The following is a 56,747-nucleotide window of genomic DNA, read 5'->3' as shown; positions in this document are numbered from 1 at the left end:
CGCTGAACCCGGTGATGCGCTGCGGCGCGCAGGTCGACGAGATACTGGCCGAACACACTTCACTCGGCGCCTCGGAGCGCAAGCAGAAGGTGCTGGCCATCTTCGCGCGCGTCAAGCTGCCCGAGCCCGAACGCATCTACGACGCCTACCCGCATCAGCTCTCGGGCGGACAGCGGCAGCGCATCGTGATTGCCATTGCGCTGATCCTGCGCCCCGCGCTGCTGATCTGCGACGAGCCGACCACCGCGCTGGACGTGACCACGCAGGCCGAGATCCTGTCGCTCATCCGCGAGATGCAGCAGGAGAACGGCACGGCGGTGCTGTTCATCACGCACGACTTCGGCGTGGTCGCGGACATTGCGGACCATGTCGTGGTGCTGCAACTGGGTCGCCAGGTCGAAAGTGGTGCGAAGGACGACGTGCTGCGCCGGCCGAAGGAGCCCTACACGCGCATGCTGCTCGATGCCGTGCCACGCCTGGAACCCGCCTCGCGCCCTCCCATCGCCGATGCACCGCCGCTGCTCGACGCGCGCGGCGTGACCAAGACCTACCGCTCCGGCTCGTGGCCCGGCAAGCGCCGCACGGTGCATGCGGCAACCGACGTGTCGCTCCAGCTCCATGCCGGCGAAACCGTGGGCATCGTGGGCGAGTCGGGCTCGGGCAAATCCACCGTGGCGCGCTGCATCGCGCGGCTGATCGAGCCGACCGGCGGCGAGGTCTGGGTGCCTCACCTCGAAGCGCAGCACGCGCCGCGCGCACGGCTCTCGGCATTCCGGCGCATGGTGCAGGTGGTGTTCCAGGACCCGAACCGCTCGCTGAATCCGCGCCGCACGGTCGGGCAATCGATCATCGAGGGGCCGGTGAATTTCGGCCTTTCTCCCGAGAAGGCCTGGAAGCGCGCCGAGGAGCTGATGGACCTGGTGCGGCTGAAGCCCGAGGTGCTGCATCGCTATCCGAGCGAATTCTCCGGCGGCCAGCGGCAGCGCCTGTGCATCGCGCGCGCGCTGGCCTGCGAACCCCAGGTGCTGATTGCCGACGAAGCCGTCTCGGCGCTCGACGTTTCCGTGCAGGACCAGATCCTCAAGCTGCTCGCGGAAATCCAGCAGCGCCTGTCCATCGGCATCCTCTTCATCACGCACGACCTGCGCGTGGCCAGCCAGATCTGCGACCGGCTGATCGTCATGCACAAGGGCCGCATCGTCGAACAAGGCACCGCGCGCGACGTGCTGCTGTCGCCGCGCGAGGCCTACACCCGCTCCCTGTTGGCCGCAGCCCCTGGTCAGGGCTACGCATTCGGCCAGGGCTGATGCGCGCGCATCGACCACTGGCTCCGATCAACAACATCCTCGACCCGCAAGAAGAAACAACATCATGGACACACCCCTGTACGCCCTCAGCGCCGTTCAACTGCTCGAGCGCTATCGCGCCCGCACCCTCTCTCCCGTCGACGTGACGAAGGCCGTGCTGGCGCGCATCGAACGCTGGGAGCCGAGCATCCACGCCACCTACGGGCTGGATGCCGAAGCCGCCCTGGCCTCGGCCCGGGCCTCCGAAGCACGATGGAACCAAGGCGCGCCGCAAGGCGAGCTCGACGGCGTGCCGGTCACGCTCAAGGAAAACATCGCCACGCGCGGCACGCCATCGCCGATCGGCAGCGCCGCCACGGTGCTGTCGCCTGCCGCAGCGGATGCGCCTGCAGCCGCGCGCCTGCGCGAAGCGGGTGCGGTCATCGTCACCAAGACGACGATGCCGGACTTCGGCTTCCTGGGCGCAGCCCCGTCGAGCTTTCATGCGCTCACGCGCAACCCGTGGGACCTCAGCAAGAACACGGGGGGCTCCAGCTCCGGTGCGGGTGCCGCCGCCGCTGCGGGCTACGGCCCCTTGCATCTGGGCACCGACATCGGCGGCTCGGTGCGCATTCCCGCCAACTTCTGCGGCGTGTTCGGGCTCAAGCCCAGCCACGGGCGGATTCCGGTCGACCCGCCGGCCGCCGCACGCGTGATCGGCCCCATGACGCGCACCGTCGCCGACGCCGCGCTGCTGATGAAGGTGGTCTCGCGCCCCGATCCACGCGACTACATGAGCCTGCCGGCGCAAGACATCGCATGGGAGTACCTGGGCCGCGACGTGCGGGGCCTGCGCATCGGCTTGTGGACCGACACCACGGGCGGCTGGCCGATCGACCCCGAGGTGAAAGAAGCCGTGCTGGCCGCCGCGCGCGTCTTTGAGCAGGCCGGCGCCATCGTGGAGCCGCTCACCGACTGGACCACGCTGGACATGCGCATGGGCATGGCGCATTTCTTCACCATGCGTTGCCGCGTCGACCTGGCCGCCATGCCGCCGGAACGCGCCAAGCTCGCGGCCGACTACATCCATGCCGCAGGCGAGTACGCGGGCTCGCTCTCGCCCGAGGAAACCTTCCGGGCCTTCACGCGCATGCAGGCGTTGCGTGCGGCGACCGTCGCCGCCACGCAGCCGTACGACTACGTGCTGTCGCCCGTGTCGCCGGGGCTGCCCTTCGCGGCGGAGGCCATCAACAGCGGTCCGGAGAATCCACTGAAGGACTCGCACTTCACCTCGGTGTTCAACCAGTCGGAGCAGCCCGCGGCATCGATCAATTGCGGCTACGCTGCGAGCGGCCTGCCCATTGGCCTGCAGATCGCCGGGCGCCGGTTCGACGACCTGGGCGTGCTGCAGATGGCTGCGTTCTACGAGTCCGTGCGCGGGGCGCAGGCGCCGTGGCCAGAGCCGGTGTGAGGGCGGCGAGGTCTTGCGCGCAGCGGTAGACGCGAAGCTATTTTTACCAGGCCGAGTGAAAGTGCAGCAGGACCCCCTGTAAAGCTGGATAGCATTGCGGCCCCAATAAGTTCCTCAGGGAGAGAGTAGAAATGATCCGTTTGTCTCAAGCAGCGGTGGCCGCTGCCGTCGTGGTGTGCCTCAGTGGTTGCGCCAGCATCTTCAACGGCACGACGCAGCCAGTCGCCTTCAGCAGCGCCCCCGAAGGCGCCGCGCTCACGATCACCAACCGGGCGGGCGAAGCAGTGCACACCGGCACGACGCCCTCCACGGTCACGCTCAAGCGTGGCGCGGGGTATTTCAAGTCCGAGGCCTACACGGTCAACATGAAAAAGGACGGCTTCGCGGATGCCTCGCAGCATGTCGACAGCCAGGTCAGCGGTTGGTACGTTGCCAACATCATGCTGGGAGGCCTGCTGGGCATGCTGATCGTCGATCCGGCTTCTGGCGGCATGTACACCTTCCCCGACAAGGTCCAGAGCAAGCTGGCACCCAGTGTTGCCAGCGCCGGTGGCAGTTCAGCAGCACCGACCGCGGTCAAGTAACGCAGTGAAGTAGCCGTAGCGAAGGCCCGGTCAGCGGCCTTCGCTACACCGCAACAGCGGATTCGCCAGGCACAGGTTGCGCACGACGACACGCAATCATCGAGCGGCATCCCGCCGCTTTCGAAGCCCCCTAGACTCCGACGGCAAGCTCTATCTGCTGTCAGAGCCCAACCTGTTCTACCGATTCGAGCGCGCGCCGGCCGCAACGCCTTCGCCGAAGTAAAACGACTGGATATCGGCGCGTTGGCTCAACGCCTGTGCGTCGCCGGCCAGCACCGCCACGCCGGCATCGAGCACCGTGGCGCGGTCGGCGTACTGCAGGGCGACGGTGGAGTTCTGCTCGGCCACCAGGATCGACAGGCCCTCTTCGCGGTTGAGCCGCCGCAACTGCTCGAAGATGTCGCGCACCACCAGCGGCGCGAGCCCCATCGAGGGTTCGTCGAGCACCAGCAAGCGGGGCCGCGACATCAGTGCACGGCCGATGGCCGTCATCTGCTGCTCGCCGCCGGAGCAGAGGCCGGCCGGGGTTTTTCGCCTGTCCTTCAGTTTCGGAAAGATCGCATAGACCTTTGCGAGGTCTTCGGCAGCTTCCGAACGCCGCGCGCTGCGACCGAGCGCGCCGGTCAGCAAGTTCTCTTCCACCGTCAGCGTGCGAAAGCAATGCCGCCCCTCCAGCACCTGCACCAGGCCCAGCCGCACGAGGTCGGCCGGGCTGGTGCGGCCCGTGTCGTGCCCGTCGAACACGATGCGCCCGGCCGTGACCTGCCCGCGCTCGGCCGGCAGCAGGTTCGACACCGCCTTGAGCGTGGTCGACTTGCCCGCACCGTTGGCGCCGAGCAGCGCGTGGATTTCGCCGGCGCGCACCTCCAGGCTCACCCCGTGCAGCGCGGCAATCGAGCGCTGGTAGGCCGCCTCGACGGCCTCGATGCGCAGCAGGGGCGTGATCATTGCAGTGGCCTTCCTGCGAGTCGCGTTGCGGCTCGGCCTTGCTCAGTCATCGATGCTCTTGCGCACCTTGACGTTCTTCTCTTTCGCGTAGGCCAGCGACGACTTCTCGATGATCGGCCGCAGCAATTTCCAATCGGGTGCGATCCAGTCGGACACCACGTTCCACTTGCTGCCGTCCCATTGCTGGAAGGCCACGCGGCCGTCGCCTTCGTGGTTGTCCCAGGTCACGTTGATCGAATGGAACAGGCCCTTGGCGCCGAGCGCGGCGGCGCGCGCCTCGTCGATCTTCAGGTTCTCCAGGCCCCAGCGGATCTCGTCGCCGGTGAGCGTGCGCTTGCCGAATTTCGCCTGCGCGATGCGGATGGCCTCCACGTTCAGGATGCCGTTGAGCACACCGAGGTTGTGATAGACGCTGCCGATGCGCTTGGTGTCCTGCAGGTTGCCCCTGCCCGCGCCGTAGACGATCTTCGTGATGTCCTGCAGCACCGGGTACTGCGCGCCGGCCGCCACCGTGGTGATGGCCACGTAGCCCTTGGCCGCATCGCCCGCCGGAATCACGTCTTCCTCGGAGTTGGACCACACGTTGCCCACGATGTGGTCGACCGGAAAGCCCGTCTTCTGCGCCGTCTTGAGCGCCACCGGGTTCATCACGCCCCAGCCGCGCAGCACCACGTAGTCGGGCTTGGTGCGGCGGATGGTGAGCCACTGCGACTGCTGTTCGTTGCCCGGGTGCGGCACCTCGATCTGCTGCAGCGTGAAGCCGTACTTCTTCGCGAGCAGTTCATACACCGGGATCGTTTCCTTGCCGTAGGGCGAGCCGTGATACAGCACCACGATCTTCTTGCCCTTGAGCTTGTCGGTGCCGCCCTCCTTGCCCGCGATGTAGTTCACGATGCCCGAGGTCTCGCTGTACGGGTTGAGCAGCAGCGGAAAGATGTACTTGAACACGCGGCCGTCGGTGGTGTCGGTGCGGCCGTGGTTGATGGTGAGCAGCGGCACCTTGTCGGCCGTCACGCGGTCGATGAGCGCATAGGCGATGCCGACCGACAGCGGGTTCCATGTCGCGATGCCGGGGCGTTGCTTCAGGCGCTCGTACACCTCCACGCCGCGCTCCACTTCATATTGCGTCTCGCCCTCCTCCCAGGTCAGCTTGACGCCGCCCACGCCGCCGTCGCGCGTGTTGACGAGGTTCAGGTAGTCGATGAAGCCGCCGAAGAAGCCCGTGCCGCCAGCCGCGTAAGGACCGACGCGGTAGCTCTGCAGCGGGAAGAACTGCTCGTTGCCGTCGGCATGCGCGAACTGCAGGCCGGCCACGGACAAGACGGCCGCAAGGGCCGCGGTTTTCAGGTGCTTGAGGAAGGACATGGTGATGAAGGCTGTTGGGATAGATGCGAAGGAAAACGGAAAGGAATGCGCTCAGGCCGGCACGAGCCGCTTGCGCGCGCGGTCCCACAGGGCGACCAGCCCCTGCGGCTCCACGGCGAGAAAGAAAATGATCAGCGCGCCCAGCACGATGCGCTGGCTCATGTCGAGCACGCCCGAGTCGAACCAGCCGCCGAAAAGAAAGCTGCCCACACGCGAGAGCAGCAGAGGAAACACCACGATCAGCGCCGCGCCGAAGAAGGCGCCGCGGATCGTGGCGAGCCCGCCGATGATCACGATGAAGAGGATCTGGAACGAGCGGTCGAGGTTGAAGCCCGCCGGCTCCACGGTGCGCAGGTACACGAAACCCCACAGCACCCCCGCCACGCCGACGATGAACGACGACACCGCGAACGCCAGCAGCTTGGTGCGCAACACCGGCACGCCGATGACACGCGCGGCCAGTTCGTTGTCGCGCACGGCGATGAAGTGATGGCCGGTCTGCGTGCGCACGAGGCGCCACGCCAGCAGCGTGAGCACCGTCACCACGACCAGCGAGAAGATGTAGCGGCCCACCGGCGTGTCGAACACGATGCCCGCCACTTCGAGCGCGGGCGCATCGATCACGCCCGAGGCGTTGTCGTTGCTGAACCAGCTGAACTTGGTGAGCGCCCATTGCACGAAGAACTGCGCGGCCAGCGTCGACACCGCGAGGTAGAAGCCGCGCAGCCGCAGGCTCGGCAGGCCGAACACCAGGCCGACTGCCGTGGCGGCAAGGCCCGCGAGGCCGATGCTCACGAGCAGCGGAAGCCCTTCTACCCGAAGGTTGAAGTTGTAGGCGGCGAAGGCGCCGACCGCCATGAAGGCCGCGGTACCCAGCGAAAGCTGGCCCGCGTAGCCGGTCAACAAATTGAGCCCGACGGCCGCGAGCGACAGCGCAAGGAACGGGATCAACAGCGCGTCGAACACATAGCCGGACGCGACGAAAGGCATGACACCAAAGGCGATGACCAGCACGGTCAGCGGCCAGGTCCATGGAGGTACGGGAACGGTACGCATGGCTCAGGCGCGCTCCACCAGTTTCTGCCCGAACAACCCGCTTGGCCGGATCAGCAGGAAGGCCAGCGCCGCCACATACGCGAACCAGCTCTCGATGCCGCCGCCCACGAAAGGCCCGATGTACACCTCGGCCAGCTTCTCGAGCGCGCCGATCACCAGCCCGCCGACGATCGCACCCAGGATCGAATCGAAGCCGCCGAGCACCAGCACCGGCAGCGCCTTCAGCACCACCAGCGAGAGCGAGAACTGCACGCCCAGCCTCGCCCCCCACAGCAGCCCGGCCACCAGCGCGATGACGCCGGCCGCGGCCCACACCGTGGCCCAGATGCGCGGCAGCCGAAGGCCCACGGCAATCGCTGCATAGGTGTCGTCCGCGACCGCGCGAAACGCGAGACCGACGCGGGTGTAGCGGAAGAAGGCCGAGAGCGCCGCCACCATCACGCCCGCCGTTGCGGCGGCGAACAGGTCGAAGGTCGAGACCATGATGCCGAGGAACTGCAGCGGCTCGTCCGCGATGCCGAGTTCCAGCGCGTGCACCTGCGTGCCCCACACGAGCTGCGCGACGCCCTCGATCACGTACGAGAGGCCCAGCGTCGCCATGAAGAGCGTGATCGGCGGCTGGTTCACCAGCGGGCGCAGCACGGTGCGCTCGATGGCAAGGCCCAGTAGCACCATGAGTGCGAACGTGAGCAGCAATGCGAGCGCAAAAGGCACGCCGCGTTCCACCAGGCTCACGAAAGTGAGCGCGGCGAAAAGCAACTGCGCGCCCTGCGCGAAATTGAGCACGCCCGATGTCTTGTAGATCAGCACGAAGCCGATGGCCACGAGCGAATACATCACGCCCGAAAGCAGGCCGCCGATGAGCACTTCAGCGAAGAAGCTGAGGTCGGCGGCGGTCATTGGGCTACCTCGTTGTTCGCATTGCGGCTGTTGCTCCCTCTCCCCTTGGGGAGAGGGCTGGGGTGAGGGCCGACGACGATGGCAAAAGCGGCGCGCATGCGAAGGCCCCTGCCCTCACCCCCACCCTCTCCCCAAGGGGAGAGGGAGAAAGAAATAGCGCTCATGTGCCCTGCTCCTCGTGGGCCACGCCCAGGTAGGCATCGATCACCACCGGGTCGCTGCGCACCTCGGCCGGCGTGCCGTCGGCGATCTTGATGCCGTGGTCGAACACGGCCACGCGGTCCGACAGGCCCAGCACCACGCCAATGTCGTGCTCGATGAGGAGGATGGTGGTGCCGAACTCGTCGCGCGCGGCGCGCACGAAATGCACCAGCTCGCTCTTCTCGGTGACGGTCATGCCGGCCATCGGTTCGTCGAGCAGCAGCAGTTGCGGCGCCGCGACCAGCGCACGCGCGAGCTCCACGCGCTTCTGCAGGCCGTAGGCCAGCGTGCCAGCCGGCCGCTCGCTCACGGCGCCGAGCCCGAGAAACCCGATGATCGCGTCGGCCCGCGCACGCGCATCCTCGCGTTCACGCCTCGCGCGGCCGAGGCCGATGAGTTGTTCGATAAAGGTGGAGCGCGCCGCATCGACGCGGCCCAGCACGACGTTGTCGCGCACGCTCAAACCCTTGAAGAGCGCGAGGTTCTGGAAGGTGCGCGCGATGCCCAGCCTGGCCAGCCGCGCTGTCGGCACATGGCCAAAGCTGCGCTCGCCGATCCACACGCGCCCACGGTCGGGCCGGTACAGCCCGCTGATGACATTGACCAGCGAACTCTTGCCGGCGCCGTTCGGTCCAATGACGGCGCGAATCTCGCCCTTGGCAATCGACAGGTCCACGCCCGACAGCGCGGTGACGCCGCCGAAGCTGAGGTCGATGCCCTCCAGCCGCAGCACGGCCGAGGTGCCCGTGTCTTTCCCGGCCGGTGCCGCGCGTCCCGCCGGCATGAAGACCACCGGGTCGACACCGAGCGAGACCGGACCCGCCTCGAAGAAAAGATCGGGCATCGCAAGACTCACGCGACGGCTTCCAGCGCCGGCTTGCTGTGCTTGCCGGCATTCGCGCCCTGCTCGGCTTCTTCAAGCTTGCGCACCAGCGGCAGCACCTTCTCGCCGAAGTACTCCACCTCTTCGATGAAGTGCAGGAAGCCGGTGAGGATCAGGTCCACGCCGATGGCCTTGAGCGCCACGATGCGTTCGGCAATCTGCTGCGGCGTGCCGATGAGGTTGGTGCGGAAACCGTCGTTGTACTGGACGAGGTCTTCGAACGTGGACTTGGCCCAGTTGCCCTCGCCTTCGGGCGACGACTTGCCGGCCTGCTTGGCCGCGTCGCCGAAGGCATGCACCGCCTCGACATGGGCGTGCCTGATGATGTCGGCGAGCACCGCCTTGGCCTCTTCCTCGGTGTCGCGGGCGATCACGAAGGCATTCACGCCGATGCGCACCGTGTGGCCGTTCTCCGCGGCCTTGGCCTGGATGTCGTCGATCTGCACCTTCAGGCCTTCGGGCGTGTTGCCGTTGGTGAAGTACCAGTCCGACACGCTGGCCGCGTTGTCGCGCGCAGCGCGCGAGCTGCCGCCCTGGAAGATTTCGGGGTGCGGCTTTTGCACCGGCTTCGGGCTCAGCGTGTAGTCGGTGAAGCGGTAGAAATCGCCCTTGAAGGTGAAGTTGTCCTGCGTCCAGATGCCCTTGAGCGCGCGAATGAATTCGTTGGAGCGGCGGTAGCGCTCGTCGTGCTCCAGCCACGGCTCGCCGATGGCCTGGAACTCGCCCTTGAACCATCCGCTCACCACGTTGATGGCGATGCGGCCGTTGGAGATGTGGTCGATGGTGGCGATCTGCTTGGCCACCACGGCCGGGTTCCACGGGCCGGGCAGGATCGCGGCCAGCACCTTGAGCTTGGTGGTCGCATGCAGCAGCGCCTGGCTGAAGGACACCGACTCGTGCTGGTACTCCGCGCCATAGCCCGCGGTGAAGCGGATCTGGCTCAGCGCATATTCGAAGCCGGCCTTCTCGGCCGCGAGCGCAAGGCGCTGGTTGTATTCGAGGCTCCAGTCGGTGCGCTGCTCGATGGTGCTGACCACGAGACCGCCGCTGACGTTGGGCACCCAGTAGGCGAACTTGACGGGGGCGGTGGTGGAAGACGGTTGGCTCATGGCAAGGCTCTCTCTGTAAAGGTCGAATGGGCTTCAGGCGGCCAGCGCCACGGGCGCAGACTTCTGGATGACGGGTGCGGCGGCCGGCGAGGCATCGCGCAACTGCGGCACGGCGCGCGCCACGGCCAGCGCGATGCGTTCGCGCAGGGCCGGGTTGGCGATCTCGTAGCCCTCGAAGTCCTTCTCGACTGCGTAGACGCCGATGGGCAGCGTGCGCGCCTGGAAGAAGCTGAAGAGCGGGCGCAGCTGGTGGTCGATGACCAGCGCGTGGCGGTCGCTGCCGCCGGTGGCCGCGAGCAGCACGGGCTTGTCGGTCAGCGCCTCGTGATGAACGAAGTCGAACAGGTGTTTGAAGAGCCCCGTGTACGAGCCGCGGTACACCGGGCTCGCCACGATCAACAGGTCGGCGGACTCGATGGCCGCAATGCTCTCCTCGACGGCCGCGGGCAACTGGTTGCGATACAGCACGCCGGCAAACTGCGGGCCGATCTCGCCGAGCGAGATCACGCGCGCATCAATGGCGACTTCATCGGCGAGCGCGGCCAGCAACTGATCGACCAGCACCAGCGTGCGCGAGGGACGTTGCAGGCTGCCGGAGACGGCAACGACTTTCAGTTTTCGACTCATGTTGATATGACCTTTGTTTGGAAGCTGCGACCCGTTCGCGGCACATTGCATATAAGCGAATGGCGTGCCACTTCGCGAGGCCTTATGAATCAACGAGTTAGAGCGAAATGACTGCTTTCGCGCATGCTGGATCGGCAGCAGGCTGCGGCTGGATTGCTGCTGGATCAGCAGCGCTGCCGCCATAGTTGTTTGAAGCAGATCGGTATGCGCGCATCGCATGAACGCCAGGCAGCAATACGGCCAGGGGTTGCTGCTCTTTCAGCAATGCGCATGCGCATGCGCATGCGCGAAGCTTTGATGCGGAAACGCGTTCAAGAAAATCAATCCGTTCACGCTGAGCTTGCCGAAGCGCCGCGCAAGACTTCGACAAGCTCAGTCCGAACGGTTCTGGTTGATTAACCGCGAACTCGTATCAGCCCGGTTGTGCGAGCGGCTCCGGCGCCTTCGATTGCGGCACGGCCGCGCGAACCTGCGCGGCCTGCGCCTCCTCACGCTTGACGCGCTCGATGTCGCGGTAGCGATGCGCAGGATGGCTGTTCGGCAGCAACGGTCCCTGGCCGAAGAGCTTCTCGCGCAGCGTTCCCGGCGCATAGGCCTTGGGGTACACGCCCCGGCGCTGCAGCTCGGGCACGAGATGCGTCACCACGTCTTCGAAGGTCTCGTGCGCCACGGCGTAGGCCAGATTGAAGCCATCCACATCCGTCTCTTCCACCCATTGCTGCAGGATGTCGGCCACCGTGCTCGCGGACCCGACGAACACCGGCCCCATGCCGCCCACGCCGCCCCACACTGCGAGCTCCTCGATGGTCCAGGCCTTGTCGCCGCCGGCCAGATGCTCGATGGCCGAGACGATGGCGTTGGTCTCCACGCGCCGCACCAGATCGGTCGGCGCGTACTGCCCGAAATCGATGCCGGTCCAGCCCGACATGAATACCAGCGCGCCGTCGTAGGACACGTAGCGCTTGTAGTCCTCGAACTTGGCCTGTGCCTTCGCATCGGTCTCGTCCACGATCACCGTGACGAGGTTGTAGATGAGCAGCTTGCGCGCATCGCGTCCCGCCGCCGCGGCTTGCTCGCGCACTTCGCGCACGTAGTTCTTCAGCGTGGATTGCCTCGGCGCAGCCACGAACACGCACTCGGCATGCTGTGCGGCAAAGGCCTTGCCCGGGCCCGATGCCCCCGCCTGGTAGAGCACCGGGGTGCGCTGCGGCGAAGGCTCGCACAGGTGATAGCCGGGCACGTCGAAGTACTCGCCCTTGTGTCCGATCTCATGGATCTTCTCGGGGTGGGCAAAGATGCCGGTGCGCCGGTCGCGCACGACGGCATCGCTCTCCCAGCTGCCTTCGAAAAGCTTGTAGAGCACCTGCACGTATTCCTGCGCGACCTCGTAGCGGTTCTCGTGCTTGCGCAACCCGCCTTGGCCGATGTTCTTGGCGCCGCTCTCCAGGTAGGAGGTGACGATGTTCCAGCCCAGGCGACCCTTGGTGTGGTGGTCGGCCGTGGAGAGCCGCCGCGCAAAGGTGTAGGGGTGCTCGAACGAGGTCGACGCCGTGATGCCGATGCCCAGGTGCTCGGTCACCATGGCGATGGGCGCCGCCAGCTGCAGCGGATCGTTCACCGGGATCTGCGCCGCCTGCTGCAGCGCGTGGTAGTTGCCGCCCTTGTACACGTCGTAGTAGCCGATGACATCCGCGATGAAGATGCCGTCGAAGAGGCCCTTCTCCAGCACCTTCGCCAGGTCGGTCCAGTAGGTCAGGTCCTTGTATTCCCAGGATCGATCGCGTGGATGCGCCCACAGCCCCGGGGACTGGTGCGCCACGCAGTTCATCTCGAAGGCGTTGAAGCGGATGGTCTTGGTCATGCGCGAATCTCTTCTCTTCAGCTCCAGGCGTGACGTGGCACGTGCACGCCGTTCAGCTGGTAGTTGCCCAAGTGGTAGTACTTCCAGCGCACCGGGTCGTGCAGCGTGTGCACGCGCGCATTGCGCCAGTGGCGGTCGAGGTTGTGTTCGGCCAGCGTGGAGCGCGTGCCCGCCAGTTCGAAGAGCTTGTTCGAGGCGTTGATGGCCACTTCGGTCGTCAACACCTTGGCCTCGGCCGTGGCCACGGTGGCGGCGTTGACGAGGCTCTCTTCGGGGTCGGCCAGCGCCCGGTCGATGGCACGGCCCGCGCGTTCCAGCAAGGCCTCGGCGGCGTGCAGGCGCAGCGTCAGGTCGCCGATCGCGCTGATGATGAACGGGTCTTCGGCCGCAGTTTCCTTGCCGCTGTCGATCCACGGACGGCTGCGGGTGCGCACGAAGGCGATGGTCTCTGCAATCGCGGCGGCGGCAATGCCCGCATCGATGGCGGCCTGGATGATCTGCGAGATCGCGCCGGCCGCGGTGGGCCGGTCGAATGCGGCCACAGGCAAGAGGCGACTGCGCGGCACGCGCACATTGGCGATCTGTATGGAGCCCGACGCGGTGGTGCGCTGGCCGAAACTCGACCAGTCGTTGTGCACCGTGAGGCCCGGCGCATCGCGTTCGGCAAAGGCCAGGTAGCCCTTGCCCTCCACCGGGTCCACCGCCACGATGGGCACGATGTGCGAGAGCAGCGCACCGGTGGTGTAGAACTTCTGCCCGTTGATCACCACGTCGTCGCCGTCGAACACCAGCGTGGTTTCGAACGCGGCGACGTTCTTGCTGTTCTTCTCGGAAAAGGCGTTGCCGAAGCGGATGCCTTTCAGCACGAGGCCGAACAGCTCTTCTTTCTGCTCAGGCGTGCCGTCGAGGTCGATGTGGCCCACCAGCGCCAGGTGGTTCTGCGTGATCTGGGCGATGCTCGAGTCGCCCTCCGCCACGATGCGAATCACGTCCGCCAGCGTGGCGAAGGACACGCCCGCGCCGCCGTACGCCTTGGGCACGGTGATGCCCCAGAGGCCGCTCTGCGAATAGGCATCCAGTTCGGCCAACGGCAACAGCCCGTCACGGTCGCGCAGCGCCGACTCGGAGCCGAACTCCGCGGCCAGGCGCCGGGCCACGGACACAGCCTCGGCATCGTCGCGGATGACATGGGCCGGTTGCGCAGGACGCGGGCGCGGCGCAAACGGCTCGGGGGTGTTGACGCGGGGGCGGTCCAGGGTTGCGGTGGTCATGGTGAACTCCAAAAAAGGGGAATGAACGGACTGACGGGAGAACGCGATGCGGATCAGGTCTTGCGGCCGGGGCCGCTGCCGATCTGCCAGACATAGGGCGGCTCGGTGCCGTTGACGCTCCAGTCGCCCACGATGCGCGCCTTGTAGACAACCGGGTTATGCGAGGACACCGTGCGCGCATTGCGCCAGTGCCGGTCCAGCGACTTGGAGGTGCTCGCAGCCGAGGCGCCGAGCGCATTGAAGAGATCGGAACCCGCGCGCAGCACCAGCTCGGACACCACGATCTGCCCCTGCGCCGATTCGATCTCGGCATCGATGTTGGCTTGCCGCTCCGCCGCCTCGTCGCCGTGCAGGCGCGCCTCGTAAGCCCGCTGGGCCGGCAGCGTCGCGCGCAGCGCCGTGGCCTCTGCGGCATAGGCCAGCGCCGAGATCTGGCCCGCGACCTGAAGGATCTGCGCGTCCTGGCTCACATGCTGTGCGTTGCCGCTGCTGTAGATGCGCTGGCGGTTGCGCACCTCGTGCCCCACATCGCGCTCGATGGCGCGGCCGATGCCCGCCAGCGTGGCGAGATGGAACAGTTGATAGAACGCGGTCTGGTACTTGAAGCGCGTCTCGAACGGGAACACGTTCTCGTCGTCGATGTGGGCGTTCTCGTACACCGAGGTGCCGCTGCCGGTGGTGCGCTGGCCGAAGCCGTCCCAGTCGTCGTGCTGCACGACGCCGGGCTGGTGGGTGCTGACTGCCGCCGTCACATCGGCATCGTTGTCGGCGCGGCGCGCATACAGGTCGACCCAGTCGGCAAAGATGCTGCCGGTGCTGTAGAACTTGCGGCCGTTGGCCACCCAGCGGCCGTCCTTTTGCGAGATGCGCGTGCCGACGTCGCCGATGGCCACCGCGCCGACTTCGGACCAGGCATTGCCGACCAGTTCACCCTTCACGAAGCGGCGCAGCCACACGTCGCGCGCCTCGCCGGGCGGCGCATTGAGGCGGTCTTCCACGAATGCGAAGTGCCCGCGCAATGCTTGCGGTACGTTGGAGTCCGCCTCCGCGAGCTCGATCAGCAGCTGGAAGAGCTGTGGAATGGATGCGCCGCCGCCGCCGTGCTCCACGGGCACGCGCACCGCGCCGAAGCCGGCCTGCTTCAGCCAGGTGATGGGCTCGAAGGGCAACTGGCGATTGCGCTCGCGCGCGAGCGCCGTCTCGGCGATGCGCTGGAAGACGGGCCGGAACTTCTGCGCCAGCGCGGGATGCTCGTAAGGGGTCCACGCGGCGGTGGTCGTGGCGCTGCTCGTGTGAGGTGCGAGGATGGTTTCAGTGCTCATGGCGATGCGAGGGCCTTGCGGCCTGGGTTGCGATGGACAGGCGTGCGCCCGATTCGGGGTTGAACAAATGGGCGTGCGAGGGATTCCAGGTCAGCGTCACCTCCTCGCCCGCCGTGGCGCGGTGGCGTCCGGCGAGCCGCGCCAGCCAGGGGCTGGCATCGAACGCGCCCGGCACGGTGCCGTGCAGCTCGGTGATGGAGCCGAGGTAGTCGACGGCGGACACGCGCAGCCGAAGCAGCGGTGCTTCGGGAGACAAGGACGCCTCGCCGGTCTGGAGCACGAGGTGTTCGGGCCGGATGCCAAGGCGCACCGCCTCGTCGTGCCGCCCGGCTGAACCAGGGGGCGCCGGCAGGCGAATGCCCTCGCCCAGCGACAACTGGCCCTGCGTCCACCGGGCATCGACCACGTTCATGGGCGGCGAGCCGATGAAACGCGCGACGAACTCGTTGGCGGGTTCGTCATAAAGCGTCAACGGGTCGCCCACCTGCTCGATGCGGCCGGCGCGCAGCACCGCGATCCGGTCGGCCATGGTCATGGCCTCTTCCTGGTCGTGCGTGACGTAGACGGTGGTCGTGCCCAGTTGCCGCTGCAGCGCACGGATCTCGGCGCGCATCTGCACGCGCAATTGCGCATCGAGGTTGGACAGAGGCTCGTCGAAAAGGAAGGCTCTCGGCTCGCGCACCATGGCCCGCCCCATCGCCACCCGCTGGCGCTGGCCACCCGAGAGCTGGCGCGGATAGCGGTCCAGGTAGTCGTCCAGGTGCAATGCGGCCGAGGCCTTGGCGATGCGCTGCGCGATCAGCGCCTCGCTCTGGCGTTGCTCGCGCAAGCCAAAGGCCATGTTGTCGTGCGCCGTCATGTGCGGATAGAGCGCATAGCTCTGGAACACCATGGCCAGGCGGCGCTGTTGCGGCGGCAGATGGTCGGCCGCTTCGCCATCGAACGCGATGCTGCCGCCGTCGGTGGTTTCCAGCCCGGCGATGGCGCGCAGCAACGTCGACTTGCCGCAGCCGGACGGCCCGACCAGCACGACGAACTCGCCCTCCCCGATGCCGAGGTGAACATCGCGCAGCACGGCGGTGCTGCCGTATTTCTTGGACAGGCCGGTGATCTGAATGTGAGACATGGAACTCGAATGAAGAATGAACAGCCGCGCTCAGCGCCCGGCCCCCAGGCCGCCGACCAGCTGCTTCTGGAACGCCAGCGCCACCAGGTACACCGGCGCAATGCCGACCAGCGAGGCCGCGGCCATCTGCCCGAAGTTCACCACCCGCTCGCCCTGGAAGAGCGAGATCGCGACGGTGATGGTGCGGATGTCGGGCCGGCTGTTGAGCACCGAGGCCAGCAGGAACTCGTTGTAGGTCAGGATCAGGCAGATCAGTCCCGTGGAGACGAGGCCGGGCCACAGCAGCGGCAGGTTCACGCGCCACAGCGTGCGCCAATAACCCACGCCATCGAGCCAGGCGGCTTCGTCCAGCGCCACGGGCACCTGTTTGAAGAAGCTGCGCAGCAGCCAGAACGCGACCGGCACGTTCATCAGGCCTTCCACCAGGCCCAGCCCGAAGAGGCTGTTGTTCAGCCCCGCGTGGCGCATCATGAAGAACAGCGGCAGCAGCGCCACCACGGGCGGCGCCACGTAGCTGGACAGCAAGGCGCCGGCCAGCGCGGGCCCGCGCCGCAGCTTGACCACCGCATAGGTCGCAGGCACCGCGATCACGAGCGTCACGGCCACGCTGACCAGCGCCACCGCGAGCGAGTTGAGCAAGTTCCGATGCAGCGGCGCAATGTCGAACACCGTGGACCAGTTGGCCAGCGTGGGCGCCAGGGGCAGGAAGTGGCCCGAGAGCACTTCGTCCCGCGTCTTGAACGAGGTCGCGACCAGGAAGGCGATCGGCAGAAGGCAGAAGACCAGTACCGATGCAAGCGCGAGTCGCAGCGCCGTCTTGCGCAGCCATTCGCGCGCGGGGACCGCAGGCCTCGTCCGGCCTTGGTTGCTCGCGTGCGTTGTCGCCGGGCCGGTGCCGATGTGCGTGGTGGATACGTTGGCTGTCGTCATGTCTCAGTCCGTATGGCTGTGCGACGGGGCTAGCCCGTGCGTCGCTCCACCCACGCCAGGGTGCGGAGGATCGGCCATGTCACCCACGCCACCAGCAGGCAGAAGACCAGCGTCTGCGCGGCGGCCTGCCCGATGTCGAAGTTCTGCAGGCCCGACTTCCAGACTTCGTAGCTCGCCAGCGTCGTGGCGCGACCCGGCCCGCCGGCGGTGAGGATGTAGACCAGGTCGAAGGTCTTGAGCGACATCACCACCCGCAGCAGGAAGATGCCGACCAGCGCGGGCGCCAGCAGGGGCAGCGTGATCTTGATGAAGATCCGCCGCGGGCTCGCGCCATCGAGCGCAGCCGCCTCGTACACATCGGAAGGAAGGGCCTGCAATGCGGCCACGCACAACACCACCACGAAGGGCAGCCACTGCCAGCTGTCCGCCAGCATCACGGCAGGCAAGGCCCATGTCGAGGAGCCCAGCAGCGACACCGGCTCGTTTACCCATCCCAGGCGCAGCAAGGTGCCGTTGAGCAAGCCGCCCGCCGGCGCCAGCAGCAGCTTCCAGGCCACACCGACGAGCACCGGCGGCGTCATCAGCGGCAGCAGGATCAGGCTGTACGCCCAGCGCCCTTGCCGCAGCGCCTGCAGCAGCAACGCGATCGCGAGGCCGAGCACCAGCTGGAACAGGCAGGCCGGCACCGCATACAGCACCGTGCGCAGCAGCGTGAATGCGAAGTCGGAGGTCTGCACCAGCGTCTCGAAGTTGCGCCAGCCTGCCCACGCGGTCAACGGCTGGCCCAACGTGGACTTCGTGAACGCCAGCGCCAGCGTGTAGAGCCCAGGCACGACGCACACCAGCGCAAGGCCGAGGGTCGCGGGCGTCAGCATCCAGCGCGGCGCCGTGTGCTGGCTCCGCGCGTGCCACGTTCCCGGCGATGGCTGGCCAACGGCACTCATGCGGCGAGCAATTGCACCCAGCTCGCTTGCGCGGCCTCCAGCGCCTCGCGGGGCTTCTTCTTTCCCGACACGATCAGCGCAAGCTGCTCGGTCAAGGCATCCATCAGCTTGGGGCTCTGCGCCTGCAACGGCCAGGCCAGCGCATCGCCGATGGCGGCCTTCAGCTCCGGCTGCAGCTTGGGCGCGGCCTTGATGTAGTCGGGATGGTTCAGCACCGAGGTGCGGTTGGGGTCGATGCCGCTGCCCGGCAGCACATCCTGCTGGAGCGAGATGTCCTTGCTGGTGGCCCATTTGATGAATTCCCAGGCGAGCTCTGTCTTCTTGGTGCCGGCCGTGATGCCGAGGCCGAAGCCCGCATTCAATGCGGCGCGCGGCGTCTTGTTCTCGCCGCCCACCGGCAGCTGCACCAGCGCCCACTTGTCCACGATCTTGGAAGAGGCGGGGTCCTGCGCGGTCACGCCCAGGTCGGTCCAGAAATCGATCATGGCCGCCTTGCCGGACAGGAAAGCGGGCAAGGCATGTTCGAACGCCGTTTCCGCGGGTGTGGGCAAGGCATAGGGCACGATGCGCGCCAACTCTTCGGCTGCAGCGATGGCCTGCGGGCTGGTCAACGCGGGCTTGCCATCGGGTGTGAAGAAGCTGCCGCCGAAACCGGCCAGCCGGTTGGCATACGACGATCCCACGATCACCGGAATCTTGAAGCCCTGCACCACCGCGCCGTAGATCCCGTTGGCGGACTCTTTCTCGGTGATGAGGCGGGCGGCGTTGTAGTAGTCGTCCCAGGTCTTGGGGGCCGTCAACCCGTGCCGGCCGAAGATCTCGGTGTTGTAGAACAGGACATGCGTGTCGCCGTCATAGGGCAGGCCCCAGCGACGGCCATCGCGCAAGGTGTAGGTGTCGTAGAGCGATGGCAGGAAGTCGCCCGGCTCGATCTGTGCGGCATCGCGGGCGATGCGGTCGGTGACGTCGACCACCACCTTGTCGGCCACCAGCGCGCCGAGCGTGTGATAGAAATAATCGATGACGTCGAACTGGTTCGCGCCCGACTGCACATCGAGCGTGGCCTGCGCATGCAACTGGTCGTAGGGCACCGGCGTGACGGTCACCTTGGCGCCGGTGAGCGCTTCGAACTCCTGCGCGAGGAGCTTGCCCGCCAGCGCATGAGGCTGGTTGAACAAGAGGTTCAGCGACTGGCCGGCGTATTTTTTTCCGCTCGCGCCCACGTCCGCCGAGGCCACGGGTGGCGGCGCCTCGACGTCTTTCTTGCCGCACGCAGCCAGCGCGCCCGCAGCGCCCAAGGCGGCTGCCGTGCCGATGAATCGGCGGCGGTTCAGGGCCGATGCGATGGCGGAAGGCGCAGTGGCCGACGAGCCGGGCGCAGCAAGGACATTCTGTTTTCGACGCATGTTGATATGACCTCAGTTTGGAAGCCGCGATGTATTCGCAGCGCAATGGATATAAGCGAATGGCGTGCCACTTCCTCACCCCATATGAATCAACGAGTTAGCACGCATTGGCTGCCGTCGCGCATGCTGGGTCGGCAGCAGGCTGCGGGTAGGTTGCTGATGAGCCAGCAGTGCCGCGCCCTCACCCATCGCACGCGCAAAGCACAACGGGCCTGCGACGCGAGGTCACAGGCCCGTTGCATCGGACGCTGAAGAAATTCAGGAATAGAAACTGGGTTGCGGCACGCGCGCATTGAGCGCCCAGTCGCCGAGTTCGCGCAGCTTGTAGTCGACCGGATCGTGCAGCGTGTGCACGCGCAGGTTGCGCCAGTAGCGGTCCAGGCGCAGCGCCGCGGTGGTGGCGCGCGCGCCCGTCACTTCGAACATGCGGTGCGCCACCTCGAGGCTCGCGCGCGTGCTCGCGACCTTGGCTGCGGCGACAGCGACGGCGACCTGTCCGCGCTCCTGTTCATCGAGCGAAGTGCCGCGCAGCCACGCCTGGTCGAATGCCGCCGCTGCCTGGTCGAGCAGCATGCGTGCGCCTTGCAGCGCGAGCCAGAAGTCGCCGTAGTGCGTGAGCACGTAGGGGTCTTCGTTTGCGGACGCGGCCGTCGAGAACAGCCAGGGGCGGCCCTGCTGCAGCGTGAAAGACTTCGCCTCTTCGAGCGCGCCTTCGCCGAGGCCGAGGTAGATGTTCGCGAGGATCAGTTGCGCCAGCAGCGGACGCAGGCAGGCGAACGGCGTCGAGAGCGGGCCGGGGTCGAGCAGCAGTTCACCCGCATCGACCCGCACGTTGTCGAACCGCACGCTGCCGCTGTCGGTCTGGCGCTGGCCCATGTTGTCCCAGTCATCGAGCACAGTGATGCCCGCGCGCTGCGTGGGCACGACGCCGATCAGCAGGCGGTCGTTTGCATCGAGGGCCGAGGCGAGCAGCATGTCGGAGTCGCTTGCGCCTGAGCAGAAGCTCTTTCGGCCCGAGAACACGTACCCGCCATCGACCGCCTCCGCGCGCGTGGATTTGTCCAGCGGGTTCAGTGCATTGCCCCAGAACCAGCGCTGCACACGCGTCTGCTCGATCCACGGCTGCCACTGCGCGCGCTGCGCGAAGAGCTGCGTGGTCGCGAGCAACAGGTGATGAAAGGCGAACAGGTGCGCCACCGAGCTGTCGACGCGCGCGAAGCCGCGCACCACATCGAGCGTCTGCTGCCAGCTCGCGCCGAGGCCGCCGAGTTCGGTCGGCACGCTGAGCATGAGCAGGCCGCTGTCGCGCAGCAGGTCGCGCTCGGCCTTCGGCGTGCCGCCGCGCTGGTCGCGCTCTACGGCGGTCTGCGCCAATGCCTGCGTGATGCGCTGCGCCGTCGCATGCCATGGCACGACTTCATCACCGGCCTCTGCAGAGAAATGCTTCATGCGGCGGCCTTCTCGCGCACCGGCGATTGCGACGAAGGCGGCACGATGTCGTTGGCGATGACCTCGCCGAAGGGCCCGGTGATGTTCGCCTGCCCCGCCGGTCGCACATGGTCCAGCGGCAGCAACGGGAACAGCAGCTCGGCCACGCGGTACGCCTCTTCGAGATGCGGATAGCCCGAGAAGATGAAAGTCTCCACGCCGAGCGCCGCGTATTCCTTGATGCGCGCCGCCACCTCCTCCGGGCTGCCCACGAGCGCCGTGCCCGCACCGCCGCGCACCAGGCCCACGCCGGCCCACAGGTTCGGCGACACCTCGAGCTTGTCGCGCCGCCCGCCGTGCAACGCGGCCATGCGCTGCTGGCCCACCGAGTCGAAGCGCGAGAAGGCTTTCTGCGCAGCGGCGATGGTGTCGTCCGTCACATAGGAGATGAGCTCGTCGGCGGCGCGCCAGGCCGCTTCGCTGGTCTCGCGCACGATCACATGCAGGCGGATGCCGAAGCGCAGCGTGCGGCCGTGCTTCGCTGCAGCGGCACGGGCCTTGGCGATCTTGTCGGCCACGTCCGCCGGCGGCTCGCCCCAGGTGAGGTACACGTCGACCTGCTCGCCCGCGAGTTCGATGGCCGCCTCCGACGAGCCGCCGAACCACAGCGGCGGATAAGGCTTCTGCACTGGTGGATAGAGCGTCTTCGCGTTCTCGACGCGCAGGTGCTTGCCCGAGAAGTTGACCGTCTCGCCCGCCGCCACGCCGCGCCAGATGCGCAGGAATTCGTCGGTGACTTCGTAGCGCTCGGCGTGCGTGAGGAAGCTGCCGTCGCCGTGCTGCTCGTCGGGGTCGCCGCCGGTCACGACGTTGATAAGGAGGCGGCCGTCCGAGAAGCGGTCGAGCGTTGCGGCCTGCCGCGCGGAGACCGTCGGCGAAATGATGCCGGGGCGGATCGCGACCAGGAACTTGAGCCGCTCGGTCTGTGCCGCGAGCGACGAGGCGACGACCCACGAGTCTTCGCACGAGCGCCCCGTCGGAATCAGCACGCCTTCGTAGCCAAGTTCGTCGGCGGCCTGCGCCACTTGCCGCAGGTAGCGATGACTCACGGTGCGCGCGCCGCGCGAGGTGCCGAGGTAGCGGCTGTCGCCGTGCGTGGGGAGGAACCAGAAAAGTTGCATGCGGCAGTTCAGCAGTTAGCGTGCCAATCGCCCTGCCTGCGGGAACGCGCCAAAGCACGCGATTTCTGCTGCTGGAGCAGCAGCCGAACACCACATCTGCTGCACGCGGCACATCGATCCGTCCGCACTGCTGCCATGGAAGCAAAACGAGGATCGATAGACGGATCGCATCGTTGGTCGCGCTCTTCTTCGCCGCGAACATGCTGCTGGCGCAGCAACCGTGCTGCCTTCTGTACCTGCCCGGTACGTCACCAAGGACTTGTGTGTGAGTTCCGTTCTTTCCATTCCGGTTGCCGAATCCCCGCGCGACATCGCGCGCGATCTCATGCAGCGCTTCGCCGCCACCGCGGTGGAGCGCGACGAGCGCGGCGGCACGCCGAAGGCCGAGCGCGATGCCCTGCGCGACAGCGGCCTGCTGGCCCTGAGCATTCCGCACGAGTTCGGCGGCGGCGGCGCGGACTGGCGCGAGACGCTCGATGTCGTGCGCCTGCTCGCGCAGGCCGACAGCTCGATCGCGCATGTGTTCGGTTTCCATCACCTCATGCTGGCCACGGTGCGCCTGTTCGCACGGCCCGCGCAATGGCAGCCGTGGTTCGAGCAGACCGCGCGTCGCCGCTGGTTCTGGGGCAATGCGCTCAACCCGCTGGACGACCGCACGGTGTCGAGCGCACGCGAGGGCTGGCGCGAGTTCACCGGGCAGAAGAGCTTCTGCTCGGGCGCGCTCGACTCCGAGATGCTCATCGCCTCGGCGCGCGAAGCAGGCAGCGGCGCCTTCATCGTCGCGGCGGTGCCCACCGGCCGCTCGGGCATCTTCGTTGCGCCCGACTGGAACAACATCGGCCAGCGCCAAACCGACAGCGGCAGCGTGACCTTCGAGAAGGTGCGCGTGGAGCAGCACGAGGTGCTGGCCGACCCGGGGCCGCTCTCGACGCCTTTCGCATGCCTTCGGCCGCTGGTGTCGCAGCTCGTGCTGGCCAACATCTACCTGGGCATCGCCGAGGCGGCCTTCAACGATGCCCGGCACTACACGCTGCACGAGTCGCGCCCCTGGCACGCGGCCCACGTGTCTCAGATGCACGAAGACCCTTATGTGCTCGGCCACTACGGTGACTTCTGGGTCGGCCTGGAGAGCGTGCGGGTGCTGGCCGACCGCGCGGCCGACCGGCTCGACACGGCCTGGCGGCGCGGCCCCGCGCTGACCGAGAGCGAGCGCGGCGACGTCGCGCTGGCGGTGGCCACCGCCAAGGTCGCGGCCACGAACACGGGCCTGGACATCTGTACGCGCATGTTCGACGTAGCCGGCGCGCGCGCCACCCACGGCGGCCTGCGCCTGGACCGCCACTGGCGCAACCTGCGCACCCAGACCCTGCACGACCCCGTGGCCTACAAGCTGCGCGAGCTCGGCGAATGGGCCCTCAAGCAGCAATACCCCGTACCGACCTTCTACTCATGACCGCCTACACCCGCCCCTTCGACGTGCTGCCATCGGTCGATGCCTCTTCCACCGCCGACGAGGACTGGGACGCGCCCACGCTGCTGACCTTTCCCAACCCGCGCAAGCTCACCACCTCGATCCGCGCCACCGCGCAGGTGTTCCAGGACCCGCGCTCGGCCGCGCTGCTCGAACGCATCCGCATGGTGGCGCCCAGCGATGCCAACGTGCTCATCATCGGAGAGACCGGCACCGGCAAGGAACTGATCGCACGGCATGTGCACGACCTGAGCCGCCGCAGCGGCAAGCCCTTCGTGGCGGTGAACTGCGGCGCCTTCTCCGAAAGCCTGGTCGAGAGCGAACTCTTCGGCCACGAGAAAGGCGCCTTCACCGGCGCGTTCTCGGCCAAGACGGGCTGGTTCGAGGCGGCCAACGGCGGCACGCTGTTCCTCGACGAAATCGGCGACCTGCCGCTGTCGATCCAGGTCAAGTTGCTGCGCGTGCTGCAGGAGCGCGAGGTGGTGCGGCTGGGCTCGCGCAAGAGCGTGCCCATCGACGTGCGCGTGGTGGCCGCGACCAACGTGCGGCTGCAGGACGCGGTGGCCGCCGGCCACTTCCGCGAAGACCTGTTCTACCGGCTGCATGTGGTGCACCTCGCGCTGCCCACGCTGCGCGAGCGCCCCGGCGACATTCTTCCGCTGGCGCGGCATTTCATCGAGGAATACCGCCAGCGGCTGGGGTACGGCGCGGTGCGCCTCGACGCCGATGCCGAGCAAAAGCTCTCCGAGCACGGCTGGCCCGGCAACATCCGCGAGCTGGAGAACGTGATTCACCACGCGCTCCTGATCTGCCAGCACGACGTGCTGGGCGCGGAGCACCTGCACCTGTCTTCGCTGAACATCCAGAGGCGGCCGGCCGAGAGCGAGGCCCCTGCGCATGCCACGCCGCAGCAGGCGCTGGAGACGGTGCTGCGCGAGCTGTTCAACGAGCCTCACGAACAGATGTTCGAGCTGATCGAGGACACCGTGATGCGCACGGCTTTCGAGTTCTGCCATCGCAACCAGGTGCAGGCGGCGAGGCTGCTGGGCATTAGCCGGAACATCTTGCGCTCCAGGCTTATCAAGAGCCGGGAGATTTCGGCGTTGAAGTAGGTGTGGAGGCCAGAAATGAAAAACGGCCCCGTGAGGGGCCGTTTTTGCTTGCTATCTGGCGGAACCGGAGGGATTCGAACCCTCGATGAGGCTCTACACCCCATACTCCCTTAGCAGGGGAGCACCTTCGGCCACTCGGTCACAGTTCCTGAAAGAAGCCGAGATTATGCCACTGTCAGACGGCCGGTTGGTCCAGATCGAAGGCTTTATGCAGCGCCCGGACGGCCAATTCCATGTATTTTTCGTCGATCACGACCGAGGTCTTGATCTCGCTGGTCGAAATCATCTGGATGTTGATGCCCTCTTCGCTCAGCACGCGGAACATCTTGCTCGCCACACCCACGTGGCTGCGCATGCCGATGCCCACGATGCTGACCTTGCAGATCTTGGTATCGCCCACGATCTCGGTCGCGCCCAGCGAGGGCATGACCTTCGACTGCAGGAGATCGATCGTCTTCGCGTACTCGTTGCGATGCACTGTGAAGCTGAAGTCGGTCTTGCCGTCCTTGCTCAGGTTCTGGATGATCACGTCGACCTCGATGTTGGCGTCCGCCACGGCACCGAGGATGTGATACGCGATGCCCGGCTTGTCGGGCACACCGAGCACCGAGATCTTGGCTTCGTCGCGGTTGAATGCGATGCCGGATACGACGGCTTGTTCCATGTTTTCGTCTTCCTCGAAAGTGATCAGCGTGCCGGACTTGGCCTCTTCATTGATGTCGATGTCCCACGGCGTGAAGCTCGAGAGCACGCGCAGCGGCACCTTGTATTTGCCGGCGAATTCCACCGAGCGGATCTGCAGCACCTTGGAGCCGAGGCTCGCCATTTCGAGCATCTCTTCGAAACTCACGGTGGTGAGGCGGCGCGCATCGGGCTCGACGCGCGGGTCGGTGGTGTAGACACCGTCCACGTCGGTATAGATCAGGCATTCGTGCGCCTTCATGGCGGCCGCAATGGCCACCGCCGAGGTGTCGCTGCCGCCACGACCCAGCGTGGTGATGTTGCCCGCGTCGTCCACGCCCTGGAAGCCGGTGATGACCACCACCTTGCCCGCGTTCAGGTCGGCCATCACGCGCAGGTCGTCAATGCTCTCGATGCGGGCCTTGGTGTGCGAGCTGTCGGTGCGCACCGGCACCTGCCAGCCCGCGTAGCTCACCGACTCCATGCCCTCGGCCTGCAGCGCAATGGCCAGCAGCGCGGACGAAGCCTGTTCGCCGGTCGATGCCAGCATGTCGAGTTCGCGGTTATGGGCGTCGCCCGGTTTGCTCGGCGCCAGTTCCTTGGCGAGGCCAAGCAGGCGATTGGTCTCGCCGCTCATGGCGCTCGGAACCACGATCATCTGGTGGCCGGCGCGCGCCCACTTGGCGACGCGCTTGGCGACATTTCGGATGCGCTCGGTCGAGCCCATCGACGTACCGCCGTATTTGTGAACGATCAATGCCATGGATGAAATCAGAGAAAAGAAAAGGGCCGCTGGATAGGCGGCGCCCTGCAAGCTGTGGGAGCTAAGTCTTCGGCGAGGGCGGGGCATTGTACCAATGCAGCCGATCGCCCTTCCGCTCGGCGAAACCGCCGGCCACTTTGAGGTGGATGCGGTGGCCGCGCGTGGTGCAGGCGCGGACCTGGTCGAGCAGCTGGTCGAGCTGCGCGGCGCTGGGCGCGCAGCCGTGAGATTGCATGAGCCAGTGGCGCAGCACGTTGGCCTGCCGGGCCCGAGAAAGCGCCTGCAGCGCCTTGATGAGTGGCGGGTCGCCCACGATTTCCAGATCTTGCGCGGCGAGTTCGAGCAGCAGTTGCTGAGCCTGCGCCGCATGGCCGATGCTGCGCGCAAAGGTGGCACGAAATTGCGGGAAAGCCTGCTCCAGCGCGGGCAGCAGCACGGCGCGGATCCGGTTGCGGGTGTAGCGGGCGTCGCCGTTGCTCGGGTCTTCGATCCACGGCAGATCGCGCGCTGCGAGCCAGGCGCGGATGTCGGCTGCGGGCACTGTCAGCAGAGGCCGATAGATGTTCAAACCATTGCGTTCGGCATGCGCGGGCATGGCCGCCAGGCCCGGAAGACCAGCGCCGCGCGACAACGCCAGCAAGAGCGTTTCGACCTGGTCGTCCGCGTGATGTCCAAGGGCGATGGATTGGATGGGGGGCCGCGTCGAATCCATGCGCGCCATGGCACCAAACGCCTCGTAGCGTGCGCGCCGTGCGGTGTCTTCAGGGCTGTCCCCGGGCGCATGCCGCGCATCGACCCGATGCACCTCGAGCGGTACGTCAAGCCGCGCGCACACCGCTTCGCAATGCCGTTCGAAATCGTCGGCCGCGGCCTGCAGCCCGTGATGCACATGAAAGGCCACCACCTGTCCCGGCCAGCGCGATGCGCAGGCGGCCAGCAAGGCGGTGGAGTCCGCACCGCCACTGAAGCCCACCGCCAGCGGCCACTGCGCCGGCTCGAACGCGGCCATGGCGCGTTCGAAGGCTTCGCTCATAAGGGGCTTATCTGCCGGTGTCGGCCTTGGTGTCGTTGAAACGGCCGTAGCTCTGAAGGCGCTCGTAGCGGCGGTCCAGCAGTTCCTTCGGCTTCAGGTCGCTGACCTGGCGGAACGCATCGTTGAGCGCGCGCTTGAGGAACGCCGCCATCTGGCGGTGGTCGCGGTGCGCGCCGCCGACCGGCTCGTTCACGATCTTGTCGACCAGGCCCAGCGCCTTCAGGCGGTGTGCCGTGATGCCCAGCGCGTCGGCCGCTTCCTGCGCCTTGTCGCTGGTCTTCCAGAGAATGGAGGCACAGCCTTCGGGGCTGATCACCGAGTAGATCGAGTACTGCAGCATCACGAGCTGGTCGCCGACCGAGATGGCCAGCGCACCGCCGGAACCGCCCTCGCCGATGATCGTGACGATGATCGGCACCTCGAGCTGCGCCATCTCGAAGATGTTGCGGCCGATGGCCTCCGACTGGCCACGCTCTTCGGCATCGATACCGGGGTACGCGCCGGGCGTGTCCACGAAGGTGAACACGGGCAGCTTGAACTTCTCGGCCGTCTTCATGAGGCGCAGAGCCTTGCGGTATCCCTCGGGCTTGCTCATGCCGAAGTTGCGCGCAGTGCGCTCCTTCGTGTCGCGGCCCTTCTGGTGACCCAGCACCATGCAGGGCACGCCGTTGAAGCGCGCGAGGCCGCCCACGATCGACAGGTCATCCGAGAAATGCCGGTCGCCGTGCAGTTCGACGAAGTCGGTGAAGATTTCGTTGACGTAGTCGAGCGTGTACGGCCGCTCCGGATGCCGGGCGATCTTGGTGATCTGCCAGGGCGTCAGGTCGCTGTAGATGTCCTTGGTGAGCTGCTGGCTTTTCTTGCCGAGCTGATCGATTTCTTCCGAAATGTCGACCGCCGATTCGGTCTGTACATAGCGCAGTTCTTCAATCTTTGTTTCGAGTTCCGCAATGGGCTGCTCGAAATCGAGGAAGGTTCGTTTCGCCAACGTCTTCTCCTGTTTTATTTCAATACGCGACCGGCACGGGGTCCAGCGACCGCCAAATATACCAAGTCGCCACGCTGCAATACGGCGCCCAGGCCACGGCGACGTCGCGGGCATCGCTGCGGCTCACCGGGTCGCCCGAAAAATAGTTGACGCTGATGCCATTGAGCAGCCCGACGTCGTCCACAGGCAGCACGTTCGGGCGCATCAGGTGAAAGATGAGGAACATCTCGGCCGTCCAGCGGCCAATGCCGCGAATGGCCACGAGCTCTTCGATGATGAGCTCGTCGGCCATGTCCTTCCACGCATCGACGTGCACCACGCCCGAATCGAAATGCAGGGCCAGGTCGACCAGGTATTCGATCTTGCGCGCCGAGAGGCCCGCGGCGCGCATGTCGTCGACCTTGAGCTTGAGCACGTTGGCCGGCGTCAGCTTGCGCGGCAGCAAGGCGAACTTGTCCCAGACCGTTTGTGCGGCCTTCACCGAGATCTGCTGGCCCACGACGCTGCGCGCCAACGTGGTGAAGGCGTCGCCGCGCGATTCGAGACAGGCTTCGCCGAACTTCGGAATCAGCCGCTTCATCACGCGGTCTTTCCTGGCCAGGTGCTTGCAGGCCTCTTCCCAATAGTCCGGCGTGTAGATCTGAACGGTCGGGTTTTTGGCAGCGGGCATGGGGTTGGTGGTTCCGTTCACTGCGCGGCGGCCCAGCTCGTGCCTGTGGGCGAATCCTTGAGCACGATGCCCTGCTCCAACAGTTCCTGGCGGATGCGATCAGCTTCAGCGAAATTCTTCGCAGCCTTGGCCTCGGCCCGCTGGGCGATCAGCATCTGGATTGCGGCGTCGTCGAGCGTGCTGCCTGTGCCTGCTTGCAGGAACGCCTTCGGGTCGCCTTGGAGCAGGCCCAGCGTGCCACCGAGCACCTTGAGCAGCCCAGCGGTTTCCGCGGACTGCGTGCGGTGAACGCCGGTGGCCAACTCGAACAGGATCGCGATGGCGCCGGGCGTGCCGAAGTCTTCGTCCATCGCAGCTTTGAAAGCCGCTGCGTGCGGATTCGTCCAGTCAAGCGTGACCGGTGCGGGCGTTACCAGGTCGAGTGCCGTGTACAGACGCTTGAGTGAGTTGCGGGCGTCGGTCAGGTGTGCATCGCTGTAGTTCAGCGCGCTGCGATAGTGGGTGCGCACGAGGAAGAAGCGCAGGCTTTCGGCGTCGTACTTCTGCAGCACCTCGCGGATGGTGAAGAAATTGCCCAGGCTCTTGGACATCTTTTCGTTGTCCACGCGAACGAAGCCGTTGTGCACCCAGAAACGCGCGAGCGGCTTGCCATTGGCGCCTTCGCTTTGCGCAATTTCATTCTCGTGATGTGGGAATTGAAGGTCCGCGCCGCCACCGTGAATGTCGAAGGTCTCGCCAAGGGTTGCGCAGCTCATTGCGGAGCACTCGATATGCCAGCCCGGACGGCCAGTGCCGAAGGGGCTGTCCCACTTGGCATCGTCCGGCTCGGCGGGCTTGGCCGCCTTCCAGAGCACGAAGTCGAGCGGGTCCTGCTTGCCCTCGAGCACTGCGACGCGTTCACCGGCATGCAGTTCGTCGAGCGACTTGCCAGACAGCTTGCCGTAGCCCGGGAACTTGCGCACCGCATAGTTCACGTCGCCATCGGGCGATCGATAGGCCAGTCCCTTGCGCTCCAGCGTCTCGATGATGCCGAGCATCTGCGGCACGTACTCGGTGGCACGCGGCTCGACGGTGGGCGGCTCGATGCCGAGCGCGCCGATGTCTTCATGCATGGCCGCGATGACTTCGTCGGTCAGCGCTCGGATGGTGATGCCGCGCTGAACGGCACGCACGATGATCTTGTCGTCGATGTCGGTGATGTTGCGCACATAGGTCACGCCGTAGCCGCTCGCACGCAGCCAGCGCTGCACCACATCGAAGGCCATCATCATGCGGGCATGGCCGATGTGGCAGAAGTCGTAGACCGTCATGCCGCAAACGTACATGCGCACCTTGCCAGGTTGCAATGGGGAGAATTCCTCCAATTCACGCGACAGCGTGTTGTAGATGCGCAGACTCATGAGACTCGGAAAGCGTCGCTTCGCGCACGTGCGGCACGGGCGAACGACGGGGTATTTCAGGGGTGACGGGGACAGTGGCCACGAGGGGTTGGACATGGCCCCTCGGCTACAATGCAACGCAGTATAAACGGCCGCCGCAGCCTGCTGTCGCGTACCTCCCGGGTGTTCTCCAGGCCCGCATTCCCCAATCCTGCCGAGGCTTCATGAAGCACGCCGTGTTCTCCAAACTCTCCATCGCCTTCGCTCTCCTGTTCAGCCTGTGGGGTTCCGCCGCGCATGCCAACGACTACGACGATGTGAACCTTCTGCTGCGTCAGGGCAAGCCCGCCGAAGCGCTCGCCAAGGCCGACACCTACATTGCCGGAAAGCCGCGCGATCCGCAGATGCGGTTCCTGCGCGGCGTGATCCTCACCGAGCAGAACAAGCAGCCCGAGGCCATCATCGCCTTCACCCAGCTCACGCAAGACTTCCCCGAGCTGCCCGAGCCCTACAACAACCTCGCGGCGCTGTATGCCTCGCAGAGCAAGTTCGACCAGGCGCGCGCCGCGCTCGAAACCGCCCTCAGGCTCAACCCGAACTACGCGACCGCGCACGAAAACCTCGGCGACGTGTATGCGCGCCTTGCGGCCCAGGAGTACGTGAAGGCCCAGCAGTTCGCCAGCACCAACGCCAGCGTCGCGCCCAAGCTCGTGCTGATTCGCCAGATCTTCTCGTCCAAGGCCGAGGCCGAAGCCGCCACGCTGCCGGCGGCGCCTCCGGTCATCCGCAAGCCGGTCGGCAAGTCCAGCAAGTAAATTGCCCGCCGGCGCGGGCACCGCGGCAACAGCCTTTGTTGCACCGCCCACGTCCTTCCCTCTTCGCAAACGGAGCATCCTCTTGACGATCCACGCCCTTTCCAGATTCAGCAGATTCAGCCGCCGCAACGCCTTCATCCTGGCCGCGGCCCTCGGCTTCGCCGCCACCGGCTACGCACAGCAAGCCGCGCCGCGCGTCAAGCTCGCCACCTCGGCCGGCGACATCGTGGTCGAGCTCGATGCGGCCAAGGCGCCCAAGTCGGTCGAGAACTTCCTGCAGTACGTGAAAGACAAGCACTACGACGGCACGGTGTTCCACCGCGTGATCGACGGCTTCATGATCCAGGGCGGCGGCTTCACGGCCGACATGCAGCAAAAGCCCACGCGCCCGCCGATTCCGCTCGAAGCGAGCAACGGCCTGAAGAACGACAAGTACACCGTCGCCATGGCGCGCACCGGCAACCCGAACTCGGCCACCTCGCAGTTCTTCATCAACGTGAAGAACAACGACTCGCTCAACGCGCCCAACCCCGACGGCTACGGCTACACGGTGTTCGGCAAGGTCGTGGCCGGCACCGACGTGGTCGACAAGATCCGCGCCGTGCAGACCGGCAACAAGGGCGGCATGCAGAACGTGCCCGTCGAGACCATCACCATCAAATCCGCCACGCTGGCGAAGTAATTCGTTCCCCTGTTTTTCCGAGTTTCCGAAGAAGGAGTCCCCTTATGAGCAACCCCCAAGTCGAACTGCACATCAAGAACTACGGCGTGATCACGCTCGAGCTCGACGCCGAGAAGGCGCCGAAGTCGGCCGAGAACTTCATCGCCTACGTGAAGAAGGGCCACTACGACAACACCGTGTTCCACCGCGTGATCCCCGGCTTCATGGTGCAAGGCGGCGGTTTCGAGCCCGGCATGAAGCAAAAACCCACCGGCGCCGAGATCGAGAACGAAGCCAACAACGGCCTGAAGAACGCCAACTACACCGTCGCCATGGCCCGCACCAACGCGCCGCACTCGGCCACCGCGCAGTTCTTCATCAACGTGTCGGACAACGGCTTCCTGAACCACACCGCACCTTCGGCCCAGGGCTGGGGCTACGCGGTGTTCGGCAAGGTCATCAACGGCACCGACGTGGTCGACAAGATCAAGGCCGTGAAGACGGGCCGCAAGGGCTTCCACGACGATGTGCCGCTCGAAGACGTGGTGATCGAAAAGGCTGTCGTCATCGCTGAATGACCCACAACAGGCACGGCGCGGCATGACCAACGTGGCGAACCCGGCTTTCACCGAGCTGGTGGCGCCGCCCGCGTGGCGCACCGTCGACCTGATCTCCGACCTGCACCTGCAGGCCGGCGAGCCCGCCACCTTCGAGGCCTGGCAGGGCTACCTGGAGACCACGCCGGCCGATGCGCTGGTCATCCTCGGCGACCTGTTCGAAGTGTGGGTGGGCGACGATGCCGCCGCCTCGCCCGGCTTCGAGGCGCAATGCGCCGAACTGCTGCGCCACACCGCGCAACGGCTGCCGGTGTTCTTCATGCACGGCAACCGCGACTTCCTCGTCGGCCCCGCGCTCGCGGCGCAATCGGGCATCACGTTGCTCGATGACCCCACGGTGCTGGTGCTGCACGGCCAGCGCTGGCTGCTGAGCCACGGCGACATCCTCTGCCTCGAAGACACCGAGTACCTCAAGTTCCGCGCGATGGTTCGCACGCCCGAATGGCAGGCTGCGTTCCTAGCCCGGCCGCTCGAGGAGCGCCGCGCGCTGGCACGCGCGATGCGCACGCAGAGCGAAGACCGCAAGCGCAACCCGTCGACGATCTGGGCCGATGTGGACACCGACGCCGCGCGCCAATGGCTGCAGCAGGCCAAGGCGCAAACGATGGTGCACGGCCACACGCACCGCCCCGCCGAGCACGACCTGGGCAACGGCCTGCGCCGCATCGTGCTGAGCGACTGGGATGCGGCAGCCCATCCGCCGCGTGCGCAGTTGCTGTGCCTGTCCACCGCCGGCGCGCAACGCGTCGACCTGCGCTAGCAGCGCCCCGAACCGCGGAACCGCCGATGTTCAAGTGGCTGCGCCGTCTGCGCGCCCTGCCCCCCATTTCCGATGCCGCATGGCACGCCACGCTGGCGCGCTATGCCTTCCTGGCCGACCGCCCCGCTGCCGATGTGCAGCGGCTGCGCGCGCTGACGGCCGAGTTCCTGCGCGACAAGGAATTCCACGGCACGCAAGGCTTCGTCATCACCGACGAAGTGGCGCTGGCCATCGCGGCGCAGGCCGTGCTGCCCGTACTGCACCTGAAAGGCCATCTCGACTGGTACGACGATTTCGTCGGCATCGTGGTGCATCCGTCCGAGGTCGTGGCGCGGCGCAAGGTCGTCGACGAAGCGCTGGTCGTGCACGAGTACGACGAGGTAGTGGCCGGCGAAGCCATGGACCGCGGCCCGGTCATGCTCAGCTGGCAGGACGTGCTCGCGAGCAGCGTCACCAGCGAAGGCGGCTACAACGTCGTGATCCACGAGTTCGCCCACAAGATCGACATGCGCGGCGGCGATGCCGATGGTTGCCCGCCGCTGCCGTCCGGTTTCGCGGGCAAGCGCAGTGCCCGCGAATCGCGCGCCGCGTGGCTCGCCGTGCTGCAGCCGGCCTACGACGACTTCCGCGAAAAAATCATCATGGCCGAGCGCTTCGGCGCCGAGCCGCCGTGGCTCGACGACTATGGCGCCACCTCGATCAGCGAGTTCTTCGCCGTGGCCTGCGAGGCCTACTTCGTGAACCGCCCGAACTTCGCCCGGGACTTCGCCTCGGTGACGGCTCTCTTAGACGAGTTCTTCTTGAGCAGGCAGGCCTGAGCGGCGACGGGGTTCGCGGATTCGGCACCCCAAAGAAAAAGACGCCCTGTGAGGCGTCTTTTTCATGACCGTCCGGCGCGCTTAGTTACTTACTTGCGCAGCAGCGCCTTCAACGCGTTCTGCAGGCGACGCGCGCTCGCCGCGTCGTGGGCCGCGGCCAGCACCTTGCCGGCGTCCTGGCCCCAGGTCTGCACCGGCGCCGGGTCGCCACGCTTGGTCAGCAGCTTGAGCTGCAGGGCGCGACGCGCATCGAGTTGCTCGGCGGGCGTCGGCACTTCGGCGGCCATTTCCAGGCGCAGCAGGGCTTCGGCGGCATCGTTGGCAGCGGCCGTCGGCGCGCTGCCGATGGCTTGCGACCAGTTCGTGCGCACGGCCGGCGTGACCGCGCGACCCAGTTCCTGGACGCTCGGCAGGCGCGCGGCATCGCGCTGTTCCCAGGCGCCGAGCACCTGTGTCAGCGCTTCGCCGTGGGCTTGTGCGGCGAGCTTGCGCAGCGCCATGTCTGCACGTTCGAGCGCTTCGCGCTGGGCGCGGAAAGCGGCATCGCCCAAACGCGGGCCGCGGTCTTCGAAGCGCGGCGGACGATCGCCGAAACGACCGGCCGGTGCGCCGCGATCACCGCGGTCGCCGCGTGCATCGGGTCGCGGAGCGCCGCGATCACCGGGACGCCCCGGGCCGCCGGGGCCCGGCCGGCCGCCGTCGCGGCGGTCACCGAACTTGCCGCCTGCACGGCCTGCGGGCGCTGCGTCCGTCTTCTTGCTGCTGGGACGGTCGTCACCGCGCATGGCCACGACTGGCTTGGGCGCCGGCTTCGGCGCGGCGGCCTGCGCCGGGCTTTCGACAGCGGCGGCTTCGCCGGCGTCGTGCGCAGCGCCGTCGGCGCGTGCGGAGGCGTCGGCGCCATCGGCTGGTCCCACGAGGTCGGGCGTGTCAGCTTGCGCTGCTTCGGCTGGCGCGGCCGGCGAAGCTTCCGCGTCGCTCGGGCTCGGCGCCTGCTCAGCGCTTTCGCTGAACTCGGCAGCTGCTTGGCCAGGTGCCACGACTTCGGTCGCGCCGACCGACGGACCATCGCTGGCAGCGTTCGGCGCGGGCGGCGGTGCTTCACCGCGCAACGCGCCTTCGAGGCGGGCGATCGCCGCGCGGATCTTCTGCACGTCGCCGCCGGCATTGGCCGCATCGAGCGCCTTGGAGGCGTCAAGCACATGGCGGTCATGCTCGCTCATGACCGACGACGCCTTTTCGCGCTCGGCGGTCTTGCGGTTGAAGGCTTCGTCGATGGGCGCGCGGAACGCGTCCCACAGCTTCTGTTCGTGGCGGCGGTCGAGCGGCACGCTTTGCGCCTCGTGCTGCCAACGCTGTTGCAGCGCCTTGACGGCGTCAATGCGCAGCATCGGCTGGCCGCCGAGCTCGGCCGCCTCGGCGATCATGGCCTGGCGGCGTTCGACGCTGGCCTTCTGCGCTGTCTCGAACGGCGCGCGCGCGGCGCCGAAGGCTTCGTTCCACTGCGGCTGCAGTTCGGCGAACACCTTCTCGCCCACATGGCCGGCATCGCGCCAGCGGTCGGCAAACTGGTGCAGCGCGCGGTTGTGCGCCTTCAGGTCGGTGGCGCCGGCATGCTCGGCGGCCCAGGCCTTGACCTCTTCGATGAGCGCCACGCGATGCGCGCGGTGCTCGGCCGCATCGGCGCGCACCTTCTCGAGCCAGGCCTCGACCACCTTGTGGGCTTCGTTGCAGGCTTCGTCGAAACGCTTCCACAGCGCGTGGTTCGGTACGCCCCCCTGGTCGGACTGCTTCCATTGGTCGCGCAGCGCGCGCAGCGTTTCCTGCATCTTGCGGCCGCCGAGGGCCTGGCCTTCGGGGCGCTTGAGCAGGCCTTCGGCCTTGGCGACGAGGTCTTCGCGGACCTTGTCGGCGCTCCAGCGCTGCCAGCCTTCGAGTTCGCCGGCCGCGACCAGCGCGGCATGCACGCGGGCTTCGAGCGGCGCCTCGACCAGCTTGCCGTGCTCCTTGAGCACCGCGCGCAGCGCGGCAGCCGCACCGGCGCTGGCCTTGCCGTGGCCTTCGGCTGTTTCCTGTTCGAGCTTGGCGAGCGCGGCCTGCACGGCGTCTTGCGCCGCGGCGCGCACGGCCGGATCGATCTTGGGTGCGGCAGGCCGTGCGGGCGCTGCGGCCTTGGGCGCGAGCACCTCGCCGCGCGCGCTGCGCAGTTCGTCGGCCCATACGGGCACCGGCGGCAGCGGCGCGGCGGCATCGGCTGCGGCGGCGATGGCCTGTGCCAGCGCGCTATGGAACGCATCGGACACGACCAGCAGTTGCGACTTCGAGGCTTCCAGCTGCGGCGCGAACTTGGCGTCCAGGCTGTTCCAGTTGATGTCGGACGTGATATCGGCGGTCTGCTGTTGCCAATGGGTCACGTCGTTGCGCAGCGACTCCTCTGCGGCCTGGGCGTCCTGCCAGCCCTTGGTCGAGAGCACTTCGAAGCGCTGCGCCAGCAAAACGGCGGCTTCGCGGTGCACCTGGGCGCGGTGTTGCAGGTCTTCGATGCCCTTCACGCGCTCGGCCAGCTTGGCCTTGAGACTCGCGAGCGGTTCGCGCGAAAGCGGCGCGCCGGCCTTGGCGGCGTCGCGCTGCCAGGCGAGCGCATCGGCAATGTTGAGCTTGGACTGGCCCAGCAGCGCCTCGGCCTTCTGCGCCCATTCGGCGGCAATCGCCTCCTGGCCCTTGGCGCGCTTGAGCTCGTCGAGCTTTTCGCGCAAGAGGCGCGCCGCGCCCTTGTCGCGACCGCTCAGTTCCTTGAAGACTTCCTGCATTTGCTCGGATGCCGGGTTGCCCGCGAGCCAGTCGCGGATGCGCGCGGCGCGCTCGCCGGAAGTCGGCGCGGTGAAGGCGCCGCCGGTGAGCGTATCGAGGGCTTGAAGGTCGTGTGGCTTGGAAGAAGTAGAGGTCACTGCGCGAAATCGTTGTCTTGGTATGGAAAGCGAAGGCGCCGGCAAAGGCCGGCGCACATCGACATTTTCACCCACTTGCGGTGGACCGCCCAATTCCGTGGCGGAACGGCGGCCAATGCAGGTTGCGGGCTGGGAGATTAAACGGGACTACATATATAGCAAGCCGATGCAAAAAACCAAGTGGCCGTTCTCACTTCATGGTCAGTTTGAGTTCGGCGCCCGGCTTCCAGTCGGCGCCGCTGGCCGTGGTGCGCACCGCGCCCAGGAACAGCCGCTCGCTCGTCAGCTTCTGCGCCAGCAGGTAGTCGCGCACCGCGGCGCCGCGCTCCACGGCCAGTTGGCGCATCGACTCCTCGTCGACCGGCACGCTCGCGAACAGCAGGTTTTCCATTTCCTTGACCGGCAGGTCCTTGGCCAGGCCGACGAGATTGCGCGGCTTCGTGATGTCGGCGCGCTTGTACACGGCCGTCAGCAGCTCGGGGTATTCGGCGTCGGTGACCGGTGGCACGTCGGTGCCGGTCTGGCCGCCGCGCACCGCGACGCGGCGCTTCTCGGCCTGGGTCAGCTGGCGCACGCGCTGGCGCTGGTAGGCGTCGCGTTCCTTGTCGAGGCTGGAGGTGCCGACGACCGTCATCTCCAGCGTCGGCCGCTCGGTCAGCGCCTTGGCGACCTTGTCCAGGCTTTCCTTGGCCGCGGCGCTGAGCATCGAACTGCCCGCCTCGAAGGTGATGGCGCTCGATTCACCGCTGCCACCGCCGCCGAGACCGCCCGTGAGCAGGCTGAACGGCGCCGTCACGGCCTTGACGATCAGGTTGACCACGGCCTTCCAGATCAGCGGACCGACGCTGAACTGCGGATCGTTGAGCGAACCGCTGAGCGGCAGGTCGACGTCGATCACGCCGTTGCGGTCGGCCAGCAAGGCCACGGCCAGTTTCACCGGCAGGCTGTTGGGCGCGCCGGCGACTTCCTCGCCGAACTGCAGCTGGTTGAGCACCAGCTTGTTGGTGGCCGTGAGCTGTCCGTCGGGCGCGATCTTGTAGTTCACGTCCATGCTCATCTTGCCGCGCTCGATGCCGTGGCCCGCGTAGCGCACCGAGTACGGCGACAGCGGCGCCAGGTCAAGGTCGCGCATCTTGGCGGTGATGTCGAGTTCGAGCGGCTTGGCCAGCGGATTGAGCTTGCCGGTGATTTCCAGCGCCGCCGTCTGCTGCGCCTTGCCGCGCAGTTCGAGGTCGGCCAGCGCGGGCCGACCGCCCGGGCCGTTCGAGGGATTCGACGAGAAGGAACTGAGCTTGCCGGTCAGCTCGCTCAGGTCGGCCGAGTAGTTGGGCTTGACGAACAGGTCGGTGAAGTCGATCTTGCCGTTGACCAGGCTCATCGGGCCGAAGTTGATGACCGGCGTGGGGCCCGTGTCCGCGGCGGCCTGCGCCGTGGCGACGGGTGCAGCAGCCGCCTTCGCCAGTTCGGGGCTGCCGCCCACCATGGCTTCGGCCGGAACCGGCGCGCCGCCCGAGCGCTGCTGCGCTGGCGGCGCCCCGCGGGTCGTGGTGGTGGTGCCGCCCGGCCCCTTCTGGGTCTTGGCCTCGGCGGTCGCTGCTGCGGCGGCGGCACCTTCGGCCTCGCCTTTCTTCGTCAGGTTGAGCAGGTTGAGCCGGCCAGCCGGGTCGACGATCGCGCGGGCGAAGAAGTCGGTCAGCGTGGTCTCGCGCACGTCCACCTTTGGTGGAGCACCGGGCGCCAGGCTGACCTGCAGGCCGCGCAGGCTCAGCGTCTTCCAGCTCAGCAGCTGGTTGGTGTTGCGGTCGAAACCGGGCGACTGGGTCAGCGAAACGCTGTTGGCGCGGAAGTCGTCCAGCGCGGTGTCGCCCGCCAGCTTCACGGTCATGCCGGCCGGCGTGGTTGCGTAGTGGACCGTGCCGCGGTAGCTCGCGAAGGCGCGGCGGATGTCGACGTTGAGCGCGTCCGCGTAGTAGGCCTTGAAGGCGTGCGCGGGGAACGAGATCACCTCGAGTCGGCCCTCTGCCGCCAGCGGCTTGAGCACCACGTTGCCCTTGTAATCGAACTTGCCCGGATCGGAGCGCCCCGAGCCGATACGGCCCGAGACCTGCAGCGGCGACACGGTGTTTGTCTCGGGCGCGATCTTCTGGGCGTTCAGCTTGAAGGCCGTGACCTCGACCGTCACCGGCAGCGCGCCGGCCTTGTCTGAATAAGAGAGGCTGCCGTTGTCGACCGCCATGGTGGCGATGGTCAGTGCCCACGGCTTGGTGTTGGCGTCGGCCTTGGCCGATCCCGCGCCGGCCGGCTTGGGCGCCGCCACCTTCGCTTCGGCCGCGCCGCCGTTGCCGGCCGGCGTGCGCAGCCAGCGCTCGAACATCCAGCGCTTTTCGCTGTCGCGCTCGACGCGCACCTTGGGGTTGGTGGCGGTGAACGAGGCGATGTTCAGCGTGTGCTGCGTCATGTCGACCTCGGCATCGACCAGCTCGAAGCGGCCGACGCTCGCCAGCGCCGTCTTGGTCTGGGTCAGCGCCAGCCCGTCGGCGGCCAGCCGGCGCGCCTTGAACTTGAGGTTGGGCTGGTTCCAGGCAATGTCGATCTGCCCGCTGAGCTTGCCGTCGAGCGTGGGCTCCAGGCTCTGCGCCAGATAAGGTGCGGCCAGCGAGAGCGGAAGCGCGTCGACCTCGGTCTGCACGTCCGCCACCTTGTCGGTGGCGCTGCCCTTGAACTTGAGCGAGGCGCCGGCGATGGCGGTGCTGCCGTTGAACTGGGCCGGCTTCTCCATCGGCCAGGTGATGGCGGTGACGTCGAGCCCCAGGGCGGTCAAGTCGACCGCCGCCGCGGGCTTGACGGTCTCGTCGCGCCAGCCGATGCGCCCGCCGCTGAGCGCCACCTTGTCGACCTGCACCTTCAGCTTGGGCTTTTCCACCGTCTTGCCGGCCGGCGCGCTGGCTGCGGCGGCGGGAAGCGGGGCCACCTTTTCCGCGGCGCCGGTGGCTGGGTCGGTGGCCATCAGGTTGAGCTGGCCCGAGGCATCGCGCGCCACCACGAGCTGCGGATTGGCAAGCGCCACTTCGCTCAAATGGAACACCGATTCAAGCGGGCGAACGTCCGCCAGCGCGAGCTTGAGCGAGTCGAAGCCCAGCAGGTCGCGGCCTTTGGCGTCGCTCAGCTTGGCGCCGTGCGCCTCGACCGTGCCGTAGATCTTCAGGCCCGTCGTCGTGGCTTGCTGGAAGTCGATCTTCAGGTCGGCATCGAGGCTGCCGGCCTGCAGCCTCACCGGCAGGCCGCCAGGGATGTAGCCGAGGTAAGGCACGAGGTCCAGGCCCTTGAACTGCACGTGGGCGTCGGTCTTGCGGCTTTCTGCGAAGGGCGTGGTGAAGGCGGCCGAATCGAAGTTGCTGCCGTTGAGCACGAAGGCCAGCTTGGGCTCGGTCTTGACCTCGCGCTGCGAAGCCAGGTTGCTCAGGAAAGGCACGTTGAGCACGAAGTTGCGCAGCTCGTGCTTGCGCTTGACCGTCTGGTCGTCGAAGTCGACCGCGCCGTCCTTGATCGAGATGTTGTAGATCGCAAAGCGCGCCGGCTCGGCCTTGGGATCGGGCGGCGGGCCCGAGGCCAGCTTGGCGAGGATGTCGTCGATGTCGTATTTGCCGTCGGCCTGATGCGTGAGCAGGATCGCGGGCGACTCGACCGAGACCGCATCGATCACGGGCGCCAGGCGAAAGAGCGATTGCAGTTCGGCGTCGGCGTAGATGCGCTTGATGGCCAGTTGCGGCTGCTTGCCGTCGGCGGTGGCGATGCGCAGGTCGTGCAACGCGAGCTCGAGGGTCCAGGGCTTGAAGTCGATCTTGCCCACGGTGACCTGCCGGCCCAGCTTCTCGCTCGCGATCTTCTGAAGCTGGCTCTTGGCGATCGGCGGCACAACCAACCATGCGATGACCCAGAGGGCCAACAGAACCAGCAACGCGACGATCCCGCGTCGCGCCCATTTGTTTTGTTTGAGCGAAGCTAAATCCATCGCGGGAGTGTGCCGCAAACAGGCGCCAATGCAGAAACAAGAAAGCCCGGCAGCGCGACGGAATGTCTCGTTGCCGGGCTTGATGGCGGGCCTAACACCCAAGCCATCGATTCGCGCGACCGGAAGTCAATGGTTCCTGCCGTGCTGGCAGCAAGAGATTGCCGCCGTGGATCCTCCGTCGTTCGAGCCCTTGACTTGCACCTCGGACTGCCTGACTTCGGAAAAACGCCTGAAAACCCAGGCCCGTTCAGATTAGGTGCCGCACCCTCGCATTGCAAATCCAATCTCCCAAGGGATTTCCCGTAGGTCAAATGCCTCTGTACGGGTCGGATTTTTAAACATCTATTAGCATATGAAACGATTTCCTTATGCTTGACCGGGTATTTAGCAACGCTAGAATCCGGCCTGCCCCGACTGCCAGACGCAGCGGGGCCACCCCTGAATCCGCTGCCGAGAACTCCCCCGGCTTGATCAGGTCACCGCGCTCCTTACCCTACACCCTCCATGCGCGGAGCCTGATTCGTACCAATCCAAGCGCCGTTGCCTTCATCCATCGCCTCTCCAGGCGTTGCGAGCAGGTGCCGCACAGAAAGGAAGAGCGATGAACAAGGCGTTTGATGCCACAGCCCGCGGGCTGAGGACCTTTGTGTCCGATGTGGCAGACGGCTTTTTTGAAATCACCCATAACGGGTTCGCGTTGGTCGGTTTGGCCATCGTGTTTGCGGCCCTCGCCCTCGTGGCACGGCCCGATCTGCGCCAGACCGGCGAGGAACAGCTCATGGGCTGGCTGCAGTCGCGCAAACCCGCGCCTGAAGTCACCGACCTCGAGCCGACCGCCATCGAGCGCACCACGGCCGCGAGCCCTGGCGACCTGCCCAAGCAGCAGGCCGCCGTGGCGTACTGGCTGAGCAAGAAGTACAGCGTGGCAGCCGAACCGCTGAGCGTGCTCGTGGCCGAGGCCTACAACATCGGCAAGCGCACCAAGCTCGACCCGACGCTGATCCTGGCCATCATGGCCGTGGAATCCAGCTTCAATCCCTTCGCCCAGAGCCAGGTTGGCGCCCAGGGCCTGATGCAGGTCATGACCCGCGTGCACGGCGACAAGTACGAAAGCGCGGGCGGCACGCTCACCGCCTTCGACCCGGTGACGAACATGCGCGTCGGCGTGAAGGTGCTGCAAGAATGCATCTCCCGCGCCGGCTCGCTCGAAGGCGGCCTGCGCTACTACGTGGGCGCAGCCAACCTGGAAGACGACGGCGGCTACGCCAGCAAGGTGCTGGCCGAGCACGAACGCCTGCTGCAGGTCGCCAATGGCCGCGCACCATCGGTGCTGCCGCCCCGGCCGACCGTTCGCCCGCAGCCGATTCCTATCGTGGCGCCGACGCCGGCACCGATCAAGGCCGAAGAAGGCTCGGAACCCGCCAAGGTCGCCCTGCTTTCCGCCGTGTCCTGAAGCTGGCCTGGCCGGGTGTGAGCTACACTCGGCCCCGTACGCGACTGGCGATAGGCGCAGCACCTGAACAAGGTGCCACGCGCTGACGTGGAATACCACTGGGAAGCGTGCCGCCTGACCACAACAGGCGTTCAGCCGTTCGCCTGGGCAGCCCTTGTTTGGTTGAAGAACAAGGACCTCGTCTTCAAAGGACTGCCATGTACCAACGCAACATTCTGGTCGAACAGACCGATCCCGAAATCTGGGCCGCGATTCAAGCCGAAAACGCGCGCCAGGAACACCACATCGAGCTGATCGCCAGCGAGAACTACGCCTCGCCGGCCGTCATGGCCGCCCAGGGCTCGCAGCTCACCAACAAGTACGCCGAAGGCTACCCGGGCAAGCGCTACTACGGCGGCTGCGAACACGTCGACGTGGCCGAGCAACTGGCCATCGACCGCGTCAAGCAGATCTTCGGCGCCGACGCCGCCAACGTGCAGCCGCATTGCGGCGCCTCGGCGAACGAAGCCGTGATGCTCGCCTTCCTGAAGCCCGGCGACACCATCATGGGCATGAGCCTGGCCGAAGGCGGCCACCTGACCCACGGCATGCCGCTCAACATGAGCGGCAAGTGGTTCAACGTGGTGAGCTATGGCCTGGACGCCAACGAAGCCATCGACTACGACGCGATGGAACGCAAGGCGCACGAGCACATGCCCAAGCTCATCATCGCGGGCGCCTCGGCCTACTCGCTGCACATCGACTTCGAGCGCTTCGCCAAGGTGGCCAAGGACGTGGGCGCGATCTTCATGGTCGACATCGCCCACTACGCCGGCCTCGTGGCCGCGGGCGTGTACCCCAACCCGGTGCCGCACGCCGACATCGTGACCTCGACCACCCACAAGAGCCTGCGCGGCCCGCGCGGCGGCATCATCCTGATGAAGGCGCAGCACGAGAAGGCCATCAACAGCGCGATCTTCCCGGGTCTGCAAGGCGGCCCGCTGATGCACGTGATTGCCGCCAAGGCCGTCGCGTTCAAGGAAGCCATGGCGCCCGAGTTCAAGGCCTACCAGCAACAGGTGGTCAAGAACGCCAGGATCGTGGCCGACACGCTCACCGAGCGGGGGCTGCGCATCGTGAGCGGACGCACCGAAAGCCACCTGATGCTGGTCGACCTGCGCGCCAAGGGCATCACCGGCAAGGAAGCCGAAGCCGTGCTGGGCAGCGCCCACATGACGATCAACAAGAACGCGATCCCCAACGACCCCGAAAAGCCGATGGTCACCAGCGGCGTGCGCATCGGCACTCCGGCCATGACCACCCGCGGCTTCAAGGACGAAGAAGCCCGCATCACCGCGAACCTGATCGCCGACGTGCTCGAGAACCCGCGCGACGCGGCGAACATCGATGCCGTGCGCGCCAAGGTGCATGCGCTGACGAGCCGCTTCCCCGTCTATCGCTGATCTGCACGGCCCGACCGCATGAAATGCCCTTTTTGCGGTCATCTTGAAACGCAGGTCGTCGAGACCCGCGTTTCGGAAGACGCCGACTTCGTCCGCAGGCGCCGCCAGTGCAGCGCCTGCGACAAGCGCTTCACCACCTACGAGCGCCCCGACGTCAACTTTCCGGTGGTCGTGAAGAAGGATGGCAGCCGCGCCGACTTCGACTCCTCCAAGGTGCGCGCCTCGATGATGCTGGCCCTGCGCAAGCGCCCGGTGAGCATCGAGCAGATCGACACCGCCCTCTTGCGCATCGAGCAGAAGCTCCTGGCCAGCGGCCTGCGCGAAATCGATTCGACCAAGGTCGGTGAACTCGTGATGCGCGAGCTCAAGCGCCTGGACAAGGTGGCCTATGTGCGCTTTGCCTCGGTCTACCGAAGCTTCGAGGACGTGGACGAATTCCGGCAGTTGCTGCGGGACATCTGATTCCGCCGGGCAGCTTTCTTCAGCCGCCGCTTTCTCCCCTGGCGCACGCCCCCGAGCCGCAATCGCCGCTCACATCCGGATTGCAGACCTTCGCCCGGCCCGACGCCGAGACGATGACCGACGCCCTGCGCCCGGTCTCGGCCTTGAACGTCAGGCAGCCCGCGCTGAAGCCCGACCTGGCGGTCTGGCGCGAGAACCCGTTGCCGTCGTAGCGCAAGCCTTGCGCGAAGCCGCCGCCGAGCGTCTTGTCGATGCTCACGCCCTGCGGCAATCGATCGAAGCTTCGTAGCGTTTCCATTGGGGGCGATTCATCGGAGCCGGTTCGAACCACCCAGCCTTCGGACCAATCGCCGCCCACGAGCGCAGCCACCTCCACGCCCTGCGCGCGCTGGATGGCCTCCATGCGCGCAAAGCCCAGCGCTGAATTGAAGCCCTGCGCAGCCGTCGCGAGACGCTGGTTGAGCAGCATGTCGCGAAAACTCGGCGCGCCGACGGCCGCCAGCACTGCGACGATGGCAACGATCACCATCAATTCGATCAACGTGAAGCCGCTGAACGATGTCGTGTTGCCGCGCTTCATTGCCAGCACCTGCCGGGCAGCGTCCCGTCGCATCCTTTGCCACCCGTGCTGTCCACCCAGAGATTGCCGACGTGGGGGTCGGAGAACCCCGCCTTCAGCGTGGCCGTCAGCCGGATGCAGCCAGCGATGCTCCCTCGCCCTTCGCAATTGGCGCTCTTGACGATGTACTTGCCACCCACGCCGCCGTCTCCCGACTCGCCCTCGTAGGGCCGGTAGCGCCCCACCCGGGTGTAGAGGCGTTCCTGCTCCTGCATCTGCTGCATGAGCGCGGAACGCCCCTCGCTGCGCCAGCTTTTGCGCACGAAATCCATGTAGGACGGATAAGAGATGGCCGCCAGGATCGCGGCGATGGCCAGCACGATCAGCATCTCGATCAGCGTGAAACCGCGAAGCACCGGGGTCCTCATTGCTTTGCCCTCCGGTAGTCGGTGATCTGTCGCCAGTTCAGCCGTCCGCCGGTCTGGCCCACCTTGCCGTCGCCGACAGGTTGCGCGGTCGAGAGGCCTGCGCCCCGGCCGCTGCGCGCGCCCGTGCTGACGATGGCGAGGCGCTTCGTTTCGGGGCGGCGCCCGAATGCATCGGTCGCCCCGAAACCGGCCGTGCCCACCCGCACCAGATGCGGCGCCCCCAGCATGCCGGCGCTCGACGGCACGCAGGTGCCGCCCTGCGAGAGCCCCGTCATCGCGTTCACCGCGCAGGTGCGGCCGCCGCCGTCTGCACTACAGGCGCTGGAATCGGGAATCAGCGTGTTGAAGAACAACTGGCCGTCGCCCAGCACCGGCTTGAAGACCAGCCGCTCGCCCCGCTCGGGCCCCGCCGGCAGGTCGAAGTACCAGCCACGCCGGGCATTCGTCTTGCCGTCGAACGCGCCGTACACGAAGGCATCGCCGGTGACTGGCGGGAATGCCTGCCCATCGACAGCGCCGGTCTTGCGCTGCTGCAACTGCGTGCGCGCTTCGCCGGCGGGAATGGCCACGCCGTTGTCGTACACGCCGTACATCGTCTGCACGCCCCGGCTCGAACGCCCCAGGTCTTCGGGGCTCACGAACTTTCCGGTTCCGAAGAGCACGATCGCGCCGCCCGCCGGCCCCACGCCGACCTCGGGCGCAACGGTGATCGGCTGCCGCTTCGCATCCGCGCCGCTGCCGGCCATAGCGACCATCAGGGGTTTGTCGTTCAGCGCCAATGCCCTGGCGCCCCACGGGGCATTGCCCGAGAAATCGAACTTCCACAGATTGCCCTGCGTGTCGCCTGCGTAGAGAAAGCGCGTGGCATCGTCCGCGCCCGCGTAATCGCCCGGCGTGCTCAAGGCATTCACGAGGTTCTTGTCCGCGGGGGCCGGCAAGACGATCTTGTAGTAGTTGGTGTTTTGCTTCCAGGCTTCGCCTGCGGCCTTGTCCAGCGAAAGCAGGAACAGTGCGGCCTGCTTGTCGGGATTGGCGTTGTTGAAGCCCGAGGGAACGACGGCAAACCAGCCATAGGCAGCCGCCCGGGTTCTGGTGGCTGCCGCGGTTCGGAACTTCATGATGCGCGGCGCCTGGGTCACGTGGCCCATGTCGTCGTCGTACGCGCCGCTGAATTCCCAGAGCACCTTGTCCGCCGAGAACGCCGCCGGGTCCGTCACGTCGAGCGCGAAGACGCCGGTGGCGCCGCCGCCATGGCCGGAAACCAGCACGGTTTTCCACGCGCCGTTGGCCATGCGGGCATCGCCGACGACGGGCGTTCCGTCGACGTAGCTGCGGTGCACATAGTCCGGCGAGGTGTAGGCGGCCAGCCGCGCGAACATGATGCGCGGCACGTAGGCGAAGAGTTCGTTCCCGGTGCGGGCGTCGAAGGCATGCAGCATGCCGTCGTTGGCGCCGACATACACGACGGGCGACCGGCTGCGATGAGCAGCCACGAAACTGTCGTGCCCCGGTTCCTGGATCGCGGGGCCGGGTGCTCCGACATGCACCGGGTTCGAATTGATCACATCGCCCATGACCGAGTCGCGCTCGCGAAAAATGCCCTGCGGCGCGGACAGCTCCCTCCGCCGATCCCCACGCAGATAGGCCAGCCGCTCGGCGCCCAGGCCGTCGGTGGTTTCCGGCACGGCATAGGGCGTCACGTTCAGCCAGCCGCGCAGCCCGTTGTCGAGCGCCTCCCATTGAAATGGCGTGCCGACACCGGCCGTCGAGAGCGTGAAGATGCGCCTGCTCGAAACATCGCGCGCGGCCACGGGAGGCACGGCGTTCGGGTTGCCGGTCAACAACTCGCCGGCATCCCAGTCGGGCTTGTCGGCACGCTGCACCGTACCGGTCGCCGCATCCGGTCGGAGCGGATACGACAGCAGCGTGCCGGACCAGCGTCGCCCGTTGAACTGCGGCTCGTAGAGGCTCGCGCCGGCCTGCGCGATCGTGTTCGACGACATGGCACTCCCCGCCGTGACGCCACTGGCCGGGGCCACGGCGCGCAGGAAGATTCGGCGGATGGCCTCGGTCATCTGCGCCGGTTCGCCGGCCAGGAAATAGTTGGCGGGCTTGGGCTGGTTGTCGCTGTCGAGGCCCTCGGCCCATTCGGAACCGCCACCCGACGCCAGGAACGGATTGCCGTCGTCGTTGCTGTCGGAAAAACCCCCGTACTTCGCGGCCAGGTAGAAGACGCTGCCGCGTTGCTTCTGCCCAATGGCGCTCGCACCGCCCTGCCCCATGTCGATGGCGAAGGTCTGCACGCGCGAGCCGGGATGGTCGCTGCGGATCTTCTGCGTGCGAGCCCAATACGCAAGGCCTGCCATCCCGAACGAGCCCTTGTCAGCGCCGGTTTCCGCGCTCGCGATGTCGGCCGAACTCAAGGGCGCACCGCCCTTGTAGTTGAACGCCCGCGGCCCCTCGTTGCCACGGGTGGTGAGACCCGCCTTGCCCGAAGGGTGGACGTAGGCAAGCGCCTCCCTGTTTTCGAAGGCGCCAACCAGACCTGTCCAGTAGGCCGTGTCGGGCTCGTGGACTGCGATGTTGAAGCTGCGATCGAAATCGCCGATGGAGTTCCCCCTCGACATGCCGGGCAGCGAACGGTCGTAGTGGGTGTCGGCATCGCCGATCACCAGGACATCGTTTCTCTGGCAACTGACGGCAATGGGGTCGCCATGGCTTCGGGGGTTGTCGCTACCGGCTATCGCCTGCGGCGTCGGCGCCTTGCCCTGCAGGTAGCGCAGCGACTCGTAGTAGAGCTCGCCTGCAGGATCGAATACGCTGTACGCGCCTTGTCGGACGCTGTTGCGCCCGAAGCGGTTGATGGCGTTGACGACACCGGGGCCCTCCGCCGTGTCGGCCTTGAACACGCCCGTTGTCGCATTCCACTCCGCCTGTGGGTTGTCGACCATGTCGAAGGCCGCGTCGACCTTCCTGGGCCCGACGTGCTTCATCGGTGCGCGCAGCACGCCGCCGTAGCGTGCGGGATCGTCGTCCGGCAGGTAGCCGAAGACGGAGAACTTCATCCGGCCGGCATAGCGCTGGATCGCACCCACGGGCTTGGAATTGCCATCCGGATATCTGGCGCACAGCCCGGGACGAATCGCAGCCTCCGCCGCCGCGCACACCTCGACGCGCGCGATGTAAGGCGTGCCGCCCGGTGCCGTGCAAGTGCCGGCAGCGGCAGGCCCGACGACGAACCGATCGAGGCAGCTGTTGAAGTGCAGCGTGTCCGTTGCAAGCACCGCGCCGCGCGCGCCCGTGACGAGCGGCGTCAGCCTGTTCAGGTTGCCGATCACCGCCTTGCCGGGGAAGTGGGCGCTGCGATGAAAGTCCTCCGGCAACACCGCACGCTGCAACACCGTGCGGCCCGGCTCGTCGATCACGCGGTCGCCGCCCGTCAACGCGAGGCGCACCCCGTCGAGGGACGACGACAGCGCCCAGTTCAGCAGGTTGCCGCTCCACTGGTTGGCGCAGGCGATTTCTCCACCACCGAGCCTCGTTGCGGTGGACGAGCGCTTGAAATAGCCGTCGCCCGACGTATAGCTGTAGCAACCCATCGCGTCCCAATAACCGCCGTAGGTTTTCTTCGCGTCGAAGCTGTCGCGGTACGCAGCGCCGGCGTTCGCGCGCTTCAGCGAAAGATCGATCACCAGCCCCGGGTCGGCGCGTGAAGCCAGCGAAAACATCGGCTCGCTCGGAAGCTCCGTGTCAGCTGCGGCAGCCGTCGTCGCGGCATGGGCGCATGCGACGGCGCAGGCTGCCATCGCGCAAATTCGAAGAAAGCGCATGAAGGTCCCGTCTTCAGGAAGGGCAGCCAGGGCTGGCCGCCGGTTTGTACAAAGTGGTCTGCAGCACGACCTGTGTCTCTTCCTGCATGCCGTAGCCGATGGCCGTGACGCGAAAGATGTAGCTGGCGTCCTGGGCGCTCGCGCTCTGCAGCACATTGGCCTGCAAGCCGCCGCGGCTGCGAACGGCTTCCACGATGTAGCGCGGCGCGCGAGCTGGCAGCGCACCGGCGCGGCTGCCCGTGGCGGCATCGCCGCTGAAGTAGGTCTGGCCGGTGAAGGTGCCGTAGGCAACCGACTTGCCGCTCCCGGCCGAAAGGTCCGTGGCCATCCATGCGGGATCGGTGCCCGGCTCGGCAGTTGCACACAGCCCCTGCTGCTCGCCGTCGCCACCGCACCCTGCGACGAAGGCCGTCGCATCCTGGCGATTGAAAAGGCAGAGGCGTTGCCGTGTGTTCTCGTTGGGCCCGAGCACATCGGTTTCGGCGTCGACGAGCGCAGCCTCGGCCGCCTGGAATGCCACCTCGGCATCGCGGTCGTTGCGGGCGCTGCGCTCGTTGACCAGCGAGACCTGCGCCGCACCGACGCCCAGCACCATAGCCACGAGGAGAAGCAACAGCACGACGATCAGCGAGAAGCCCCGCTGCTGCGGCGAACGACGGCGCGGGCTCACGATGCCGGCGCCTTCATCGCATTGCGCAGCATGACCGTGAAGGTCGCCACGCGCCGCAGCCGGCCATCGGCCGCGGGCCTGAAGCTCAGCTCGGAGAAATCAGTGCCCAACGGATAGAGCACCTCCTCCGCCTCCAGGCGCCCGCCCCCGGGTTGCGCGCTGCGCGCCACCATGCCGATGCGGAGGCCGACCACCTTGCGCCATTCGTCGGCGACCCTGTCCCCGGAGGCGGCCATGGCCTCGAGATGCGCGGCGTCCAGCCATTGCTCGGGAACGCCGTTGCCATCGGCGTCGTGGCCATAGACGACCTTGAACACCTCGATGCCGCGCGCCAGGGGCTGCGCCCTGAACGCCCCGCCTCTGGCGCTGCGGTACTTGCAGTAGAGCTCGGGTTCCTTGTCCGTGGCTTCGGCGACATAGAAAAAACTCCAGGCGCGGTCCGCGGACACGGGTATGTCAGCCGCCGGACCGGGTTGGGCGAAGCCCATGCAATCGATCATCGTGCCGTCGGGCTCGGTGCCGTCGCCTCCGGCCCGGCTGCGGCCGAAGAAACGGACCCGCAGGGAATCGCTGGCGTTGATGCCGCGCGTGCCGTGCGCGCCGTAGCTGTCGCCGACGCCGCTGACGCGGGTGTCGCTCGCGCCGACGATGTCGAGGTCGGCGGGATCGTTCGACGTTGCTGTGGTGCCCGTGCTGCCGGCTGCGCTTTCGGAGCCCTGCGGTCCCCGGGCTTCGGGCGCGTGGTCGGAATAGCCCGCCTGCCGCACGACGCTCCTGACGACGAAGCCCGCGAACCTCAGCGACTCCTCCACCGCCTGCGCATCGGCATCGGCCGTGAACAAGCGCTGGCTGGCGACAAACGCGACCGTGGCCGCGAGCACGACGATCAGCGCAACGGCAGTGGCGACCAGCAGCTCGACCAGCGTCACCCCGCGTTCACGCACGCGGCCGGCGAACTCAGGAACCCGCCTGGCCATCGCGCACCTCCCCTGCGACCAGCTGCATCACCAGCCGCGGCGCCGACGATGAATCCGCCTTCGCACCGAGGCCGGCGCGAGGCGTCCAGCCGAGCTTCACGACGACGGTGCGGCCCGTCTTGCTGCATGTCCATGTGTACTCGTCGGCCGCCGCATTCCACGGGGTCTCGTCGAAACACACGCTCAGGCGCGCCTCGGGCAGCGCCTTGGCGATGCGGCGCTGCCACTCGTTCATGTCCCATGCCGCGAGGTCCGCCGTGCTGCAGACTGCGCCGCCTCCCACGCAGGCCACGCCGGCGGAAGCGGTTCCCGATGCGCCACCCTCACGCCAGTCTTCGACAAGGTAGGCATTGCCCGCATCGTTGCGCGTGGCGATGCCCTTGTTCATCCGCACCTTCTCCGACAGATCGCGCGCCAGATTGAGCGCCGCCGTGAAGGTTGCCGACTCGTTGCTGGTGCGCACCGACGCCAGCAGCATGCCGATCGTGCCGAGCAGTCCCAGGCTCAGCACGACGATGGATACCAATACCTCCACGAGCGAAAAGCCCGCGGCCCGATGCTTCGTTGAAGCCATGTTCGATGTCCTCCCTGATCTGCTGCAACTTGTGTTGCTTCTTTATTCCCGCCATCGAACTTCGAGCGTAGAGGCCGCTTGCGACTGGGCGCGCACCGTTCATCCGCATCGGTATGCCGCTCGTATGATCGAACGGCACCGGTGTTAAATTTTTCCCCGTCCCGCCTCTTTCATTCCCATGCCCTCACACGAACAAGACGCGCAGCACATCGCGATAGCCTTGCGCCTGGCGTCCGGCGCCTTGCTGCTGACCGATCCGAACCCGCGCGTGGGCTGCGTGCTGTGCGATGCCGATGGGCGCGTGCTGGGCCAGGGGCATACGCAGAAGGCCGGCGGTCCGCATGCGGAAGTGATGGCGTTGCGCGATGCGGCGGCGCAAGGTCACTCGGTCGAAGGCGCGACGGCGTACGTGACGCTGGAGCCCTGCTCGCACCACGGCCGCACCGGGCCTTGCTGCGACGCGCTGATTGCAGCGGGTATCGGGCGGGTCGTGGCGTCGTTGGCCGATCCGAACCCGCTGGTCGCGGGCCAGGGCTTCGAGCGGCTGCGTGCGGCGGGTGTCGAGGTCGAGGTCGGTCCTGGTGCCGAGGAATCGCGTGAGCTCAACATCGGTTTCTTCAGCCGCATGGTGCGCAAGACGCCGTGGGTGCGGCTCAAGGTGGCGGCATCGCTGGACGGCAAGACGGGCCTGGAGAACGGCGTGAGCCAATGGATCACCTCCGAGCCTGCACGTGCCGATGGCCATGCCTGGCGCGCCCGCGCGAGCGCCGTGCTGACCGGCGTCGGCACCGTGCTCGAAGACAACCCGCGCCTGGACGTTCGATTGGTCGAGACGCCACGCCAGCCGCATCTGGTCGTGGTCGACAGTCGCCTCCAGACGCCGCCGGACGCTCACATATTCATAGCAGGTCGCCCAGTCTGGATCTATGCAGCCGCGCGGGACGAAGCCAAGGCTGCCGCGCTGGAAGCCCGCGGCGCCACGGTCACTTGCCTGGCCAACGCCGACGGCAAGGTCGATCTGGACGCGATGCTGAAAGATTTGGCAGCGCGCGGCGTCAACGAACTGCACGTCGAGTCGGGCCACAAGCTCAATGGCTCGCTGATTCGGGAGGGCTGCGTCGACGAACTGCTGGTCTACCTCGCGCCGAAGCTGATCGGCCAAGGGCTCGACATGGCCAGCCACATCCACGCGGACGGCCCGCTCACCGCGCTGACAGGCGCCATGCCCCTCGAATTCCGGTCCATCGACATGCTCGGCCCCGATATCCGAATCCTCGCCCGGGTCCGCGAAAAAGACGCCTTCTGAAGAGGCGGATCGCGGCGGCCGCCGCCGGGCCGCCCCAAGGCGAGCCGGGCCTCCCCCTCGGGGGGTGGCGAATTACATGGTGCGAAGCGCCATGAAAAGCCGGGGGCCTTCGATGTCTGCGAAAATGTGCGAATGTTCACCGGAATCATCACCGGCGTGGGGCGCATCGCCGCCATTCACGACCTCGGCACCTCCTCCTCCTACGGCAAAAGACTCAGCATTGCGGTGCCTGACGGCTATCTCGACGACGTCGGGCTGGGCGACAGCATCGCGCTGAACGGCGCCTGCATGACCGTCACCACGCTCGCCCCCGAGCGACAGCAGTTCACCATCGACATCTCTGCCGAATCCCTCGACAAAACTGCGGGCCTCACCGACGAGGGCAGCCGCATCAACCTCGAGAAGGCCCTGCGCGCCAGCGACCGCCTGGGCGGCCACATCGTCTCGGGCCATGTGGACGGCATCGGCACGGTGAGCTTCTTCGAGCCGGTCGGCGAAAGCTGGGAGCTGCGCGTGGTCGCGCCGCCCGCCCTCGCCCGCTTTCTCGCCTACAAGGGCTCGATCACCATCAACGGCGTGAGCCTCACCGTCAATAGCGTGAGCGACATCAAAGGCGGCGCCGAGATCAGCATCAACCTGATCCCGCACACCATAGACAACACCTCCCTCGGCGGCCTCTTGGCCGGCTCGAAGGTCAATCTAGAAATCGATACCGTGGCGCGCTACGTGGAGCGCATGCTCCAGGCGGGCGTCCTGGTCCCGCAGACCGCCACGTATTCCAAGGACACCGCCGAATGAACGCCTCCGTCACGCCCATCGGTGCCGCCCCCAGCGCCGTGCGCGCCCCCGCACCGATCGCCTCGGTCGAAGAAATCGTGGCCGAGCTGGCCGCGGGCCGCATGGTGATCCTCGTGGACGAGGAAGACCGCGAGAACGAAGGCGACATCGTCATCGCGGCCGACCACATCACGCCCGAAGCGATCAACTTCATGGCGCGCCATGCGCGCGGCCTGATCTGCCTCACGCTCTCGCGCGAAATGTGCGAGCGGCTGCAACTGCCGCCGATGGTCCAGCGCAACGGCGCCAAGCATTCGACGGCCTTCACGGTGTCCATCGAAGCGGCCGAAGGCGTGACCACCGGCATCTCGGCGGCCGACCGCTCGCGCACCGTGCAGGCGGCCGTCGCGCCCAACGCCGTGGCAGCCGACCTCGTGCAGCCCGGCCATATCTTCCCGCTGCAGGCGGTGGACGGCGGCGTGCTGATGCGCGCCGGCCATACCGAAGCCGGCTGCGACCTCGCCGCCATGGCCGGCTGCTCGCCCGCCTCGGTGATCTGCGAGGTGATGAACGAAGACGGCACGATGGCGCGCCTGCCCGACCTGCAGATCTTCGCGGCCGAGCACAACCTCAAGATCGGCACCATCGCCGCGCTCATCGAGCACCGCAGCCGCGTCGAATCGCTGGTCGAGAAGGTCGGCTGCCGCGAGATTCAAACCGCCTGGGGCAATTTCACCGCCCACGCCTTCATCGACAAGCCCAGCCGCGGCGTGCACCTGGCGCTGGTGCGCGGCAAGTGGGCGCCCGAAGACACCGTGTCGGTGCGGGTGCACGAGCCGCTCTCGGTGCTCGACGCGCTCGAAATCAACCGCTCGCTGCATTCGTGGAGCCTGGACGCCAGCCTCTCGCACATCGCGACCGAGGGCAAGGGCGTGGCCGTGCTGCTGAACTGCGGCGAAACCGCCGGCGAGCTGCTCGCACAGTTCGACGGCACCGCGCGCCCCGCGCAAGCCCCCGAGCGCGGCCGCATGGACCTGCGCAGCTACGGCATCGGCGCGCAGATCCTGCGCGAATGCGGCGTGCACAAGATGAACCTGCTGGGCACGCCGCGTCGCATGCCGAGCATGGCAGCGGGCTACGGCCTGGAAATTGCCGGCTACCTCACGAAAGACTGAACGACCATGCAAGGTTCAAACAAGGGCGAGACGACGCTCAATGGCAAAGGCCTGCGCATCGGCATCGTGCAGGCGCGCTTCAACGCCGACATCACGGACGCACTGGCAGCCGCTTGCCTGGCCGAACTCGAAGCGCTCGGCGTGGCCGCGTCCGACATCCATCACCTGAAGGTGCCCGGCGCCCTCGAAGTGCCCGTGGCGCTGCAGGCGCTGGCCGAGCGCGGCGGCTACCACGCGCTCGTCGCGCTGGGCTGCATCATCCGCGGCGAGACCTACCACTTCGAACTGGTGGCCAACGAATCGGGCGCGAGCGTGAGCCGCATCGCACTCGACTACCGCCTTCCCATCGCCAACGCGATCCTCACCACCGAAAATCTCGAGCAGGCCGTCGCACGGCAGACCGACAAGGGCCGCGATGCAGCCCAGGTCGCCGTCGAGATGGCGCAACTGCTGGCCACCCTTTCATGACCGAAGACACCACCAAGGCAGGCGGCGCCAAGCCCCGCCAGTCGCGCACGGGCCTCACCAGCACCGGCGCACGCAAGGCTTCGGCCAAGTCCAACCGCAGCCGCGCACGCGAGTTCGCGCTGCAGGCGCTCTACCAGCACCTGGTGGGCCGCAACGACCCGACTGACATCGACCACTTCACGCGCGACCTCGCGGGCTTTCACAAGGCCGACGCCGCGCACTACGACGCGCTGCTGCACGGCTCGATCGACAACGCCGAGCAGCTCGACGCGCTGATCCGTCCGCTGCTCGACCGCAAGTTCGAAGAAATCTCCCCCATCGAGCACGCCGTGATGTGGATCGGCGTGTACGAATTCCAGAACTGCCCCGACGTGCCCTGGCGCGTGGTGCTCAACGAATGCATCGAACTCGCCAAGGAATTCGGCGGCACCGACGGCCACAAGTACGTGAACGCGGTGCTCAACGGTCTGGCGCCGCAGTTCCGGCCGCTCGAAGTGGAGGCCGATCGCGCATCCGGCAAGGCCAAGGCATGAGGATCTCGACGCGCGCGGAGCGCATCGAGCCCTTCTATGTGATGGAGGTGGCGAAGGCTGCTGGCGTGCTCGCGCGCGAAGTCGCCCACACCGACCGGCCGATGATCTTCCTGAATATCGGCGAGCCGGACTTCACCGCACCGCCGCTGGTGCAGGAAGCCGCCCTTCGCGCCGTGCGTGCCGGCGCCACACAGTACACGCAGGCCACCGGCCTCGACCATCTGCGCGAACGCATCAGCGGCTGGTACCAGCAGCGATTCAACGTCGACGTACCCGCCCGCCGCATCGTGGTGACGGCCGGCGCCTCGGCCGCATTGCAGCTCGCCTGTCTCGCGCTGATCGAATCGGGCGACGAGATCCTGCTGCCCGACCCGAGCTATCCCTGCAACCGCCACTTCGTGAGCGCGGCAGACGGCAAGGCTGTGCTGATCCCGACCACGGCCGAAGAGCGCTTCCAGCTCACCGCCGCCAAGGTCGAGGCCGCCTGGACCGAGAAGACGCGCGGCGTGCTGCTCGCCTCGCCGTCGAACCCGACCGGCACCTCGATCGCGCCCGACGAGCTGCGCCGCATCCACAAGGTGGTGTCCGAGCGCGGTGGCATCACGCTGATCGACGAGATCTACCTGGGCCTGTCCTACGACGATGCCTTCGGGCAGACGGCGCTGGCCATCGACGACAACGTCATCAGCATCAACAGCTTCAGCAAGTACTTCAACATGACCGGCTGGCGCCTGGGCTGGCTGGTGGTGCCCGAAGTGCTGGTGCCGGTGGTCGAGCGCCTCGCGCAGAACCTCTTCATCTGCGCGAGCACGGTGTCGCAGTACGCGGCGCTCGCCTGTTTCGAGGACGCGAGCATCGCCGAGTACGAACGCCGCCGCGCCGAGTTCAAGGCGCGCCGCGACTGGTTCATTCCGCAACTGAACGCGCTGGGCCTGAACGTGCCCGTGGTGCCCGATGGCGCCTTCTACGCCTGGGCCGATTGCACGGGCTTTGCCGAAAAGCTCGGCATCTCGGGCAGCTGGGACTTCGCCTTCGAGACCATGAAACGCGCCCACGTCGCCGTCACGCCCGGCCGCGATTTCGGCACGGCAGAAACGGCGAAGTTCGTGCGCTTCTCCACCGCGAGCTCGATGGAGCACCTGAAGGAAGCCGTCGAGCGCCTGCGGGCCATGACCGCACAATGAGCTACGCGTTCCCGATCCGCGTCTACTGGGAAGACACCGACGCCGGGGGCATCGTGTTCTATGCCAACTACCTGAAGTTCATGGAGCGCGGGCGCACCGAGTGGCTGCGCTCCCTGGGCGTCGAGCAGCGCAAGCTCAAGGAAGAAACCGGCGGCCAGTTCGTGGTGAGCGAAACGCAGCTCAAATACCATCGGCCCTCGCGGCTCGACGACGAACTGCTGGTGACAGCCGATCTTCAACAATTGGGCACTGCCTCGTTGATAATCGGACAGCAAGTGCTAT

At 66.9% G+C, this 56,747-nt stretch carries 51 protein-coding genes, 1 tRNA gene and 1 riboswitch (2 of these 53 running past the window's edge); of the genes, 22 read left to right on the top strand and 30 right to left on the bottom strand.

Annotated features, from left to right (window positions below; all coding sequences use genetic code 11):
* The 4 genes from NU688_RS05065 to NU688_RS34040 form a co-directional block, all read left to right on the top strand.
* Positions 1–1,307 carry the 3' portion of an ABC transporter ATP-binding protein gene (locus NU688_RS05065; RefSeq protein WP_257859437.1) on the top strand. It extends 343 nt beyond the left edge of the window, so 1,307 of the gene's 1,650 nt are visible here — the last part of the coding sequence; the start codon falls outside the window, past its left edge; the stop codon is at positions 1,305–1,307.
* A 64-nt stretch (positions 1,308–1,371) separates the two neighbouring features.
* On the top strand, positions 1,372–2,757 hold the full coding sequence (locus NU688_RS05060) for an amidase (RefSeq protein ID WP_257859436.1): 1,386 nt from the start codon (positions 1,372–1,374) through the stop codon (positions 2,755–2,757).
* Between the two features lie 131 nt (positions 2,758–2,888).
* Positions 2,889–3,341, top strand: a complete 453-nt coding sequence (locus NU688_RS05055; protein WP_257859435.1) for a hypothetical protein — start codon at positions 2,889–2,891, stop codon at positions 3,339–3,341.
* A gap of 76 nt (positions 3,342–3,417) precedes the next feature.
* Complete coding sequence (locus NU688_RS34040) at positions 3,418–3,564, top strand: SdiA-regulated domain-containing protein (RefSeq protein ID WP_374684616.1); 147 nt, start codon at positions 3,418–3,420, stop codon at positions 3,562–3,564.
* Here NU688_RS34040 and NU688_RS05050 read toward each other — a convergent pair.
* The 7 genes from NU688_RS05050 to msuE all read right to left on the bottom strand — a co-directional run bounded on the left by NU688_RS05050 (position 3,519) and on the right by msuE (position 10,430).
* Positions 3,519–4,289, bottom strand: coding sequence for an ABC transporter ATP-binding protein (locus tag NU688_RS05050; RefSeq protein ID WP_257859434.1), 771 nt, complete (start codon positions 4,287–4,289; stop codon positions 3,519–3,521). The genes NU688_RS34040 and NU688_RS05050 overlap by 46 nt on opposite strands.
* 42 nt (positions 4,290–4,331) lie before the next feature.
* On the bottom strand, positions 4,332–5,654 hold the full coding sequence (locus NU688_RS05045) for an ABC transporter substrate-binding protein (protein WP_257859433.1): 1,323 nt from the start codon (positions 5,652–5,654) through the stop codon (positions 4,332–4,334).
* A 51-nt stretch (positions 5,655–5,705) separates the two neighbouring features.
* Positions 5,706–6,710, bottom strand: a complete 1,005-nt coding sequence (locus tag NU688_RS05040) for a branched-chain amino acid ABC transporter permease (protein WP_257859432.1) — start codon at positions 6,708–6,710, stop codon at positions 5,706–5,708.
* A gap of 3 nt (positions 6,711–6,713) precedes the next feature.
* Complete coding sequence (locus NU688_RS05035) at positions 6,714–7,610, bottom strand: branched-chain amino acid ABC transporter permease (RefSeq protein WP_257859431.1); 897 nt, start codon at positions 7,608–7,610, stop codon at positions 6,714–6,716.
* 160 nt (positions 7,611–7,770) lie between these two features.
* Positions 7,771–8,655 (bottom strand): ABC transporter ATP-binding protein, encoded by an 885-nt coding sequence (locus NU688_RS05030; RefSeq protein ID WP_374684615.1) that lies wholly within the window; start codon positions 8,653–8,655, stop codon positions 7,771–7,773.
* Between the two features lie 8 nt (positions 8,656–8,663).
* On the bottom strand, positions 8,664–9,803 hold the full coding sequence (gene sfnG, locus NU688_RS05025; protein ID WP_257859430.1) for a dimethylsulfone monooxygenase SfnG: 1,140 nt from the start codon (positions 9,801–9,803) through the stop codon (positions 8,664–8,666).
* 33 nt (positions 9,804–9,836) lie between these two features.
* Complete coding sequence (gene msuE, locus NU688_RS05020) at positions 9,837–10,430, bottom strand: FMN reductase (RefSeq protein ID WP_257859429.1); 594 nt, start codon at positions 10,428–10,430, stop codon at positions 9,837–9,839.
* Between the two features lie 123 nt (positions 10,431–10,553).
* Here msuE and NU688_RS05015 point away from each other — a divergent pair, with 123 nt between their 5' ends.
* Positions 10,554–10,829 (top strand): hypothetical protein, encoded by a 276-nt coding sequence (locus NU688_RS05015; RefSeq protein WP_257859428.1) that lies wholly within the window; start codon positions 10,554–10,556, stop codon positions 10,827–10,829.
* Between the two features lie 13 nt (positions 10,830–10,842).
* On the opposite strand, the gene NU688_RS05010 is transcribed toward NU688_RS05015, so the two are convergent.
* The 9 genes from NU688_RS05010 to ssuD form a co-directional block, all read right to left on the bottom strand.
* Positions 10,843–12,291 (bottom strand): LLM class flavin-dependent oxidoreductase, encoded by a 1,449-nt coding sequence (locus NU688_RS05010; RefSeq protein ID WP_257859426.1) that lies wholly within the window; start codon positions 12,289–12,291, stop codon positions 10,843–10,845.
* 17 nt (positions 12,292–12,308) lie between these two features.
* The gene (locus tag NU688_RS05005) at positions 12,309–13,562 is read right to left on the bottom strand and encodes an SfnB family sulfur acquisition oxidoreductase (RefSeq protein ID WP_257859425.1); all 1,254 of its coding nucleotides are present in this window, start codon (positions 13,560–13,562) and stop codon (positions 12,309–12,311) included.
* A gap of 53 nt (positions 13,563–13,615) precedes the next feature.
* Positions 13,616–14,884, bottom strand: a complete 1,269-nt coding sequence (locus tag NU688_RS05000; protein ID WP_257859424.1) for an acyl-CoA dehydrogenase family protein — start codon at positions 14,882–14,884, stop codon at positions 13,616–13,618.
* A complete protein-coding gene (locus tag NU688_RS04995) occupies positions 14,874–16,010 on the bottom strand; it encodes an ABC transporter ATP-binding protein (RefSeq protein ID WP_257859423.1) in 1,137 nt (378 codons plus the stop codon). The genes NU688_RS05000 and NU688_RS04995 overlap by 11 nt, the downstream gene beginning before the upstream one ends.
* A gap of 30 nt (positions 16,011–16,040) precedes the next feature.
* Positions 16,041–16,940, bottom strand: a complete 900-nt coding sequence (locus NU688_RS04990; protein WP_257859421.1) for a carbohydrate ABC transporter permease — start codon at positions 16,938–16,940, stop codon at positions 16,041–16,043.
* A 29-nt stretch (positions 16,941–16,969) separates the two neighbouring features.
* Positions 16,970–17,884, bottom strand: coding sequence for a carbohydrate ABC transporter permease (locus tag NU688_RS04985; RefSeq protein WP_257859420.1), 915 nt, complete (start codon positions 17,882–17,884; stop codon positions 16,970–16,972).
* Positions 17,881–19,290, bottom strand: coding sequence for a sugar ABC transporter substrate-binding protein (locus NU688_RS04980; RefSeq protein WP_257859419.1), 1,410 nt, complete (start codon positions 19,288–19,290; stop codon positions 17,881–17,883). Before NU688_RS04980 ends, NU688_RS04985 begins: the two co-directional genes overlap by 4 nt.
* Before the next feature lie 258 nt (positions 19,291–19,548).
* Complete coding sequence (locus NU688_RS04975) at positions 19,549–20,739, bottom strand: acyl-CoA dehydrogenase family protein (RefSeq protein ID WP_257859418.1); 1,191 nt, start codon at positions 20,737–20,739, stop codon at positions 19,549–19,551.
* Complete coding sequence (gene ssuD, locus NU688_RS04970) at positions 20,736–21,899, bottom strand: FMNH2-dependent alkanesulfonate monooxygenase (RefSeq protein WP_257859417.1); 1,164 nt, start codon at positions 21,897–21,899, stop codon at positions 20,736–20,738. Before ssuD ends, NU688_RS04975 begins: the two co-directional genes overlap by 4 nt.
* Positions 21,900–22,224: 325 nt before the next feature.
* Between ssuD and NU688_RS04965 the strand changes: the two genes are divergently transcribed.
* A complete protein-coding gene (locus tag NU688_RS04965) occupies positions 22,225–23,352 on the top strand; it encodes an acyl-CoA dehydrogenase family protein (protein WP_257860520.1) in 1,128 nt (375 codons plus the stop codon).
* Positions 23,349–24,482 (top strand): sigma-54-dependent Fis family transcriptional regulator, encoded by a 1,134-nt coding sequence (locus tag NU688_RS04960; protein ID WP_257859416.1) that lies wholly within the window; start codon positions 23,349–23,351, stop codon positions 24,480–24,482. Before NU688_RS04965 ends, NU688_RS04960 begins: the two co-directional genes overlap by 4 nt.
* 56 nt (positions 24,483–24,538) lie before the next feature.
* Here the strand turns inward: NU688_RS04960 and NU688_RS04955 are convergent.
* From NU688_RS04955 to cysS, 6 genes are all read right to left on the bottom strand, one after another.
* A tRNA-Ser gene (locus NU688_RS04955) sits at positions 24,539–24,631 on the bottom strand.
* Between the two features lie 26 nt (positions 24,632–24,657).
* Entirely contained in the window at positions 24,658–25,926 is a 1,269-nt protein-coding gene (locus NU688_RS04950) for an aspartate kinase (RefSeq protein ID WP_257859415.1), read from the bottom strand.
* A 61-nt stretch (positions 25,927–25,987) separates the two neighbouring features.
* Positions 25,988–26,959, bottom strand: coding sequence for a tRNA lysidine(34) synthetase TilS (gene tilS, locus NU688_RS04945; protein ID WP_257859414.1), 972 nt, complete (start codon positions 26,957–26,959; stop codon positions 25,988–25,990).
* Between the two features lie 7 nt (positions 26,960–26,966).
* Entirely contained in the window at positions 26,967–27,947 is a 981-nt protein-coding gene (locus NU688_RS04940; RefSeq protein ID WP_013541914.1) for an acetyl-CoA carboxylase carboxyltransferase subunit alpha, read from the bottom strand.
* A 19-nt stretch (positions 27,948–27,966) separates the two neighbouring features.
* Positions 27,967–28,617 carry a DNA-3-methyladenine glycosylase gene (locus tag NU688_RS04935; RefSeq protein WP_257859412.1) on the bottom strand — a complete coding sequence of 217 codons (651 nt, stop codon included), beginning with the start codon at positions 28,615–28,617 and terminating at the stop codon, positions 27,967–27,969.
* Between the two features lie 17 nt (positions 28,618–28,634).
* Positions 28,635–30,017, bottom strand: a complete 1,383-nt coding sequence (gene cysS / locus NU688_RS04930; RefSeq protein WP_257859409.1) for a cysteine--tRNA ligase — start codon at positions 30,015–30,017, stop codon at positions 28,635–28,637.
* Positions 30,018–30,220: 203 nt separating this feature from the next.
* Here cysS and NU688_RS04925 point away from each other — a divergent pair, with 203 nt between their 5' ends.
* From NU688_RS04925 to NU688_RS04905, 5 genes are all read left to right on the top strand, one after another.
* Entirely contained in the window at positions 30,221–30,811 is a 591-nt protein-coding gene (locus NU688_RS04925; protein WP_257859408.1) for a tetratricopeptide repeat protein, read from the top strand.
* Between the two features lie 82 nt (positions 30,812–30,893).
* Positions 30,894–31,493, top strand: coding sequence for a peptidylprolyl isomerase (locus NU688_RS04920; RefSeq protein WP_257859406.1), 600 nt, complete (start codon positions 30,894–30,896; stop codon positions 31,491–31,493).
* 44 nt (positions 31,494–31,537) lie between these two features.
* Positions 31,538–32,050, top strand: a complete 513-nt coding sequence (locus NU688_RS04915; RefSeq protein ID WP_257859405.1) for a peptidylprolyl isomerase — start codon at positions 31,538–31,540, stop codon at positions 32,048–32,050.
* 22 nt (positions 32,051–32,072) lie between these two features.
* Positions 32,073–32,849, top strand: a complete 777-nt coding sequence (locus NU688_RS04910; protein ID WP_257859404.1) for a UDP-2,3-diacylglucosamine diphosphatase — start codon at positions 32,073–32,075, stop codon at positions 32,847–32,849.
* Between the two features lie 26 nt (positions 32,850–32,875).
* Entirely contained in the window at positions 32,876–33,667 is a 792-nt protein-coding gene (locus NU688_RS04905; protein ID WP_257859403.1) for a zinc-dependent peptidase, read from the top strand.
* A gap of 89 nt (positions 33,668–33,756) precedes the next feature.
* On the opposite strand, the gene NU688_RS04900 is transcribed toward NU688_RS04905, so the two are convergent.
* Entirely contained in the window at positions 33,757–36,615 is a 2,859-nt protein-coding gene (locus NU688_RS04900; RefSeq protein ID WP_257859402.1) for a DUF349 domain-containing protein, read from the bottom strand.
* 190 nt (positions 36,616–36,805) lie between these two features.
* Entirely contained in the window at positions 36,806–40,627 is a 3,822-nt protein-coding gene (locus NU688_RS04895) for a DUF748 domain-containing protein (RefSeq protein WP_257859401.1), read from the bottom strand.
* Between the two features lie 601 nt (positions 40,628–41,228).
* Between NU688_RS04895 and NU688_RS04890 the strand changes: the two genes are divergently transcribed.
* From NU688_RS04890 to nrdR, 3 genes are all read left to right on the top strand, one after another.
* Positions 41,229–42,080, top strand: a complete 852-nt coding sequence (locus tag NU688_RS04890; RefSeq protein WP_257859400.1) for a lytic transglycosylase domain-containing protein — start codon at positions 41,229–41,231, stop codon at positions 42,078–42,080.
* A gap of 30 nt (positions 42,081–42,110) precedes the next feature.
* Positions 42,111–42,236: riboswitch (ZMP/ZTP riboswitch) on the top strand.
* 41 nt (positions 42,237–42,277) lie between these two features.
* Complete coding sequence (gene glyA, locus NU688_RS04885; protein ID WP_257859399.1) at positions 42,278–43,522, top strand: serine hydroxymethyltransferase; 1,245 nt, start codon at positions 42,278–42,280, stop codon at positions 43,520–43,522.
* Between the two features lie 18 nt (positions 43,523–43,540).
* Complete coding sequence (gene nrdR, locus NU688_RS04880) at positions 43,541–43,984, top strand: transcriptional regulator NrdR (RefSeq protein WP_013541926.1); 444 nt, start codon at positions 43,541–43,543, stop codon at positions 43,982–43,984.
* 19 nt (positions 43,985–44,003) lie between these two features.
* Here nrdR and NU688_RS04875 read toward each other — a convergent pair whose 3' ends face one another.
* From NU688_RS04875 to pilV, 6 genes are all read right to left on the bottom strand, one after another.
* A complete protein-coding gene (locus NU688_RS04875) occupies positions 44,004–44,564 on the bottom strand; it encodes a GspH/FimT family pseudopilin (protein WP_257859398.1) in 561 nt (186 codons plus the stop codon).
* Positions 44,561–44,971 carry a type IV pilin protein gene (locus NU688_RS04870; protein ID WP_257859397.1) on the bottom strand — a complete coding sequence of 137 codons (411 nt, stop codon included), beginning with the start codon at positions 44,969–44,971 and terminating at the stop codon, positions 44,561–44,563. Before NU688_RS04870 ends, NU688_RS04875 begins: the two co-directional genes overlap by 4 nt.
* Positions 44,968–48,699: a pilus assembly protein gene (locus NU688_RS04865; RefSeq protein ID WP_257859396.1), complete on the bottom strand. Its 3,732-nt coding sequence runs from the start codon at positions 48,697–48,699 to the stop codon at positions 44,968–44,970. The genes NU688_RS04870 and NU688_RS04865 overlap by 4 nt, the downstream gene beginning before the upstream one ends.
* A 115-nt stretch (positions 48,700–48,814) precedes the next feature.
* A complete protein-coding gene (locus tag NU688_RS04860; protein WP_257859395.1) occupies positions 48,815–49,471 on the bottom strand; it encodes a PilX N-terminal domain-containing pilus assembly protein in 657 nt (218 codons plus the stop codon).
* The gene (locus tag NU688_RS04855) at positions 49,468–50,448 is read right to left on the bottom strand and encodes a PilW family protein (RefSeq protein WP_257859394.1); all 981 of its coding nucleotides are present in this window, start codon (positions 50,446–50,448) and stop codon (positions 49,468–49,470) included. Before NU688_RS04855 ends, NU688_RS04860 begins: the two co-directional genes overlap by 4 nt.
* A complete protein-coding gene (gene pilV, locus NU688_RS04850; protein WP_257859393.1) occupies positions 50,429–51,022 on the bottom strand; it encodes a type IV pilus modification protein PilV in 594 nt (197 codons plus the stop codon). The genes NU688_RS04855 and pilV overlap by 20 nt, the downstream gene beginning before the upstream one ends.
* A gap of 178 nt (positions 51,023–51,200) precedes the next feature.
* Here pilV and ribD point away from each other — a divergent pair, with 178 nt between their 5' ends.
* The 7 genes from ribD to NU688_RS04815 form a co-directional block, all read left to right on the top strand.
* Positions 51,201–52,328: a bifunctional diaminohydroxyphosphoribosylaminopyrimidine deaminase/5-amino-6-(5-phosphoribosylamino)uracil reductase RibD gene (gene ribD, locus NU688_RS04845; RefSeq protein ID WP_257859392.1), complete on the top strand. Its 1,128-nt coding sequence runs from the start codon at positions 51,201–51,203 to the stop codon at positions 52,326–52,328.
* Between the two features lie 132 nt (positions 52,329–52,460).
* Positions 52,461–53,126 carry a riboflavin synthase gene (locus NU688_RS04840; RefSeq protein WP_257859391.1) on the top strand — a complete coding sequence of 222 codons (666 nt, stop codon included), beginning with the start codon at positions 52,461–52,463 and terminating at the stop codon, positions 53,124–53,126.
* On the top strand, positions 53,123–54,280 hold the full coding sequence (ribBA, locus tag NU688_RS04835) for a bifunctional 3,4-dihydroxy-2-butanone-4-phosphate synthase/GTP cyclohydrolase II (protein ID WP_257859390.1): 1,158 nt from the start codon (positions 53,123–53,125) through the stop codon (positions 54,278–54,280). The genes NU688_RS04840 and ribBA overlap by 4 nt, the downstream gene beginning before the upstream one ends.
* Before the next feature lie 6 nt (positions 54,281–54,286).
* A complete protein-coding gene (gene ribH, locus NU688_RS04830) occupies positions 54,287–54,748 on the top strand; it encodes a 6,7-dimethyl-8-ribityllumazine synthase (protein ID WP_257859389.1) in 462 nt (153 codons plus the stop codon).
* On the top strand, positions 54,745–55,281 hold the full coding sequence (gene nusB, locus NU688_RS04825; RefSeq protein ID WP_042580121.1) for a transcription antitermination factor NusB: 537 nt from the start codon (positions 54,745–54,747) through the stop codon (positions 55,279–55,281). The genes ribH and nusB overlap by 4 nt, the downstream gene beginning before the upstream one ends.
* The gene (locus NU688_RS04820; protein ID WP_257859388.1) at positions 55,278–56,465 is read left to right on the top strand and encodes a pyridoxal phosphate-dependent aminotransferase; all 1,188 of its coding nucleotides are present in this window, start codon (positions 55,278–55,280) and stop codon (positions 56,463–56,465) included. Before nusB ends, NU688_RS04820 begins: the two co-directional genes overlap by 4 nt.
* Positions 56,462–56,747: the 5' portion of a YbgC/FadM family acyl-CoA thioesterase gene (locus tag NU688_RS04815; protein WP_257859387.1), read on the top strand. The gene runs 173 nt beyond the window's last position; 286 of the gene's 459 nt are visible here — the first part of the coding sequence; its start codon is at positions 56,462–56,464; its stop codon lies beyond the right edge, outside the window. The genes NU688_RS04820 and NU688_RS04815 overlap by 4 nt, the downstream gene beginning before the upstream one ends.

It is taken from the genome of Variovorax sp. ZS18.2.2 (genome assembly GCF_024701975.1).
Taxonomy (GTDB): domain Bacteria; phylum Pseudomonadota; class Gammaproteobacteria; order Burkholderiales; family Burkholderiaceae_C; genus Variovorax.
Note: the sequence above shows the minus strand (reverse complement) of the source record. Positions and strands in the feature narration are given on the sequence as shown.

Bases quoted from the DNA above. Each gene is read 5' to 3' on its own strand.
- NU688_RS05060 (WP_257859436.1), top strand. From the start codon at position 1,372: ATGGACACACCCCTGTACGCCCTCAGCGCCGTTCAACTGCTCGAGCGC.
- NU688_RS05055 (WP_257859435.1), top strand. From the start codon at position 2,889: ATGATCCGTTTGTCTCAAGCAGCGGTGGCCGCTGCCGTCGTGGTGTGC.
- NU688_RS05050 (WP_257859434.1), bottom strand. From the start codon at position 4,289: ATGATCACGCCCCTGCTGCGCATCGAGGCCGTCGAGGCGGCCTACCAG.
- NU688_RS05045 (WP_257859433.1), bottom strand. From the start codon at position 5,654: ATGTCCTTCCTCAAGCACCTGAAAACCGCGGCCCTTGCGGCCGTCTTG.
- NU688_RS05040 (WP_257859432.1), bottom strand. From the start codon at position 6,710: ATGCGTACCGTTCCCGTACCTCCATGGACCTGGCCGCTGACCGTGCTG.
- NU688_RS05035 (WP_257859431.1), bottom strand. From the start codon at position 7,610: ATGACCGCCGCCGACCTCAGCTTCTTCGCTGAAGTGCTCATCGGCGGC.
- NU688_RS05030 (WP_374684615.1), bottom strand. From the start codon at position 8,655: ATGCCCGATCTTTTCTTCGAGGCGGGTCCGGTCTCGCTCGGTGTCGAC.
- sfnG (WP_257859430.1), bottom strand. From the start codon at position 9,803: ATGAGCCAACCGTCTTCCACCACCGCCCCCGTCAAGTTCGCCTACTGG.
- msuE (WP_257859429.1), bottom strand. From the start codon at position 10,430: ATGAGTCGAAAACTGAAAGTCGTTGCCGTCTCCGGCAGCCTGCAACGT.
- NU688_RS05015 (WP_257859428.1), top strand. From the start codon at position 10,554: ATGCTGGATCGGCAGCAGGCTGCGGCTGGATTGCTGCTGGATCAGCAG.
- NU688_RS05010 (WP_257859426.1), bottom strand. From the start codon at position 12,291: ATGACCAAGACCATCCGCTTCAACGCCTTCGAGATGAACTGCGTGGCG.
- NU688_RS05005 (WP_257859425.1), bottom strand. From the start codon at position 13,562: ATGACCACCGCAACCCTGGACCGCCCCCGCGTCAACACCCCCGAGCCG.
- NU688_RS05000 (WP_257859424.1), bottom strand. From the start codon at position 14,884: ATGAGCACTGAAACCATCCTCGCACCTCACACGAGCAGCGCCACGACC.
- NU688_RS04995 (WP_257859423.1), bottom strand. From the start codon at position 16,010: ATGTCTCACATTCAGATCACCGGCCTGTCCAAGAAATACGGCAGCACC.
- NU688_RS04990 (WP_257859421.1), bottom strand. From the start codon at position 16,940: ATGACGACAGCCAACGTATCCACCACGCACATCGGCACCGGCCCGGCG.
- NU688_RS04985 (WP_257859420.1), bottom strand. From the start codon at position 17,884: ATGAGTGCCGTTGGCCAGCCATCGCCGGGAACGTGGCACGCGCGGAGC.
- NU688_RS04980 (WP_257859419.1), bottom strand. From the start codon at position 19,290: ATGCGTCGAAAACAGAATGTCCTTGCTGCGCCCGGCTCGTCGGCCACT.
- NU688_RS04975 (WP_257859418.1), bottom strand. From the start codon at position 20,739: ATGAAGCATTTCTCTGCAGAGGCCGGTGATGAAGTCGTGCCATGGCAT.
- ssuD (WP_257859417.1), bottom strand. From the start codon at position 21,899: ATGCAACTTTTCTGGTTCCTCCCCACGCACGGCGACAGCCGCTACCTC.
- NU688_RS04965 (WP_257860520.1), top strand. From the start codon at position 22,225: ATGCAGCGCTTCGCCGCCACCGCGGTGGAGCGCGACGAGCGCGGCGGC.
- NU688_RS04960 (WP_257859416.1), top strand. From the start codon at position 23,349: ATGACCGCCTACACCCGCCCCTTCGACGTGCTGCCATCGGTCGATGCC.
- NU688_RS04950 (WP_257859415.1), bottom strand. From the start codon at position 25,926: ATGGCATTGATCGTTCACAAATACGGCGGTACGTCGATGGGCTCGACC.
- tilS (WP_257859414.1), bottom strand. From the start codon at position 26,959: ATGAGCGAAGCCTTCGAACGCGCCATGGCCGCGTTCGAGCCGGCGCAG.
- NU688_RS04935 (WP_257859412.1), bottom strand. From the start codon at position 28,617: ATGCCCGCTGCCAAAAACCCGACCGTTCAGATCTACACGCCGGACTAT.
- cysS (WP_257859409.1), bottom strand. From the start codon at position 30,017: ATGAGTCTGCGCATCTACAACACGCTGTCGCGTGAATTGGAGGAATTC.
- NU688_RS04925 (WP_257859408.1), top strand. From the start codon at position 30,221: ATGAAGCACGCCGTGTTCTCCAAACTCTCCATCGCCTTCGCTCTCCTG.
- NU688_RS04915 (WP_257859405.1), top strand. From the start codon at position 31,538: ATGAGCAACCCCCAAGTCGAACTGCACATCAAGAACTACGGCGTGATC.
- NU688_RS04910 (WP_257859404.1), top strand. From the start codon at position 32,073: ATGACCAACGTGGCGAACCCGGCTTTCACCGAGCTGGTGGCGCCGCCC.
- NU688_RS04905 (WP_257859403.1), top strand. From the start codon at position 32,876: ATGTTCAAGTGGCTGCGCCGTCTGCGCGCCCTGCCCCCCATTTCCGAT.
- NU688_RS04895 (WP_257859401.1), bottom strand. From the start codon at position 40,627: ATGGATTTAGCTTCGCTCAAACAAAACAAATGGGCGCGACGCGGGATC.
- NU688_RS04890 (WP_257859400.1), top strand. From the start codon at position 41,229: ATGAACAAGGCGTTTGATGCCACAGCCCGCGGGCTGAGGACCTTTGTG.
- glyA (WP_257859399.1), top strand. From the start codon at position 42,278: ATGTACCAACGCAACATTCTGGTCGAACAGACCGATCCCGAAATCTGG.
- nrdR (WP_013541926.1), top strand. From the start codon at position 43,541: ATGAAATGCCCTTTTTGCGGTCATCTTGAAACGCAGGTCGTCGAGACC.
- NU688_RS04875 (WP_257859398.1), bottom strand. From the start codon at position 44,564: ATGAAGCGCGGCAACACGACATCGTTCAGCGGCTTCACGTTGATCGAA.
- NU688_RS04870 (WP_257859397.1), bottom strand. From the start codon at position 44,971: ATGAGGACCCCGGTGCTTCGCGGTTTCACGCTGATCGAGATGCTGATC.
- NU688_RS04865 (WP_257859396.1), bottom strand. From the start codon at position 48,699: ATGTTTTCGCTGGCTTCACGCGCCGACCCGGGGCTGGTGATCGATCTT.
- NU688_RS04855 (WP_257859394.1), bottom strand. From the start codon at position 50,448: ATGGCCAGGCGGGTTCCTGAGTTCGCCGGCCGCGTGCGTGAACGCGGG.
- pilV (WP_257859393.1), bottom strand. From the start codon at position 51,022: ATGGCTTCAACGAAGCATCGGGCCGCGGGCTTTTCGCTCGTGGAGGTA.
- ribD (WP_257859392.1), top strand. From the start codon at position 51,201: ATGCCCTCACACGAACAAGACGCGCAGCACATCGCGATAGCCTTGCGC.
- NU688_RS04840 (WP_257859391.1), top strand. From the start codon at position 52,461: ATGTTCACCGGAATCATCACCGGCGTGGGGCGCATCGCCGCCATTCAC.
- ribBA (WP_257859390.1), top strand. From the start codon at position 53,123: ATGAACGCCTCCGTCACGCCCATCGGTGCCGCCCCCAGCGCCGTGCGC.
- ribH (WP_257859389.1), top strand. From the start codon at position 54,287: ATGCAAGGTTCAAACAAGGGCGAGACGACGCTCAATGGCAAAGGCCTG.
- nusB (WP_042580121.1), top strand. From the start codon at position 54,745: ATGACCGAAGACACCACCAAGGCAGGCGGCGCCAAGCCCCGCCAGTCG.
- NU688_RS04820 (WP_257859388.1), top strand. From the start codon at position 55,278: ATGAGGATCTCGACGCGCGCGGAGCGCATCGAGCCCTTCTATGTGATG.